General features: G+C 69.6%; 57 protein-coding genes (2 of these 57 running past the window's edge). 33 read left to right on the top strand and 24 right to left on the bottom strand.

Translation table 11 applies throughout. The features are described from left to right. Positions 1-194, top strand: partial view of a helix-turn-helix transcriptional regulator gene (locus HNR40_RS34285; RefSeq protein WP_184968797.1) — the 3' portion only. Its footprint begins 76 nt before the window's first position; only the last 194 of its 270 coding nucleotides appear in the window; its start codon lies off the left edge, out of view; it ends in the stop codon at positions 192-194. Positions 195-616: 422 nt separating this feature from the next. After that, the gene (locus HNR40_RS34280; protein WP_246509735.1) at positions 617-1,267 is read left to right on the top strand and encodes a lysophospholipid acyltransferase family protein; all 651 of its coding nucleotides are present in this window, start codon (positions 617-619) and stop codon (positions 1,265-1,267) included. Between the two features lie 417 nt (positions 1,268-1,684). Here HNR40_RS34280 and HNR40_RS34275 read toward each other — a convergent pair whose 3' ends face one another. Then, the gene (locus HNR40_RS34275) at positions 1,685-2,110 is read right to left on the bottom strand and encodes a hypothetical protein (RefSeq protein ID WP_184968795.1); all 426 of its coding nucleotides are present in this window, start codon (positions 2,108-2,110) and stop codon (positions 1,685-1,687) included. A gap of 167 nt (positions 2,111-2,277) precedes the next feature. Here HNR40_RS34275 and HNR40_RS34270 point away from each other — a divergent pair, with 167 nt between their 5' ends. From HNR40_RS34270 to HNR40_RS53775, 4 genes are read left to right on the top strand one after another with little or no spacing between them, the layout of a single operon-like run. Continuing rightward, the gene (locus HNR40_RS34270; protein WP_184968793.1) at positions 2,278-6,399 is read left to right on the top strand and encodes an nSTAND1 domain-containing NTPase; all 4,122 of its coding nucleotides are present in this window, start codon (positions 2,278-2,280) and stop codon (positions 6,397-6,399) included. 56 nt (positions 6,400-6,455) lie between these two features. After that, positions 6,456-7,073: a TetR/AcrR family transcriptional regulator gene (locus HNR40_RS34265; protein WP_184968791.1), complete on the top strand. Its 618-nt coding sequence runs from the start codon at positions 6,456-6,458 to the stop codon at positions 7,071-7,073. A gap of 16 nt (positions 7,074-7,089) precedes the next feature. Continuing rightward, the gene (locus HNR40_RS34260) at positions 7,090-8,163 is read left to right on the top strand and encodes an FAD-dependent monooxygenase (protein ID WP_446685793.1); all 1,074 of its coding nucleotides are present in this window, start codon (positions 7,090-7,092) and stop codon (positions 8,161-8,163) included. Further along, positions 8,145-8,639 carry an aromatic-ring hydroxylase C-terminal domain-containing protein gene (locus tag HNR40_RS53775; RefSeq protein ID WP_221341171.1) on the top strand — a complete coding sequence of 165 codons (495 nt, stop codon included), beginning with the start codon at positions 8,145-8,147 and terminating at the stop codon, positions 8,637-8,639. Before HNR40_RS34260 ends, HNR40_RS53775 begins: the two co-directional genes overlap by 19 nt. Before the next feature lie 9 nt (positions 8,640-8,648). On the opposite strand, the gene HNR40_RS34255 is transcribed toward HNR40_RS53775, so the two are convergent. Both HNR40_RS34255 and HNR40_RS34250 read right to left on the bottom strand, forming a co-directional pair. Next, entirely contained in the window at positions 8,649-9,239 is a 591-nt protein-coding gene (locus HNR40_RS34255; protein WP_184968789.1) for an NUDIX hydrolase, read from the bottom strand. 27 nt (positions 9,240-9,266) lie between these two features. Further along, the gene (locus tag HNR40_RS34250; RefSeq protein WP_184968788.1) at positions 9,267-9,887 is read right to left on the bottom strand and encodes a TetR/AcrR family transcriptional regulator; all 621 of its coding nucleotides are present in this window, start codon (positions 9,885-9,887) and stop codon (positions 9,267-9,269) included. Between the two features lie 48 nt (positions 9,888-9,935). Between HNR40_RS34250 and HNR40_RS34245 the strand changes: the two genes are divergently transcribed. Genes HNR40_RS34245 through HNR40_RS34215 form a run of 7 tightly spaced genes read left to right on the top strand, consistent with a single transcriptional unit; the run spans position 9,936 to position 15,604 of the window. Beyond that, complete coding sequence (locus HNR40_RS34245; RefSeq protein ID WP_184968786.1) at positions 9,936-11,957, top strand: HelD family protein; 2,022 nt, start codon at positions 9,936-9,938, stop codon at positions 11,955-11,957. A 54-nt stretch (positions 11,958-12,011) separates the two neighbouring features. Next, positions 12,012-12,371, top strand: coding sequence for a hypothetical protein (locus HNR40_RS53770; RefSeq protein ID WP_221341170.1), 360 nt, complete (start codon positions 12,012-12,014; stop codon positions 12,369-12,371). Between the two features lie 33 nt (positions 12,372-12,404). Beyond that, complete coding sequence (locus HNR40_RS34235) at positions 12,405-13,163, top strand: MerR family transcriptional regulator (RefSeq protein ID WP_184968784.1); 759 nt, start codon at positions 12,405-12,407, stop codon at positions 13,161-13,163. Continuing rightward, complete coding sequence (locus HNR40_RS34230; RefSeq protein WP_184968782.1) at positions 13,160-13,753, top strand: hypothetical protein; 594 nt, start codon at positions 13,160-13,162, stop codon at positions 13,751-13,753. The genes HNR40_RS34235 and HNR40_RS34230 overlap by 4 nt, the downstream gene beginning before the upstream one ends. An 11-nt stretch (positions 13,754-13,764) precedes the next feature. Continuing rightward, entirely contained in the window at positions 13,765-14,097 is a 333-nt protein-coding gene (locus HNR40_RS34225) for a YciI family protein (RefSeq protein WP_184968781.1), read from the top strand. Further along, positions 14,094-14,438: a YciI family protein gene (locus HNR40_RS34220; RefSeq protein ID WP_184968780.1), complete on the top strand. Its 345-nt coding sequence runs from the start codon at positions 14,094-14,096 to the stop codon at positions 14,436-14,438. The genes HNR40_RS34225 and HNR40_RS34220 overlap by 4 nt, the downstream gene beginning before the upstream one ends. Then, positions 14,435-15,604, top strand: coding sequence for an RNA polymerase sigma factor (locus tag HNR40_RS34215; RefSeq protein WP_184968779.1), 1,170 nt, complete (start codon positions 14,435-14,437; stop codon positions 15,602-15,604). The genes HNR40_RS34220 and HNR40_RS34215 overlap by 4 nt, the downstream gene beginning before the upstream one ends. Positions 15,605-15,622: 18 nt before the next feature. Here the strand turns inward: HNR40_RS34215 and HNR40_RS34210 are convergent, their stop codons facing one another. Both HNR40_RS34210 and HNR40_RS34205 read right to left on the bottom strand, forming a co-directional pair. Beyond that, a complete protein-coding gene (locus HNR40_RS34210) occupies positions 15,623-15,994 on the bottom strand; it encodes a DUF4440 domain-containing protein (RefSeq protein ID WP_184968778.1) in 372 nt (123 codons plus the stop codon). Then, a complete protein-coding gene (locus HNR40_RS34205; RefSeq protein WP_184968777.1) occupies positions 15,991-16,827 on the bottom strand; it encodes an SDR family oxidoreductase in 837 nt (278 codons plus the stop codon). Before HNR40_RS34205 ends, HNR40_RS34210 begins: the two co-directional genes overlap by 4 nt. A gap of 71 nt (positions 16,828-16,898) precedes the next feature. Here HNR40_RS34205 and HNR40_RS34200 point away from each other — a divergent pair, with 71 nt between their 5' ends. Further along, positions 16,899-17,837 (top strand): AraC family transcriptional regulator, encoded by a 939-nt coding sequence (locus tag HNR40_RS34200; protein ID WP_184968776.1) that lies wholly within the window; start codon positions 16,899-16,901, stop codon positions 17,835-17,837. Here HNR40_RS34200 and HNR40_RS34195 read toward each other — a convergent pair whose 3' ends face one another. Next, complete coding sequence (locus HNR40_RS34195; protein ID WP_184968775.1) at positions 17,838-18,872, bottom strand: Rv2578c family radical SAM protein; 1,035 nt, start codon at positions 18,870-18,872, stop codon at positions 17,838-17,840. A 132-nt stretch (positions 18,873-19,004) separates the two neighbouring features. Between HNR40_RS34195 and HNR40_RS34190 the strand changes: the two genes are divergently transcribed. The 4 genes from HNR40_RS34190 to HNR40_RS34180 all read left to right on the top strand — a co-directional run bounded on the left by HNR40_RS34190 (position 19,005) and on the right by HNR40_RS34180 (position 24,222). Then, complete coding sequence (locus HNR40_RS34190) at positions 19,005-19,271, top strand: DUF3040 domain-containing protein (RefSeq protein WP_184968774.1); 267 nt, start codon at positions 19,005-19,007, stop codon at positions 19,269-19,271. Positions 19,272-19,500: 229 nt separating this feature from the next. Continuing rightward, entirely contained in the window at positions 19,501-19,626 is a 126-nt protein-coding gene (locus HNR40_RS56640) for a hypothetical protein (RefSeq protein WP_281395609.1), read from the top strand. A 69-nt stretch (positions 19,627-19,695) separates the two neighbouring features. Beyond that, the gene (locus HNR40_RS34185) at positions 19,696-22,794 is read left to right on the top strand and encodes a S41 family peptidase (protein ID WP_184968773.1); all 3,099 of its coding nucleotides are present in this window, start codon (positions 19,696-19,698) and stop codon (positions 22,792-22,794) included. A gap of 150 nt (positions 22,795-22,944) precedes the next feature. Further along, positions 22,945-24,222 carry a glycosyltransferase family 4 protein gene (locus HNR40_RS34180; protein WP_184968771.1) on the top strand — a complete coding sequence of 426 codons (1,278 nt, stop codon included), beginning with the start codon at positions 22,945-22,947 and terminating at the stop codon, positions 24,220-24,222. A gap of 232 nt (positions 24,223-24,454) precedes the next feature. On the opposite strand, the gene HNR40_RS34175 is transcribed toward HNR40_RS34180, so the two are convergent. The 3 genes from HNR40_RS34175 to HNR40_RS34165 form a co-directional block, all read right to left on the bottom strand. After that, positions 24,455-25,366: a S1C family serine protease gene (locus HNR40_RS34175; protein WP_184968769.1), complete on the bottom strand. Its 912-nt coding sequence runs from the start codon at positions 25,364-25,366 to the stop codon at positions 24,455-24,457. A 301-nt stretch (positions 25,367-25,667) separates the two neighbouring features. Further along, the gene (locus HNR40_RS34170) at positions 25,668-26,048 is read right to left on the bottom strand and encodes a fluoride efflux transporter FluC (RefSeq protein WP_184968766.1); all 381 of its coding nucleotides are present in this window, start codon (positions 26,046-26,048) and stop codon (positions 25,668-25,670) included. Beyond that, a complete protein-coding gene (locus tag HNR40_RS34165; protein ID WP_246509734.1) occupies positions 26,045-26,434 on the bottom strand; it encodes a fluoride efflux transporter FluC in 390 nt (129 codons plus the stop codon). Before HNR40_RS34165 ends, HNR40_RS34170 begins: the two co-directional genes overlap by 4 nt. A 60-nt stretch (positions 26,435-26,494) precedes the next feature. Between HNR40_RS34165 and HNR40_RS34160 the strand changes: the two genes are divergently transcribed. Next, positions 26,495-27,202, top strand: coding sequence for an HNH endonuclease family protein (locus tag HNR40_RS34160; RefSeq protein ID WP_221341169.1), 708 nt, complete (start codon positions 26,495-26,497; stop codon positions 27,200-27,202). Here HNR40_RS34160 and HNR40_RS34155 read toward each other — a convergent pair. After that, positions 27,199-27,990, bottom strand: a complete 792-nt coding sequence (locus tag HNR40_RS34155) for a GDSL-type esterase/lipase family protein (RefSeq protein WP_184968762.1) — start codon at positions 27,988-27,990, stop codon at positions 27,199-27,201. The genes HNR40_RS34160 and HNR40_RS34155 overlap by 4 nt on opposite strands. A gap of 184 nt (positions 27,991-28,174) precedes the next feature. Between HNR40_RS34155 and HNR40_RS34150 the strand changes: the two genes are divergently transcribed. Beyond that, positions 28,175-29,407, top strand: a complete 1,233-nt coding sequence (locus HNR40_RS34150) for an isochorismate synthase (RefSeq protein WP_184968761.1) — start codon at positions 28,175-28,177, stop codon at positions 29,405-29,407. Positions 29,408-29,679: 272 nt separating this feature from the next. Here HNR40_RS34150 and HNR40_RS57455 read toward each other — a convergent pair whose 3' ends face one another. The 4 genes from HNR40_RS57455 to HNR40_RS34130 all read right to left on the bottom strand — a co-directional run bounded on the left by HNR40_RS57455 (position 29,680) and on the right by HNR40_RS34130 (position 33,979). Next, on the bottom strand, positions 29,680-30,423 hold the full coding sequence (locus HNR40_RS57455; RefSeq protein WP_184968759.1) for a GNAT family N-acetyltransferase: 744 nt from the start codon (positions 30,421-30,423) through the stop codon (positions 29,680-29,682). Continuing rightward, the gene (gene purB / locus HNR40_RS34140) at positions 30,420-31,847 is read right to left on the bottom strand and encodes an adenylosuccinate lyase (protein WP_184968757.1); all 1,428 of its coding nucleotides are present in this window, start codon (positions 31,845-31,847) and stop codon (positions 30,420-30,422) included. Before purB ends, HNR40_RS57455 begins: the two co-directional genes overlap by 4 nt. A 768-nt stretch (positions 31,848-32,615) precedes the next feature. Beyond that, positions 32,616-32,933: a hypothetical protein gene (locus tag HNR40_RS34135; protein ID WP_184968755.1), complete on the bottom strand. Its 318-nt coding sequence runs from the start codon at positions 32,931-32,933 to the stop codon at positions 32,616-32,618. 80 nt (positions 32,934-33,013) lie between these two features. Continuing rightward, entirely contained in the window at positions 33,014-33,979 is a 966-nt protein-coding gene (locus HNR40_RS34130) for a helix-turn-helix domain-containing protein (protein WP_184968753.1), read from the bottom strand. An 815-nt stretch (positions 33,980-34,794) separates the two neighbouring features. Here HNR40_RS34130 and HNR40_RS34125 point away from each other — a divergent pair. Both HNR40_RS34125 and HNR40_RS34120 read left to right on the top strand, forming a co-directional pair. Continuing rightward, entirely contained in the window at positions 34,795-36,210 is a 1,416-nt protein-coding gene (locus HNR40_RS34125) for a serine/threonine-protein kinase (protein ID WP_184968752.1), read from the top strand. A 352-nt stretch (positions 36,211-36,562) separates the two neighbouring features. Further along, positions 36,563-37,774 (top strand): pentapeptide repeat-containing protein, encoded by a 1,212-nt coding sequence (locus HNR40_RS34120; protein WP_184968750.1) that lies wholly within the window; start codon positions 36,563-36,565, stop codon positions 37,772-37,774. A gap of 478 nt (positions 37,775-38,252) precedes the next feature. Here HNR40_RS34120 and HNR40_RS56630 read toward each other — a convergent pair whose 3' ends face one another. After that, on the bottom strand, positions 38,253-38,375 hold the full coding sequence (locus HNR40_RS56630; RefSeq protein ID WP_281395608.1) for a hypothetical protein: 123 nt from the start codon (positions 38,373-38,375) through the stop codon (positions 38,253-38,255). Positions 38,376-39,342: 967 nt separating this feature from the next. On the opposite strand from HNR40_RS56630, the gene HNR40_RS34115 reads away from it, so the two are divergent. Continuing rightward, positions 39,343-39,903 carry a hypothetical protein gene (locus HNR40_RS34115; protein ID WP_184968748.1) on the top strand — a complete coding sequence of 187 codons (561 nt, stop codon included), beginning with the start codon at positions 39,343-39,345 and terminating at the stop codon, positions 39,901-39,903. 1,075 nt (positions 39,904-40,978) lie between these two features. On the opposite strand, the gene HNR40_RS34110 is transcribed toward HNR40_RS34115, so the two are convergent. The 3 genes from HNR40_RS34110 to HNR40_RS34100 form a co-directional block, all read right to left on the bottom strand. Then, positions 40,979-41,203: a hypothetical protein gene (locus HNR40_RS34110; RefSeq protein WP_184968746.1), complete on the bottom strand. Its 225-nt coding sequence runs from the start codon at positions 41,201-41,203 to the stop codon at positions 40,979-40,981. 647 nt (positions 41,204-41,850) lie between these two features. Then, entirely contained in the window at positions 41,851-43,011 is a 1,161-nt protein-coding gene (locus HNR40_RS34105) for a helix-turn-helix domain-containing protein (RefSeq protein WP_221341168.1), read from the bottom strand. 77 nt (positions 43,012-43,088) lie between these two features. Continuing rightward, positions 43,089-43,502, bottom strand: coding sequence for an NUDIX hydrolase (locus HNR40_RS34100; protein WP_184968742.1), 414 nt, complete (start codon positions 43,500-43,502; stop codon positions 43,089-43,091). A 163-nt stretch (positions 43,503-43,665) separates the two neighbouring features. Between HNR40_RS34100 and HNR40_RS34095 the strand changes: the two genes are divergently transcribed. From HNR40_RS34095 to HNR40_RS34050, 10 genes are all read left to right on the top strand, one after another. Next, the gene (locus HNR40_RS34095) at positions 43,666-44,424 is read left to right on the top strand and encodes a TauD/TfdA family dioxygenase (RefSeq protein ID WP_184968741.1); all 759 of its coding nucleotides are present in this window, start codon (positions 43,666-43,668) and stop codon (positions 44,422-44,424) included. 40 nt (positions 44,425-44,464) lie between these two features. Continuing rightward, the gene (locus tag HNR40_RS34090) at positions 44,465-45,250 is read left to right on the top strand and encodes an SAM-dependent methyltransferase (RefSeq protein WP_184968739.1); all 786 of its coding nucleotides are present in this window, start codon (positions 44,465-44,467) and stop codon (positions 45,248-45,250) included. A gap of 215 nt (positions 45,251-45,465) precedes the next feature. Then, positions 45,466-45,807 carry a hypothetical protein gene (locus HNR40_RS34085; protein ID WP_184968737.1) on the top strand — a complete coding sequence of 114 codons (342 nt, stop codon included), beginning with the start codon at positions 45,466-45,468 and terminating at the stop codon, positions 45,805-45,807. Then, the gene (locus tag HNR40_RS34080; protein WP_184968735.1) at positions 45,804-46,334 is read left to right on the top strand and encodes a hypothetical protein; all 531 of its coding nucleotides are present in this window, start codon (positions 45,804-45,806) and stop codon (positions 46,332-46,334) included. The genes HNR40_RS34085 and HNR40_RS34080 overlap by 4 nt, the downstream gene beginning before the upstream one ends. A gap of 361 nt (positions 46,335-46,695) precedes the next feature. Continuing rightward, positions 46,696-46,968: a putative ATP-grasp-modified RiPP gene (tgmA, locus tag HNR40_RS34075; protein WP_184968733.1), complete on the top strand. Its 273-nt coding sequence runs from the start codon at positions 46,696-46,698 to the stop codon at positions 46,966-46,968. A 1-nt stretch (position 46,969) separates the two neighbouring features. Then, on the top strand, positions 46,970-47,950 hold the full coding sequence (tgmB, locus tag HNR40_RS34070) for an ATP-grasp ribosomal peptide maturase (protein WP_312896623.1): 981 nt from the start codon (positions 46,970-46,972) through the stop codon (positions 47,948-47,950). Continuing rightward, positions 47,947-49,071, top strand: coding sequence for an ATP-grasp peptide maturase system methyltransferase (tgmC, locus tag HNR40_RS34065; RefSeq protein ID WP_184968731.1), 1,125 nt, complete (start codon positions 47,947-47,949; stop codon positions 49,069-49,071). Before tgmB ends, tgmC begins: the two co-directional genes overlap by 4 nt. 196 nt (positions 49,072-49,267) lie before the next feature. Then, the gene (cyaB, locus tag HNR40_RS34060) at positions 49,268-49,831 is read left to right on the top strand and encodes a class IV adenylate cyclase (protein WP_184968729.1); all 564 of its coding nucleotides are present in this window, start codon (positions 49,268-49,270) and stop codon (positions 49,829-49,831) included. A 365-nt stretch (positions 49,832-50,196) separates the two neighbouring features. Then, positions 50,197-50,532: a PadR family transcriptional regulator gene (locus HNR40_RS34055; protein WP_246509732.1), complete on the top strand. Its 336-nt coding sequence runs from the start codon at positions 50,197-50,199 to the stop codon at positions 50,530-50,532. Then, positions 50,529-51,455, top strand: coding sequence for a hypothetical protein (locus tag HNR40_RS34050; protein ID WP_184968727.1), 927 nt, complete (start codon positions 50,529-50,531; stop codon positions 51,453-51,455). The genes HNR40_RS34055 and HNR40_RS34050 overlap by 4 nt, the downstream gene beginning before the upstream one ends. 64 nt (positions 51,456-51,519) lie before the next feature. On the opposite strand, the gene HNR40_RS34045 is transcribed toward HNR40_RS34050, so the two are convergent. The 6 genes from HNR40_RS34045 to HNR40_RS34020 all read right to left on the bottom strand — a co-directional run. After that, entirely contained in the window at positions 51,520-51,786 is a 267-nt protein-coding gene (locus HNR40_RS34045; RefSeq protein WP_184968725.1) for a hypothetical protein, read from the bottom strand. Positions 51,787-51,989: 203 nt separating this feature from the next. Further along, the gene (locus HNR40_RS34040; protein WP_184968723.1) at positions 51,990-52,757 is read right to left on the bottom strand and encodes a CHAP domain-containing protein; all 768 of its coding nucleotides are present in this window, start codon (positions 52,755-52,757) and stop codon (positions 51,990-51,992) included. Continuing rightward, positions 52,754-52,924 carry a hypothetical protein gene (locus HNR40_RS34035; RefSeq protein WP_184968720.1) on the bottom strand — a complete coding sequence of 57 codons (171 nt, stop codon included), beginning with the start codon at positions 52,922-52,924 and terminating at the stop codon, positions 52,754-52,756. The genes HNR40_RS34040 and HNR40_RS34035 overlap by 4 nt, the downstream gene beginning before the upstream one ends. Positions 52,925-53,050: 126 nt before the next feature. Next, positions 53,051-53,443 (bottom strand): hypothetical protein, encoded by a 393-nt coding sequence (locus HNR40_RS34030; protein WP_184968719.1) that lies wholly within the window; start codon positions 53,441-53,443, stop codon positions 53,051-53,053. After that, a complete protein-coding gene (locus HNR40_RS34025) occupies positions 53,440-54,126 on the bottom strand; it encodes a hypothetical protein (RefSeq protein ID WP_184968717.1) in 687 nt (228 codons plus the stop codon). Before HNR40_RS34025 ends, HNR40_RS34030 begins: the two co-directional genes overlap by 4 nt. Before the next feature lie 33 nt (positions 54,127-54,159). Beyond that, positions 54,160-55,988: the 3' portion of a fibronectin type III domain-containing protein gene (locus tag HNR40_RS34020; RefSeq protein ID WP_184968715.1), read on the bottom strand. The gene runs 946 nt beyond the window's last position; only the last 1,829 of its 2,775 coding nucleotides appear in the window; its start codon lies off the right edge, out of view; its stop codon occupies positions 54,160-54,162.

Here is a 55,988-nt window from a genome sequence, read left to right as displayed (position 1 = left end):
CGGAACGCGACCTGGCGGAAGTCGCGCACGCGGCGGGCATCTCGCCGGAAACCCTGCGCAAGATCGAGACCGGCCGGCTGCCGTCCCCCGGATTCGGCACCATCGTCCGCCTCGGCGAGGCACTCAACCTGCCGGTGCAGGAACTGGCGGCCACCTGGCGCGGCAACCACCTACCGCTGGAAGCCGTCTCGTAGCCCCGGACCTCCAACGTCGCCGGTCACGATGGCGACATCCCTGGGGAAGATTCGGCTCCCTGGATTAGGCACCCGGGGGCGAATGGCTGCTCAGCACCGTGGCCGGCGAAGCGGTTCCGCGACTTCCGGCCGGGCAGATGCGCGGACCGCCGGGAGCCGAAGCGGCTGGAACCCATCCAGTACGGCGGCGGCGAGCCTCAGCAGGCTGACGCACGCCCCCGACCGGCACGAGAGCCTGAGAAGCATGATCCACAAGACGTCGTTTCGGAATATTCGCGGAATGATCAACGTTGCAGCATGCGGCCGGCCGCGCTCCGGCGCAGATCAGGAGACGATTTCGCACGCGAATCGATATTGCACATCGAGTGGGGCGCCTGCTTTATGGTGGGGTGCGCCGGAGCGAGATCGATTCAGGAGACCTGTTGCTGTACCAAGTGGTCAAGTTCGCCGCCACCCCCCTCGCGAACGTCATGTGCCGCCCGCACATCTCGGGTGGGTCGAACGTCCCCAGGACCGGCGGTGCCATCCTGGCCGCCAACCACCTGTCGATGATCGACTCCTTCCTGCTGCCCGCGCTGCTGCCCCGCCACGTGACCTTCGCCGCCAAGAGCGAGTACTTCTCCGGCAACCCGGTCTCCCAGTGGTTCATGCGCCTCGGCGGCAGCCTGCCCACCGACCGTGACAGCGCCCACGCCGCGCAGGCCATGCTCGACGCCGCCGCCGAACTCCTGGAGAGCGGCGAACTGTTCGGCATCCACCCCGAGGGCACCCGCTCCCCCGACGGCCGCCTATACCGGGGCAAGATCGGCGTGGCGTGGCTGGCGCTCAAGACGGGCAAGCCGGTGCTGCCGGTGGCGCTGTCCGGCACCGACAAGGTCATGCCGGTCGGGGCCAAGGTCCCGCGCCCAGCCAAGATCGGGATCACGATCGGCGAGCCGATGCGCTTCGAGGGCGACTACAAGAGCGCCCGCGACCGCCGCCGCGTGACCGACGACATCATGTCCGCCATCCAGAAACTCTCCGGCCAGGAGTATGTGGCCCAATACGCCGCCAGCCTCAAAGCCGCCTCGTAGACGGCCGTCTCGTTCTCATATCCCCCGTTCACCCCGCCCATCCGCTACGGCGCCCATCCGTTACGGCGCTGTCCCGTTGTGGTAGCTCTTCGTCACGCCGCCCATCCGTTACGGCGCTGTCCCGTTGTGGTAGCTCTTCGTCACGCCGCCCATCCGCTACGGCGCTGTCCCGTTGTGGTAGCTCTTCGTCACGCCGCCCATCCGCTACGGCAAGCCACCCCACCCCCACCCGCCGCCGTGCGCCGACGCCGATCGTGGGGGTCGCTTCTCACGTCGGACAAACGCACCGCCGTAACGGCCCAAGTGGACCTGCGGCGCCGTCAAACCCACGTAACCCCGCAGCCCCGTGACAACCGGCACAGGTCCGCATAGCGAACGGCCGGAGCGGGATTTCCCGCCCCGGCCGGCCCCCGCGTGCTAGGTGTAGTTCTGGACCCGGACGTAAGCCGTGCAGTTGACCGCCGAGACCCGCACGTCGTAGTACCGCGACGGGTTCAGCCCGGTGATCTTGGTGGAGCGGGAGATCGGGAACGCCCATCTACCCCCGAAGTAGCGCTCGGAGCCCGTGGTCCGGTCCGTGTACCAGAAGTGCAGGTAGCACGACGCGACGTTCACCGCGGCGTAGCGGACGTAGAGCCACCCCTCCGGGTTGTGCGGTTCGATGGCGCCGGACTGCGAGCCGGCCTGGTTGACCACGCAGTCGAGGATCACGTAACTGGGGGCGCACCAGCGCCACCCCCAAGGGTCGGCGCTGGCCGGCGCCGGGTTCGCGGTGAACAGGGCCGCGGCCGTCGCGAGCGTCGTCGCGAGCACGACCAGGGTCCGCTTGATGCGTTTGCGCATGTCTCTCCCCGTGCTGTCGAGCAGGTGTGAGCTACCGATCGAGGCCAGCGAAAGGGATCTCCAGGGTGAGCGGCAACGGGCCACGAATTCTCCGCACAAGGCCGCACAAAAGGCCCGCCGCTCCGCCACTATGGGTGCGATGTCGCGCCAGGTTCGCGGAGGATGGCATGCCCGATGGCTTAGATCGTCCCGACCCCAACCGGGACACCACCCCCAAGGACCCCAACCCGGACCGGGACACCACCCGCGAGGAACCCAGTCCCCGCCGGAACGCCTCCCGCGAGAGCCCCAACCCCGACCGGGACACCTCCCCGAAGGAACCCAACCCGGACCGGGTCGCCGCCCGCGACCAACCCAACCCCCACCGGAACGCATCCCGCGAGGATCCTGCCCCGGACCAAGACACCTCCCGAGGGGCCCCGGACCCAGTCACATCCCGTGAGGATCCTGTCCCCGACCGGGTCACCGCCCGCGACGAACCCAGCCCCCACCGGCGCACCCCGCGCGAGGTACCCGACCCGGACCCGCGCAGCACGCGCGAGGACCCCGGCCCGGACATCGCCCGCGAGGAACCCGACCCCGACCGGGTAGCCACCCGTGAGGATCTGGCTCGGGAGCTGACGCTTCTGCGTAACACCGCGCGAAAGACGATCAGGGAGCTGGGCAAGGCCGTCGATGTGCCCTACGGCACGCTGGGCGGGTGGTTTCGCGGGGCGAACGTGCCGCTGGCCTCGCAGGCCGATCAGTACGAGAAGGTCCTGCTCACCTGCGGCGTCACCGACCCGGGCCAGCGTGAGCGATGGGTGCGGGCACTGCTGCGGGTACGGCGGGCGCCGGGTCGCCGCTCGGCCGACCAGGCGCCGCCGTACCGGGGACTGGAGTGTTTCCGGCCCGAGGACGCCGGCTGGTTCTTCGGGCGGCAGGAGCTGACCAGGCGGCTGGTCGACCAGGTGTCGCCGGGGCTGACGATGGTGGTGGGGCCGTCCGGGTCGGGTAAGTCGTCGTTGTTGCGTGCCGGGCTGATCCCGGCCCTGCCGTCGTGGGTGCTGCTCAATCCCGGCGAGAGCCCGTACCCGCGGGCGACCGACGGGGTGGTGATCGTCGACCAGTTCGAGGAGATCTTCACCGCGGCCCTCACGGACGGCGAACGGCTGCGCTTCATCGGCGAGCTCACCGAGCTGGCCGAGGCGGCCCCGGTCGTGGTGGGCATGCGGGCGGACTTCTATCCGCACGCCCTGCGGTACCCGGCGCTGGCGGGCGCGCTGCAGACGCGTCAGCTCGTGGTGGGGCCCATGAGTGAGAGCCAGCTGCGGCAGGCCATCGAGGGTCCGGCCCGCCGGGCCCGCCTCGACATCGACACCGGGCTGGTCGAGCTGCTGCTGCGCGAGATCGCCCCGCACGAGGCGGGCACGCTCCCGCTGCTGTCGCACACCCTGCTCGCCACCTGGGAGAACTCCCGCGGCCGCCGCATGACCGTCGAGCATTACCGGGCCAGCGGCGGCCTGCAGGGAGCGGTGGCGGCCACGGCCGAGTCCGTCTACGCCGAGCTGACGCCCGCCGAGCAGGAGCTGGCCCGGCAGGCGTTCCTGCGGCTGACCCACATCGGTAACGACACCGCCGACACCCGCCGCCGGGTCACCCGGGGCGAGCTGGCCGGGGAGGCGTGGCCGGTTTTGGACCAGTTCGTACGGCGCCGCCTGCTGACCGTGGACGCCGACACCGTGCAGATCAGCCACGAGACCCTGCTGTCGGCGTGGCCGAGGCTGCGCTCGTGGATCGACGCCGACCGGGCCGGACTGCGCGTGCTGCGCCAGCTCACCCAGGCCGCCCAGTCGTGGGAGGCGGCCGAACGCGACCCCGGCGCGCTCTACCGCGGCGGACGGCTGGAGGCGGCCCGGGAGTGGACCGCCGACCCGGTGCACCACGCCGAGCTGAACCCACTGGAGCGCCAGTTCCTCGACGTCAGCCTCCAGCAGCACCGGCGCAGGAACCGCCACCTCTACCAGCTGCTCGCCGCCCTGACCGTGCTCGCCGTGCTGGCGGGCGGGCTGGCCGCGTACTCGCAGTGGAAGAGAGTGGAGGCCGACCAGGCGCGGGACATGGCGATCTCGCGGACCATGACGATGACGGCGGCCCGCCTTCGCGGCACCGACCCCGTGCTCGCCGCCCAGCTCGCGGTGGCCGCCTACCAGCTCGCGCCGACGGTCGAGGCGCGTTCAGGCCTGGTGGAGGCGGCGGGCGCGCCCGCGGTCACCCGCATGGTCCGCCCGAGCCGGGCGCTGCAGGCGGTGGCCGCCTCACCGTCCGGGCGGCTGCTGGCCGCCGCGGGCGCGGCCGTGACCGACAGCGGCGTCCTGCTGTGGGACCTGTCCGACCCCCGCCATCCGGTACGGCTCGGCCCGCCGCTCACCGGGCATACCAGCTCGATCTACGCGGTCTCCTTCAGCCCGGACGGCCGCATCCTGGCCACGGGCGGCAAGGACCGCACCGTCCGCCTGTGGGACGTGTCCGACCCGGCACACGCGAAGTCACTGGGCACCCCGATCAGCGGCCCCGCCGACACCGTCTACGCCCTCGACTTCAGCCCCACCGGCCAGACACTGGCGATCGGCAGCCGCGACGGCACGATCCGTCTCTGGGACCTCCGCACCTCCACCCTCACTCCCCCACTCACCGCCTCCACCCCGGCAGAAGGCCAGAGCCCCGCCAAGACCGTGAAAGACGCGGAGGGCACAGAGGGCGCAAGACACGCGGAGAGCGCGGAGAGCGCGGTGCGGGCGTTGGCGTTTCGGGCGGATGGGCGGGTGCTGGCGGTGGGGAGCGGGACCGACACCGCTGGGTCGCTGCAGCTCTGGGACGTCGGCGATCTGAACGCCGTCCGCCCCGCCGGTCCACCGCTGCCGTTGCCCAGCCGGGTCAACGCCCTCGCCTACCACGGCACGCTGGTCGCGGTCGGCAGCAACGACGGCTCGGTGCGGCTGTGGGACACGACCCGCCCGGACCGGCCGGCACCGTTCGGGCGGCCGCTGGTCGCCGAGGTGAGCGTGTGGGTGAACGTGGTCTCGTTCAGTTCCGACGGCCGCCTGCTCGGGGTCGGCAGCGCCGACAACAGCGCGCGTGTGTGGGAGGTGGCCACGGGGCGCGTGGTCGGTCTGCTGCCGCACCCGGAGCCGGTGACGGCCGTGCAGTTCAGGGACGGCGACCGCCTCGTCGTCACCGGCGGCGCCGACGGCGTGGCCCGCGTCTGGGACCTTCCCGGACCGGTGATCAAGGCGAGCGAGCACCCGATCGACAACGTCGCCTTCCGCGGCGGTTCCACCCTGCTGGCCGCCGCCGCGGGTGACATCACGCTGTGGGACGTCGCCGGTCGCCGTCCGTCGCCGGTGAGCCCGCCGCTGACCGCGCCCCCGCCGTACGACCGGATGGGCAGCACGGTGGCGATCAGCCCGGACGGTCGCACGCTGGCGGGTGGCACGCGGCTCGGCAACGCCGTACTGCTGTGGGACATCACCGACCCGCGACGGCCGGTGCGCGGCGCGACGCTGCTCGGCCCGGCGGCGCTCGTGCAGGGTGTGGCCTTCAGTCCCGACGGCGGGCTGCTGGCGGCGGGCAGTGACGACGGCACGGTGCGGCTGTGGGACGCGCGCACGTGGCGGGCGCTGGCCACGCTGAACCCGGGTTCGGGGCAGGTCTTCGCGGTCGCGTTCAGCCCGGACGGGCGGCGGCTGGCGGCGGCGACGCAGGGCGGCGTGGTGGCGCTGTGGGACGTGCGTGATCCGGCCGCGCCTGGGCGGGCGACGTCGCTGCTGACCTCGATGGGCGACGACGTGCGTTCGGTCGCCTTCAGCCACGGCGGCGGGCTGCTGGCGGCGGGCAACGCGTCGGGGACGATCCGGCTGTGGCGGCTGGACGGCGCGGCCGGGCCCGTGCTCGCGGGTGAGCCGCTGACCGGGCCGGACGGGCGGGTGTTCGCGGTGGCCTTCGACCCGCGCGACGGCATGCTGGCGGTGGGGACCGGGGCAGGCCAGCTGTGGCTGTGGGACATCGCCGACCCGGCGGTGCCGGTGCTGCGGGTCGCGGTCAACAGTCCGGGCGAGAGCTACACGGAGCTGGCCTTCAGCGCGGACGGCGGCATGCTGGCCAGTGCCGGAGGCGACGTGCGGCTGTGGGAGGTGGATCCGGCGCGGATCACGGCGAGGCTGTGCCGGGAGTCGGGGGACACGATCACCGAGCCGGAGTGGCGCAAGCACGTGACAGGCGTCGCGTTCCGGCCGCCCTGTCCTGCGTGAAAAATTTGCTGATTGCGCATCTTTTCTGATTCGGCAAGTTTGTGTAGGGTGGAGTCGTGGGCGAAGGACTGCGGGAGCGGAAGAAGCGAGAGACGCGCATCGCGCTGAGCTGGGCGGCGATCCGTCTGTGCGTGGAGCGGGGGCTGGAGGAGGTGCGCGTGGAGGACATCGCCGCCGAGGCCGGCGTCTCCCCGCGCACGTTCAACAACTACTTCACCGGCAAGGCCGAGGCGATCGCCTACCGGCACCGCGAGCGCATCGAGCAGATCGCGGCGGAGCTGCGGTCCCGCCCGGCCGCCGAGCCGATCTGGGAGGCGATCACCGGGGCGGCGCTGGTCAGGTTCGGGCTGGGACTGGACAGGACCGCGCAGGACGTGGACATGCGGCAGTGGGTGTCCGGGCTGCGCCTCATGTTCGCCGAGCCGTCGCTGCGGGGCGAGGTCCGCAAGGCGGGGGCGCAGGCCGAGGTGGAGCTGGCCGCGGCGGTCGCCGACCGTACCGGGACGGATCTGGCCGGGGAGATGTATCCGCGGCTGGTCGCCGCCGCGGTGGTGGCCGCCGTGGACGTGGCCATGGCTCACTCACTGCGCCCCGGTACGCACGTCCCGGTCACCACGTTGCTGACCGACGCCCTCAAGCAGATCTCCGCCGGGCTGCCCGCCCCGCGTCCCTAGAGGACAACACCGTCGAGTGACCGGCCGTGCCACCGGTCGATCCGTCATGCCTTCGAGGAGGAAAGCCATGTCTGCCGATGTCGTCATCGCCGGGGCCGGTCCGAACGGGCTGATGCTGGCCTGCGAGCTCAGCCTGGCCGGGGTCCGGCCGCTGGTGCTGGAGCGGCTGCCGGAACGCGGCCGCGACAACCGCGCCAACGGCCTGGTCGGCCAGGTGGTCCGGGTGCTGGAACGCCGCGGGCTCTACGCGCGGCTGACCGGCTCCGGGGAACTGCCTCGGCCCGCGCCCGGCTTCGTGTTCGGGGCGATGCCCCTGGACCTGAGCGTGCTGGAGGACAACCCGATCTACCTGCTGCCGGTGCCGCAGCTGCGGATCGAGCAGGTGCTGGAGGAACGCGCCGTCGAGCTCGGCGTCGAGATCCGGCGCGGCCACGAGATCACCGGCCTGACCCAGGACGGCGACGCGGTCACGGCCGACGTCACCGGACCCTCAGGCGGCTACCGGTTGCGCGCCCGCTACCTGGTCGGGGCCGACGGCGGCCGCAGCCTGACGCGCAAGCTGAGCGGGATCGGCTTCCCCGGGGTGACCAGGGACGGCACGATCACCCGCGTGATGCACGCCACGGTGCCCTCGGCGATGCTCGACCCGGCCACCGGCGGGCTGAACGTCCCCGGCCACGGCCACATCCCGCCGCTCACGCACCACCGCACCGAGCGCGGGGTGGTGGCGTACGCGGCGTTCCCCGGCCGGCCGCCGATGCTGACGACCATGGAGTGGCCGGACGACCCGCCCGGTGAGGAGCGGCCGCCGACGCTGGAGGAGATGCGCGCCAGCCTGCGCCGGGTGCTCGGCGCCGACCTGCCGATCGGCGAGCCCGCCGGGGACGGGCCGTTCGTCCGGCGTGCGCAGGTGGGCGTCAACACCCGGATCGCCGACCGGTACCGGGCGGGCCGGATCCTGCTTCTGGGCGACGCCGCGCACGTGCACAGCGCGATCGGCGGCGCCGGGCTCAACCTGGGCCTGCAGGACGCGGTCAACCTCGGCTGGAAGCTCGCCGCCGAGATCCTCGGGTGGGCGCCGCCCGGGTGATCGCCCCGGGCAGCGAGGTGAGCGCGCTGCGGGTGCTGTTCGGGGAGCTGCTCGGCGACAGCCGTACCGTGCGGCACCTCGCGGGCACGCTGGCCGGTGCCGACCTGCGCTACCCCATGGGCGGGTCCGGCGCCCACCCCTGGACCGGCCGCTGGGCGCCGGACCTTGAGCTGGACACCGCGGACGGCCCGGTCCGGCTGGCCGAGCTGACCACCGGCGGGCGGCCGTTGCTGCTGGACCTGACCGAGGACGGCACGCCGGCCGACGAGGCGGCGGACTGGCACGACCGGGTGGACACCCTCCAGGCCCGTCTGCGGGGCGCGGCGGGCGTGACGGGCCTGCTGCTGCGTCCCGACTGCCACGTCGCCTGGGCCTCGGCCGCGCCAAGGCCGGACGCCCAGGAGCGGGAGGAGCTTCACGCGGCCCTGTCACGCTGGTTCGGAGCGCCGCTCGCGGTAGCGGGCCGCGCGGGCTGAGGGGGGGGGTCATCTTCTGGTCCAGGCGGGCTGGGCGACGTCGAAGACACGTTGTTCGCGGCCGCGCAGGCAGACCTCGGCGAACTGCCACAGGATCGCCCCCGTCGGCGCGTGCACGAGGATCGCGGGTCCCAGCGGCATCTGCAGCAAGGGCCCGCGCCAGCGCGGCACGCCGGGCGCCAGCAGCCGCTCCAGCGGCACCTCGTGCACGGAGGCGACCTCGCGCGGATCGGGAACGGCCCGCTGATCGCCCCCGAACGCCACCACCGGAGTGATCACGAACCCGGAGTCGGTGACGAAGTCGTCCAGCAGCCCCGCCACCCGCACCCCGGTGATCCCGGTCTCCTCGGCCAGCTCGCGCAGCGCGCCCCGCACGGGCTCCTCGCCGTCGTCCAGCCGCCCGCCCGGCAGCGCCCACTGCCCCGCGTTCCGCCCGCGCGGCGCACGCTTGATCACGATCAGGTACGGCTCGCGCCCCTCCAGCACGCACACCGTGACCGCCGCCCCGCGCAGCCCCTCGGCAGGCGGCGCCGCCCGGCGCTCGAACCCGTCCAGGTTGGCCCGCACCCTCGCCTCTAAAGCCTCGAACGCCTCGAACACCGGCCCAGGATCTCACCCCGCCCAGGCTCAGGGGGCGGCGGGCCGTACCGGGAAGGCGAGGGAGAGCTGGTGGAAGGCGCGTTCGGCGGCGGCCACCGCCTCGGGGTGAACCACCTGAGCGGTCCGGCCGAGGGAGAGCTCCAGCCACGTGCGGCGGGCCAGCACCCGCTGCGCGGCCAGCATCTGGGCGGCGAGCAGCGCCGCGGACAGCTCGTCGTAGCGCGCGGTCAGGGCGTCGGCGAGGGCGCTCTCGTCGGCGGCGACGTAGACGGCCACGCGGGCGGCCAGGCTGGGCGTGTCGAAGACCATGCGGTGGAAGGCGAGCACGGCGGGGTGGTCGTTGAGTCCGGTGACGGGGTCGCGGCGGTCCAGTCCCGCCAGGAAGTGGGCCCGCAGGGCGGGCAGCGGGTCGCCGCCGGCGGCGCGCACGACACGGGCGGCCTCGCCCTGGTGGTCGGCGATGCGGTGGACGACGAGGTCCTCCTTGGTGGCGAAGTACTTGAAGAGCGTGGGTTTGGAGACGTCGGCGGCGGCGGCCACCTCGGCCACGGACACCTCGTCGAAGCCGCGCTCCAGGAACAGCGTGATGGCCGCGGCCGAGATCGCCTCGTGTACCTGCTGCCGCTTGCGCTGGCGTAGTCCCGTCATGCCACCATGTTAACCTGGTAAATACCTTAACCGAGTTAAGGGAGTTGGATGAGCGCGCTGGACCAGGAGCGTGACTACGTCGAGACGTGCCGCGCGGGGCTGCGGCGCATGCTGGCGGGGGCGCGCGAGAACGTCATCATCGGCGAGAGCGTGGCCGGCGACCGCTACAGCGCCGAACGGCTGGGCCGCTACCTGAAGAGCCTGGCCAAGGAGCTGAGCGAGGAGCCCGACGGGCCGCCGTTCTTCGGGCGGCTGGCCTTCGGCCGGGGCGAGCACCGCGATCGCTCCTACTACATCGGCCGCCGCCACATCCCCGGCGAGCACGGCGGCGTGCCGCTGGTCATCGACTGGCGGGCGCCGGTCTCGCGCGCCTTCTACCGGGCCGGCGCCCGCGACCCGCAGGGCGTGGCGACCCGGCGCCGCTACGGCTGGTCGGGGCCGCGGCTGACCGGGTTCGAGGACGAGGACCTGGAGCGGGGCGAGCAGGGCGGCAGCGCGATCCTGACCGCCGAGATCGAACGGCCGCGCGTGGGCCCGATGCGCGACATCGTGGCCACCATCCAGCCCGAGCAGGACGACCTGGTCCGGGTGGAGGTGGGCGAGTCGGTGTGCGTGCAGGGCGCGCCCGGCACCGGGAAGACGGCGGTGGGGCTGCACCGGGCGGCGTACCTGCTGTATGCGCACCGGGCGCGGCTGGAGCGCTCGGGCGTGCTGGTGCTGGGGCCCAACCGGGCCTTCATCGGCTACATCTCCGCCGTGCTGCCCGCGCTGGGCGAGGTTGAGGTGGAGCAGACGACGCTGGAGGAGCTGCTGGGCGGCGCGGAGGTCCGGGCCGCCGACCCGGCGCCCGCGGCGGCGGTCAAGCACGACGCGCGGATGGCCGAGGTGCTGCGCCGGGCGCTGTACGGGCGGATCGCCCGGCCGGTGGAGCCGGTCGTGGTCAGTGACGGGGCGGCGCGGTGGCGGGTGTACGAGGACGAGCTGCGGCGCATCGTGGACGACACGCGGCGTGAGAGCCTGCCGTACCTGACCGGGCGCGAACGTGTGCGCTCGCGGATCCTTCAGCGCGTCATCCGCCAGGCCGAGCTGCGCGGGCACCTGATCAACACGGCCTGGACGAAGCGGATGGGCCGGCAGGTCACGCCGTTCCTGGACGCGGTCTGGCCGGCGCCCAAGCCCGAGCAGGTGCTGGCCGACCTGCTCACCGATCCGGCGCGGGCGGCCGGCGGCGTCCTGGAGGAGCACGAGATCGAGGCGATCACCTGGGCGCGGCCGCCGCGCTCGTACAAGAGCGCCCGCTGGTCGGCCGCCGACGCGGTGCTGCTGGACGAGCTGGCCGGGCTGCTGGAGCGGCCGGCGGGCTTCGGGCACGTGATCGTCGACGAGGCGCAGGACCTGTCGCCGATGCAGTGCCGCGCCATCGCCCGGCGCAGCGAGCACGGCTCGCTGACCGTCCTCGGCGACCTGGCCCAGGCCACCACGCCGTGGGCGGCGCGCGCGTGGGCCGCGCAGCTCGCCGCGCTCGGCAAGCCTGACGCGCGCACGGTCGAGCTCACCACCGGCTTCCGCGTCCCGGCCGCGGTGGTGGAGCTGGCCAACCGGCTGCTGGCGGCGCTGGAGGCCGACGTGCCCGCGACCCGCTCGTTCCGCCGCGACGGCGCGCTGAGCGTACGGGAGGCCGCCGACCTGCCGGGAGCGGTCGTGGCCGCGGTGCGGCGGGCGCTGGAGCTGGAGGGCTCGATCGGGGTGATCGCCGCCGACCCGGCCGTGGACGGGCTGCGCGCGGCGCTGTGGGACGCCGGCCTGGACGCCACCCTCGTCGAGCCGGGGAGCGGCGGCGACCCGGCGTGCCGGGTCAGCCTGGTGCCGGCCTCGGCGGCCAAGGGGCTGGAGTACGACCACGTGATCGTCGCAGAGCCCGCCGAGATCGCCGAGGCCGAGGCGCGCGGGCTCAACCGGCTCTACGTGGCGCTGACGCGGGCCGTCTCCCGGCTGGACGTGCTGCACGCCCGCCCGCTGCCCGGCCCGCTGATCACCGCAGACTCGACAGGACGTGCGCGTTCGGTGTGAGATGAATCCAAGACACGCATGTCTTTCGGGGGTCCATACCTAGGGAGCAGTCCTATGACCACACCCCAGAATCCGCCCCAGGGCGACGATCCGAACGCCCGGCCGCAGTGGTCGCCGCCGCCCGAGCAGCCGGGACCGGCTCCTCCCTACGACCAGCCGTACGGCCAGGCCCCCTACGGCGCCCCGCCCAAGAGCGGCTCGGGTGTCCAGATCCTGTCGATCATCGGGTTCGTGTTCGCCGCGATCGCGCTGCTGTTCATCCCGATCCTGTTCGGCCTCATCGGCATCGTGCTCGGCATCGTCGGCCACACCCGGGGCGAGTCGCTCGGCAAGTGGGCCGCGGTCGCCTCCGGCGTCACCATGATCCTCGGCATGCTCATCGGTTTCCTGGTGGTCCGGAGCATGACCGGTTGACCTTGTCGTAGCGTCAAGGTCTTTCATAGAGGTATGCGGATAGGAGAACTCGCCGCCCTGGCCGGCGTCTCGACCAGGGCGGTGCGCCACTACCATCACCTCGGCCTGCTGCCGGAGCCCGAACGGCTGGCCAACGGCTATCGCCTCTACACCCTGCGCGACGCCGTCACCCTCTCACGCATCCGGCGGCTGTCGGAGCTGGGCCTGTCGCTGGAGGAGATCCGCGACGTGCTGGCCGACCAGCAGGGCCGCGAGCTGCGCGAAGTGCTGACCGAGCTCGACGCCGACCTGGAGAGACAGGAGGCCGAGATCAGGGAGCGGCGCGCCCGCCTGGCCGCACTGCTGGCGCACGAGGACCCGCAGCCCGACGACGCCCTCTCCCCCGACATGGCGCGCATACTCGGGCGGCTGCCCCAGGGCGGCGGCGGCATGGCCGCGCGCGACCGCGAGCTCCTGGCACTGCTGGACACCTCGATGCCCGCCGACCGGCGGTCCGGCTTCGTGGACCCCGTCCTGGCCCTGCCGGAGTCCGACCCGGAGTTCCACGCCCGGGTCATGCGGGTCTACGCCGAACTCGACGCGTTCGCCGACGTCGTCCCCGACGAGGACGACCCGAAGGTGGAGGAGCTGGCCTGGCGGCTGATCGAGCTGACGCCGCGCGAGCTGATCCCCGAAGGCGACCTGCAGATGCCCGGCGAGGACGACCCGTTCGTGCGGGCCTTCTTCGCCGACCTGAGCCCCGGCCAGGCGGTCGTCATCCGCCGCGTCATGAAGCTGCTGAGCAAGCCGTGAGGGTCGCGCGCCGCATGCTGGCGCACGAACTGCGCGCCCTGGCCAGCCTCGGCTACTGGGTGCTGGGCCGCCGCCACGGCGTCGGACCGGGCCAGGTGGCCATCACCTACCATGCGGGCGGGTCGATCACGCTGTGGTTGTTCCTGTTCGCGATCGTGGTCGAGGGCGTGGCGCTGGAGCTGTGGCTGAACTGGCCGATCCTGACCGTCGTGCACGTCTACTTCGTGCTCGCCAACCTCGGCATGATCGCCGCCGCGCGCTCACGGCCGCACGTGGTGGGCGACGATGAGGTACGGCTGCGCCAAGGAGCCGCCTTCGACCTGCGCATCCCCCGCGAACTGATCATCTCGGCGCGGGCCGCGAGCCGCATCCACGACTCCGGGTTCGTCACCCTGGACGACGGGCGCCTGGAGCTGGTCGTCGACTCGCGCACCAACCTCCTGCTGGAGCTGTCGGAGCCGGTGACGGTGACGCGGCCGCTGGGCCGTACCGGGGAGGCGAGTTCGATCAGGTTGTTCGCCGACGATCCGCGAGAATTTCTCCGGACGCTGTCGATTCCCGCGCCGCCCGCGCGTCATGGCAGTGACTGAAGGGAGAAACCATGAAGTACGTGCTGCTCGTCGTGGGCGATGAGAGGCCGTGGTCGCAGGCGGGTCCCGAGGAGCGTGCCGCCGTCTACGCCCGGTGGGGCGCCTACACCGCGATGCTCACCGAGCGCGGGGCGAACCTCGGCGGCAACGAGCTGGCCCACTCCTCCACCGCCACCACCGTCAGGAAGAACGGCGACCAGGTCCTCATCACCGACGGACCCTACGCCGAGACCGTGGAGCAGATCTCCGGCTACCAGATCGTGGAGGCCAGGGACCTGGACGAGGCGATCGAGCTGGCCTCGGCCATGCCGTCCGACGTGGAGATCAGGAGGTGCACGTCGTGAAGTACGCCCTGCTGCTGTACGGCAACGCCACCGACTGGGCCAGCGCCACCCCGGAGCAGATCCAGGAGGGCATCGCCCGTCACGGCGCCTACATCGAGATGCTCAAGGGCCGCGGCGCCTACCTGGAAGGCGAGGAGCTGGGCGCGCCGGGCGAGGCCGTCTGCCTGCGCCGGGGCGAGGGGGAGGTGCTGCGCACCGACGGGCCGTTCGTGGAGACGGTCGAGCACCTGGGCGGCTACTACCTCATCGAGGCCAAGGACCTGGACGAGGCGATCGAGCTGGCGACCGCCTGCCCGGAGGCGATCGTGGAGGTGCGGCCGGTGGTGGAGTACTCGGGATGAGCGCCGTCGAGCAGGCGTACCGCGAGCACTGGGCGCGCCTGCTCGCCATCCTCACCGCCGAGCTGCGCGATCTCGACCTGGCGGAGGAGTCGCTGCAGGACGCCTTCACGGCCGCGGTGTCGGCCTGGCCGCCGGTGCCGGACAACCCTCCGGCGTGGCTGCTGACCTCGGCGCGGCGGCGGGCGGTCTCGCGGCTGCGCCACATGGCGGTCGCGGCCCGCAAGCTGCCGCTGCTGGTGGTCGACGAGCCGCAGGCGGGCGACGACCTGCTCAGCCTGATCTTCACCTGCTGCCATCCGGCGCTGTCGATGGAGGCGCGGGTGGCGCTGACGCTGCGCTGCGTGGGCGGGCTGGGCACGCGGCAGATCGCCCGGCTGTTCCTGGTCGGCGAGGCGACGATGGCGGCCAGGATCACCCGCGCCAAGAAGAAGATCAGCCAGGCCGGCATCCCGTACCGGGTGCCGTCAGGCCCGGAGCTGGGGGCGCGCCGCGACGGGGTGCTGGCCGTGCTCTATCTGATCTTCACCGAGGGGTACGCGGCCGCGGAGGGCGAGGACCTCATCCGGACGGAACCGGCGGCGCAGGCGATCGCGCTGGCCCGGATGCTGGCCGCGCTGATGCCGCACGACAGCGAGGTCAGCGCTCTGCTGGCGCTGATGATGCTGCACCACGCGCGGCGCGATGCCCGGCTGGACGAGCGGGGGCGCATCGTGACGCTCACCGAGCAGGACCGCGGCCGCTGGCACCGCGAGGAGATCGCCGAGGCCCTGGGACTGCTGCGGCCGGGCCCGCCCGGCCTTTACCAGGTGCAGGCGGCGATCGCCGCCGAGCACGCCTCGGCCATCGAGCCCCAGGACACCGACTGGACCGCGATCGCCCAGCTCTACGAACTGCTGGAGGCGCTGACCGGCTCGGCCGTGGTCCGGCTGAACCGGGCCGTCGCGGTGGCCGAGGCCCAGGGGCCCGGCGACGGGCTGGAGCTGCTGGCGGGCCTGGAGGAGCGACTGCCACGCCACCACCTGCTCCCGGCGACGCGCGCGGAGCTGCTGCGGCGGCTGGGCCGGCTGGAAGAGGCGGTGGAGGAGTACGGCAAGGCGCTGGCGCTGGTGGGGACGGCGCCGGAGCGCGAGTTCCTGCAGTCCCGCCGCGCCACCCTGCGCCCTTGACCTGGCGCCGGGCCACGATCACGCGGGCGGGTTGAGCCAGGTCTCTTGCAGGTGCAGCCAGCGCAGCTCCTCTCCGGCGCGCCGGAAGACGACCGTCGACCGGCGGGCGCCGCCCTCCTGCCACTCCTGGTAGGCGGCCACCAGCAGCGGCCCGGACTCGGCCACCACGCGCACGTCCCTGATCTCGATCCGCAGGCCGGGCGCCGCGCCGCGCAGATCGCGCACCTGCCGCATCACCTGCTCCCGCTCCAGGGTGCGGCCGTCGGGGCCGGTCAGGGTGAAGGCGTCCGCGTGGGCCCGCTCGAACTCCGCGAACTCCTGCCCCGGCTCCCCCGACAGCCAGCGTTCGATCACCCGGTGGTGGCGGACGACCTCCTCGCGCGCCGTCATCGGGGCTGCCCGGCGAGCCAGTCGGCCGGGGCGGCGGGCCGTACGCCCAGGAGGGCGAGCGCGGCGGGGTCGGCGGCCAGCAGCGAGCGGTCGGCGGCGGCCCAGCGGTAGGTGTCGGCGATGGCCGCGGCGGTGACCGGGCCGGCCATGGCGCTCAGGGCCGCCTCGAAGGCGGTGGGGTCCTGGGCGTGGAAGCGGGCGCCGATCGCGGCGGCGAGGTCGGTGCCGGTGACGGCCTCGGCCGCGCCGACGTTCAGGATCCGGCCCTCCAGCCCGTCGAGGGTCAGCGCGGCGTGGGTGGCGGCGGCCAGGTCGGCGTGCGACAGCCATGCCACGGGCAGGTCGGCGGGCAGCGGGTAGGCCAGCACGTTCTCGGCGGCCAGCGGGCCCGCCACCCACGGGGCGGCCAGGTTGTCGAGGTAGATCGGCGGGCGCAGCTCCACCACCGGCAGCCCGGCCGCGCGCAGTTCGTCGCCGGCGCGGCGGCGGGTCTCGAAGGCGGGCACGCCGGTCTCGGCGGCGGGCAGGCGGTTGCCGGTGTTGAACACCAGCCGCCGCACCCCCGCCGCCAGCGCCGCGTCCCGCACGTTGCGGACGTAGAGGGCCACGGTGTCCGGGTCGTAGACCATGGGCAGCATCACCGAGGCGTGGGTGACGCCGTCGAAGGCCGCCTTCACCGCCGCGCCGTCCGCCAGGTCTCCGGTGAACGGCCGCGCCCCCTCCGGAGCCGGGCCGCTCCGGGTGAAGGCGCGCACGGAAAGGCCCTCGGCCAGCAGGCGGCGGGCGACCGCGCCGCCCTGGGCGCCGGCGGCGTTCATCACAAGGAAGGTCATGGGAGACAGCCTGCCCGGCGCACGGGATACGCTCGATAAAGCACACTCTTGTCATCTTTAAGGATCGTCCGATGGATGGGGACCTGCTCAGCGACCTGCTCGCCCCGCTGCGGCTGCACGGCGTCTTCCACAGCCGCTGGCAGGCCCGCGCGCCCTGGGGCGTGGCCGGGCGGCGGGAGAGCTGCGCCCTGCTGCACTACGTCGACGAGGGCTCCTGCACCGTTGAACTGCCCGGCCTTCCGCCCGTCACGCTCGGCACCGGCGACCTGGCCGTCTTCCCGCACGGCAGCGCCCACCGGCTGGCCGACCGGCCGGGGCGGGCCACCGTACCGTTGAGCGGGGTCCTTCCCGAACGCCAGCCCGGCGGCGTGCGCACCGTCGAGATCGACGGGCCGGGCGCGCGGACCGTCATGCTGTGCGGCGGCCTGCACTACGACCGCGCCGCCGCCACCCCGCTCTACCAGGCGCTGCCGCCGCTGGTCGTGCTGGAGAGCGCGCGGTTGCGGGCCCATCCGCTGCTGGGCGCGACGCTGGAGCGGCTGGCCGGCGAATGGGACACCGCCGCGCCCGGCGCCCAGCTCGTCGCCCTGCGCGCGTTCGAACTCGTCTTCGTCCTCGCGCTGCGCGCCGCGCTCGACGCCCCGGGCTCGGCGCTGCCGGCGGGCGCGGCGGTCCTGGATGCGCTGCGCCATCCGGGCGTGGCCGCCGCGCTGCACACCGTCCAGACCCGCTTCGCCGAGCCGTGGACCGTGGAGACGCTCGCCGCGCAGGCGGGCATGTCGCGTTCCGCCTTCGCCGCGACCTTCCGCCGCCTGGTCGGGCAGGCGCCCATGCGCCACCTGACCGCGCGCCGCATGCAGGAGGCCGCGCGCCTGCTGTCGGAGACCGCGCTGCCGCACAACCGCATCAGCGAACGCGTCGGCTACGGCACGCCGGTCGGCTTCCACCTGGCCTTCCGTCAGTGGTACGGGCTGACGCCCGGCGAATACCGCGCCGACGCCCGGCCGTGACTACAGGAGGGTCAGCTGTTCGGCGGCCGGTTCGGGCCGGGCGGGGGTGCGCCCGGCAATGCGGCGGGGGCCGCTCGGGCCGGATCCGCCGATGCCGTGGCGGCGGGCCAGATCCTTCACCCGCGCGGTGACGCGCTCCTGGTAGGCGCGGGGAGCGTAGGCGCCTCTGCCGTAGAGCTCCAGATAGCGCGGCACGAGGCGCGGATGCTCGCGGGCCAGCCACCCCAGATACCACTCCCTGGCCCCCGGCCGCAGGTGCAGCACCAGCGGCGTCACGTGCCGTGCGCCCGACGCGGCGATCCGCTCGACGGTGCGTTCCAGCTCGGCCGGGGAGTCGGTCAGATACGGCAGCACGGGGGCCATCAGGACGCCGCAGCGGATCCCGGCGGCGTTGAGGCGGGCGCAGGCGGCCAGGCGGCGCTCGGGGTGCGGGGTGCCGGGCTCCACGGTGCGCCAGGCCTGTTCGTCGACGAAGCCCACCGACACGTTGACGGACACGTCGGTCACCTGCGCCGCCTCGGTCAGCAGGGCGAGGTCGCGCAGGATGAGCGTGCCCTTGGTGAGGATGGAGAACGGGTTGGCCGCGTCGCGCAACGCCTCCAGGATCCCCGGCATCAGCTGGTAGCGGCCCTCGGCCCGCTGGTAGCAGTCGACGTTGGTGCCCATCGCCACGTGCCCGCCCTGCCAGCGGGGCGCGGCCAGCTCGCGGCGGGTCAGTTCGGCGGCGTTGACCTTCACCACGACCTTGGAGTCGAAGTCGAGCCCGGCGTCCAGATCGAGGTAGGTGTGGGTGTTGCGGGCGAAGCAGTAGCGGCAGGCGTGGGAGCAGCCCCGGTAGGGGTTGATCGTGTGCTGGAACGCCATGCGGCTGGTGGCGGGCACGCGGCTGATGATCGAGCGGGCGCGCACCTCGTAGAAGGTCATCCCCCGGAATTCGGGTGTGTCGAATCTCCGCGTCACCGCCTCCTCGGCGAACAGCGGCACCGCAGGATCACGGTCGTCGGCCCCGGTGAGCCGCAGGTTGTCCCAGCGCATGACATGATTAGAACAGAGGTTCGACAATGATCGCAAAGGAAAAGAGCGCACAATTACTGGGCAAGACCACGGCTAATGATCTTCATGGTTGGGCAGAAAGTCGGCACAGAGCTTGCGTTCCGGAGGTGCACCATGGCCTGGTCGCAGGACGAGGAGAGGGTGCTGGCCCAGATCGAGCGCCACCTCGTCGACGAGGATCCACGGCTCGTCGCGCGTCTCGAGTCGTTCAACGAGCGTGCCCGGCGCAGCGAGGCCAGGGACAACGCGGAGTCGATCCCCCGCCTCCGCCCGCGCCGCTCGACGGTCATCATCATGATCAGCTGGCTGGTCATCGCCACGCTCGTGGCGACCCTGCTCATCCTCGTGCTCCGCAACGAGGCCGCCGCACTGGCGTTCTGATCCGGTCGTACGGCCCGGCGCGATCCTGCACGCCCACCCATGGCCCGGCCCGATCCCGCACACCCACCCACGGCCCGGCCCGATCGCGGACACCCACCCACTCCAGGCGTACGGCCCGGCGCGATCCCGCACGCCCACTTAACGGCGAAATGTCGGCTTTATGGAGCAAGTGGGTATTAACGGCGTTGATGTCGTATCAGGCATCGCGAGTACATCGGGGGAAAGAGCAATGGCAGAGCAGCAGAAGAAACCCGCGGCCAAGTCCGGCAAGGCCAAGAAGGCCACCATCAAGGCCACCAGGCAGGCCAAAGCCGCCAAGCGTCAGGAAACGCGCAAGCCAGCGGAAGAAGCATAAGAGCCGCCGCCACTGAAAGGATCAGGCAGCCGGGACACCACGTCCCGGCTGTCTGACCACGGAGAGACGATGCCCGCCTACCTGCGCTTCCCCGCCATTTTCCAGGACGTCGTCGTCTTCGCCGCCGAGGACGACCTCTGGATGGTCTCCGCCCAGGGCGGGCGCGCGTTCCGTCTCACCGCCGGGCTGGCCGAGGCCGGATACCCGCGCATCTCCCCGCGCGGCGACCAGCTCGCCTTCGTCGGCCGCGAGGAGGGACCGGAAGAGGTCTACGTCATGCCCGCCGAGGGCGGCGCCGCGACCCGTCTGACCTACCACGGCGCCCGCTGCACCGTCACCGGCTGGGACCACGACGACCGCATCCTTTACGCCAGCGACGCCGGCCAGCCCTTCGAGGGCCGCAAATGGCTCCACCGGGTCGCCCCGGGCGGGGTGCCGCAACGCCTGCCGTACGGGCCGGCCAACTCCATCGCGCACGGCCCGCACCACATGATCGTCCTTGGCCGCAACACAGCCGACCCCGCCCGCTGGAAGCGCTACCGGGGCGGCACCGCCGGCGACCTGTGGATCGACCCCGACGGCCACGGCGACTTCCGCCGCCTCATCAAGCTGCCCGGCAACCTCGCCTCACCCTGCTGGAGCGGCGAGCGCGTCTACTTCCTGTCCGACCACGAAGGCACCGGCAACGTCTACTCCTGCACCCCCGCCGGCGAGGACCTCCAGCGCCACACCCACCACAGCGACTACTACGCCCGCAACCTCACCAGCGACGGCCACCACCTCGTCTACCACGCCGGCGCCGACCTCTACCTCCTCCCGCCCGGCGCCGACCGCGCGCAGAAGATCGACGTGCGCCTGGCCTCCTCCCGCACCCAGCGCAACCGCCGCTTCGTCGAGGCCGCCGACTACCTCGACAGCGCCACCCTCAGCCCCGACGGCACCACCCTGGCGCTCACCACCCGCGGCAAGGCCTACACCATGGCCGCCTGGGAGGGCCCGGTCCGCCAGCACGGCGCGCCCCACGGCGTCCGCTACCGCCACCTGACCTGGCTCAACGACGGCGAGCGGCTGGTCGCGGCGGCCAGCGGCGCCGACGGCGACGAGACCGTCACCCTGCTCGGCCCCGGCTCCACCACGGACCTGGCCGAGCTCGGCCGCATCAACGAGCTCGTGCCCGACCCCGCCCACGACCGCGTGGCCGTCACCAACCACCGGGGCGAACTCCACCTGCTCGACCTCGGCACCGGCCAGGCGACGCTGGTCGAGGCCAACCCGCACGCCAGCCCGCACGACCCCGCCTGGTCGGCCGACGGCACCTGGCTCGCCTACGCCAGCCCGCTCAACGCCCAGACCACCGCCATCAAACTCCACCACCCGGAGTCCGGCCGCATCGTCCAGGCCAGCGAGCCCATCCTGGAGGACGGCGCCCCCTGCTTCGACCCGGAGGGCCGCTACCTCTACTTCATCGGCCAGCGCACCTTCTCTCCGGTCTGGGACCAGCTCCAGTCCGATCTCGGCTTCCCGCTCGGCACCCGCCCGTACGCCATCGCGCTGCGGCACGACGCGCCCGACCCCTTCGTCCCCCAGCCCCGCCCGCTGGAGACCAAGGACGAGGAGGACGACGAGGAGGAAGAGCCCACGCCGCTCCGCGTCGACGCCGAGGGCCTGATCCACCGGGTCACCGCCTTCCCCCTGCCCGAGGGCAGGTACGAGCGCATCGCCGCGCTGCGCGGCAAGGCGCTCATCCTGTCCAGCCCGCTGGAGGGCGAACCCGTCCTGCACCTGTACGACTTCGCCAAGGCCAAGAACGAGACCTTCGCCGAAGACGTCACCGACCTCGAACTCGCCCGCGACCACAAGACGCTGCTCTACCGCGCCGACGCCCGGCTGCGCGTGGTCAAGGCCGGAGAGGTCCCCGAGCACGACGACGACCCGCCCAGCCGGGAGAGCGGCTGGATCGACCTGGCCCGCGTCAAGGTCTCGGTCTGGCCGGAGCACGAGTGGCGGCAGATGTTCCGCGAGGCCTGGCGCCTGCAGCGGGAGAACTTCTGGACCGCCGACATGTCCGGCGTCGACTGGCAGGCCGTCTACGAGCGCTACCTGCCCCTCGTCGAACGTGTCAGCACCCGGGGCGAGTTCTCCGACCTGCTGTGGGAACTGCACGGCGAACTGGCCACCAGCCACGCCTACGAGAGCGGCGGCGAGTACCGCCCGGGTCCCGACTACAGCCAGGGCAAGCTCGGCGTCGACTGGGACTACCGCGACGGCGTCTACCACATCGGCGCCATCGTCACCGGCGACCCCTGGGACCCCGAGGCCACCTCGCCGCTCAACCGCATGGGCCTGGACGTACGGCCGGGCGACGCCGTACTCGCGATCAACGGGCACCCCATCGGCGCCGAGACCACTCCGAACGAGCGCCTGGTCAGCCAGGCCGACCAGGAGGTCGAGCTCACGCTGCGGCGCGGCGGCGACACCTTCACCGCCACCGTCAAGGCCATCGCCGACGAGGGGCCGGCCCGCTACCGCGACTGGGTCAACCTCAACCGGGCCCGCTGCCACCAGCGCTCGGCCGGCCGCATCGGCTACCTGCACATCCCCGACATGAGCACCACCGGGTTCGCCGAGTTCCACCGCGGCTTCCTGGCCGAGTACGACCGGCACGCCCTCGTCGTGGACGTGCGCTTCAACGGCGGCGGCAGCGTCTCGGCCCTGCTGCTGGAGAAGCTGGCCCGCCGCCGCCTCGGCTACGACTACCCGCGCTGGGGCCACCCCGAGCCCTACCCGCCCGAATCCCCGCGCGGCCCGCTGGTCGCCATCACCAACGAGTGGGCCGCCTCCGACGGCGACATCTTCAGCCACACCTTCAAGCTCCTCGGCCTCGGCCCGCTCATCGGCAAGCGCACCTGGGGCGGCGTCGTCGGCATCTGGCCGCGCCACCGGCTGGCCGACGGCACCGTCACCACCCAGCCGGAGTTCTCCTTCGCCTTCGACGACGTCGGCTGGAAGGTCGAGAACTACGGCACCGACCCCGACATCGAGGTCGACATCACCCCGCAGGACTACGCGGCCGGAATCGACACCCAACTGGAGAAGGCGATCGACACCGCCCTCGACCTGCTCGAACGCAAACCACCGCACACACCGGCAACTCACGTGCAACCTTGACGGGGTGAACAGCGTCTAAAAGGTCATAGAAGGGGCAGTGCCACGGGGATATCGGTGCTGCCCCGGATATGCAGATCCTGGAGCCGGTGGCGGGAACCTTCCGTCACCGGCCTCGTGTGTCATGACACCGGACGAGGGGACAAGGACAAGGTGCGCGCACTGGCACGCAAAGGGAAGGCCGCGGCCGCCCGGCTGTACAGGGGATACAACCGGCGCAGGCAGCGCAACGCGCCGCCTCCCTCCATCGGCACGATCCGCATCCTGCTCCTGCACGCCAACGGCATGGGCGGCACGATCAGAACGGTGTTCAACCTGGCCAGCTACCTGGCCGCCACCGGGCGCGACGTGGAGATCGTCTCCATCCTCAAGGAGGCCGAGAAGCCGTTCTTCCCGGTCGACGAACGGGTGAAGTTCCGCTTCCTCGACGACCGGCTCAAGCCGCGCCGCGGCGTACGCGCGATGCTGTCGATGATGCCCAGCCGCCTGATCCCCGAGGGGGAGTCGGCCGCCCACCGCTTCAACGCCTGGACGGACCTGCAGCTGGCCCGCTACATCCGCTCGCTCGACACCGGCGTCCTCATGGGCACCCGCCCCGGCCTCAACCTGGCCATGGCGCAGCTCGCCAACCCCAACGTGATCACCGTCGCGCAGGAGCACGTCGGGCTCAACGCCAAGCCCGACGCCCTGCAGGAGCTCATCAAGTGGCGCTACCGCCGCTTCGACGCCCTGGTCACCCTCACCAAGGCCGACCTGCGCGACTACCGCAACACGCTGCCGAAGCGGCCCAAGCGGCTGGTGCGCATCCCGAACGCGGTGCCGCCCATGACCGGCGGCCAGGCCAAGCTCGACGCCAAGCTCGTCGTCGCCGTCGGCCGCATCACCCGGCTCAAGGGCTTCCACCGCCTCATCACCGCGTGGGAGCAGATCGCCGAGGTCCACCCCGACTGGAAGCTGCGCATCTTCGGCGACGGACCCCAGCTCGACAACCTGCGTACCCAGATCGCCGAGGCGGGCCTGGAGGACAAGGTCGAACTGCCAGGACCCACCCAGGACGTCGGCGCCGAGCTGGAGAAGGCCTCGATCTTCGTGCTCAGTTCCCGGCACGAGGGCTTCCCGATGACGATCCTGGAGGCCATGGCCAAGGGCCTGGCCATCGTCAGCTTCAACAGCCCGCACGGGCCCAAGGAAATGATCACCGACGAGGTCGACGGGCTGCTGGTCAAGCCGCGCACCAACGACAACCTCGCAGCCTCGATCCTGCGCGTCATCGAGGACGAGCAGCTGCGCCGTTCGCTGGCCACCGGCGCCCTGGAGACCGCCCGCACCTACGACGTGGACGCGGTCGGCCGCATCTGGGACGACCTGCTGGAGGAACTCCTGGCCCGCCGCAACGGCACCTACGTGCCCAAGCCCAAGCCGGTCGCGTAACCCCCTCCGACCGGCAGCCGTCGCGTGGCGCTCTCTGACCAGCAGCCCGTCAGGTAGCCCTCTGACCAGCAGCCTGTCACGTAGCCCTTTCTGACCGGCAGCCCGTCACGTAGCCCTCTGACCAGCAGCCTGTCACGTAGCCCTCTCTGACCGGCAGCCCGTCAGGTAGCCCTCTGACCGGCAGCCCGTCGCGTGGCCCTCTTTGACCGGCCGTCCCCCCGGGGGCAGCCGGTCAGACGGTCAGCTCCAGTGGCTCGGCGATCACGTCCACGAGCGCGCCGTTGCGGTAGACGGTGATCGGCAGCGGGCGTCCGATCGCGTCGGCGAACATCAGCCGCTGCAGGCTCTGCGCGTCGCCCACCGGGGTACGGCCGACGCTCAGCACCAGGTCCCCGCCCCGCAGCCCGGCCCGCTCGGCGGGAGAACCGGCCACCACCTCCACCACCCGCAGCGCCGCCGCCTGCCCCGTGCGCCTGCGCAGCGGCTCCGGCAGCGGGGCCGGCGAGGTCACCAGGCCGAGGAAGGCCCGCCGTACCCGGCCGTCGCGGATGAGCGCGCCGATGATCGAGCGTGTCGTGCTGTTCATCGGTACGGCCAGCCCCACCCCCATCCCGGCCACCGCGGTGTTCACGCCCACCACCCGGGCCCGCGAGTCGGCCAGGGCGCCGCCGGAGTTGCCCGGGTTCAGGGCGGCGTCGGTCTGGATGACGTCCTCGATCATCCGTACCGCCGACCCGGCCCGCGCCGGCAGCGAACGGCCCAGCCCCGAGACCACCCCGGCCGTCAGCGACCCGGCCAGCCCGAGCGGGTTGCCGACCGCCACGACGAGCTGCCCGACCACGAGCTTGTCGCTGTCGCCGAGGGCCGCGGGCTCGGGCGTGGGCCCCTGCGCCCTGATCACCGCGAGATCCGACAGGGGGTCGCGGCCCACCACGGCGAACTCCTCCACTGTGCCGTCGGCGAAGGCCACCGTGCCGGTCCGCGAGGAGCCGACCACGTGAGCGTTGGTGAGCAGGAATCCGTCGGAGGTGAACACCACCGCCGAGCCGCTGTTACGTCCCGCCCGGACGCCGGCCACCTTGGGCAGCAGCTCGGCGGCGACGGAGGAGACCACTTGAGAGTAGGCGTCGAGGGGATCCACCATCGCGCGCTCCTTCGTTGCTTACAGGATTACACGCTAACTCTTCACAACCAGCCATGCGACTTCACAACCGAGCATGCGTCTTCCCAACCAGCCGAGCGATTTCACAACCAGGCATCCGTCTTCACAACCAAGCGAGCGTCTTCACAGCCAGGCATCCGTCTTCACAACCAAGCGAGCGTCCTCACAACCAAGCGAGCGTCTTCATGACCGGGCATGGGCCTTCACAACCAAGCGCGCGACTTCGCGACCGGACGTGCGACTTCATGACCGGGTGTGGGTCTTCTCGACCGGGTGTGCGTTTTCATGACCAGGCGAGCGCGAGGGCCGCACCGGTTGCGGCGGCGCCCAGCCCGGCCGCCACGCTGAGCACCGCGTTGCCCGCCGCCGCCGGCCAGGCGCCGCCCTCCGCCAGCCGCAGCGTCTCATATCCCAGCGTCGAATAGGTGCTCAGCGCCCCGCACAACCCGGTGCCCGCCAGCGCCATCAGCCCCTCACCCGTAGGCCAGGCCACCAGGAACCCCAGCACCGCCGAACCGATCACGTTCACCACGAGCGTCCCCCACGGGAACACCACGGGCCCCGCCCAGCCACGCGCCGCCACCCAGCCCTGGACCGCCCGGTCCAGCAGGAACCGCAGCGGCGCGCCCACCGCCGCCCCGAGCGCCACCAGCAGCACGTTCACCCGGCCCACCTCCGGGTGAGCAGGCGTGCGAGCCGTACCCCTGACCAGGTCGCCACGACGGCGCCCGCCATCGTCCCCACGAGGTAGACGAGCGCGAGCCAGAACGGCCCCTCCCCCGCCAGAAACCGCGCGTCCACCACATAACCCGAGAACGTCGTGAAACCCCCCAGAACCCCGACCCCCAGGAACGGCCGAGCCAGCCGGTGCAGCCTCGGCACCACCACCATGAGCATCCCGATCAGCAGGCAGCCCACCACGTTGATCACCAGGGTCGCCCACACCGACGGCCACCACGTCTGCAGCCCGAACCTGGCCAGCGACCCCGCCACCCCGCCCGCCGAAACCACGCCGACGACCCGCCACTGCCCCACAACACCCTCCTTCATCGTGTCAAAGCAGGCGATCATGGGAATCCACCGAGAAGAGGCCAAGCCTACGGAGGCTCCTTGAGCACACGGGACGCGGTCGCCCTTCTCGCCGGCGGCGTAATGATCGTTTCCTTGCTCGGCACCACGAACCGCACCCAGGCGGGCGCCGCCACCAGCCCCCTGGCCAACACCACCGGCACCAGTCCGAGCCTGGCGCCCCTCACCAGCCAAGCCGACAAACAGGACGCCCGCGCCCTCATCACCCGCCTGCGAGTGAAGGGTCGTGGCTCCAGCACCGGCTACCAGCGCACCAACTACGGCGGCAACTGGGCCGACTCCGCCCCCGGCGTCCCGTACGCGGGCAACGGCTGCCGCACCCGCGACGACCTGCTGGCCCGCGACGGCCGCGACGTCGTCCGCGCCGGCTGCACCGTCCTGTCCTTAACCCTGACCGACCCCTACACCGGCCGCGACATCGCCTGGCGCGTCTCCGACGCCGACGAGATCCAGGTCGACCACGTCGTCCCCCTTTCCTACGGCTGGCGCATGGCCGCCAAGTCCTGGTCGAAGTCCAAGCGCCTCGACTTCGCCAACGACCCGCTCAACCTCCTGCCCGTCGACGGCCGGGCCAACGAGGAGAAGGACGGTTCGGGACCCGCCGACTGGCTGCCGCCCCAGCGCCGCATCCGCTGCGCCTACGTCACCCGCTTCGCCCAGGTCGCCGTCAAGTACGACGTCCCCGTCACCCGCGCCGACAAGCAGACCATGCTCGCCCAATGCCGTTAGCGGGCGTCCGTCCAGTCGAAACCGTGCTTGAACGTCTGCTCGGCCAAGGCCCGCTGCCCAGCCGCGTTCGGATGGAAGAAGTCCCACTTGCTGATGTGATCCAGCGTGTACGGGAAGGAGAACACCGCCCCGCCGTCGCTGCGGCAGTTGGGCCCGTAACCGGCGCAGGCCCGCTCCAGCACCTGGTTGAAGTCCACCACCCGCTCGCGCACCCGCGCCCGCCGCTGCACGTCCTTGCGCTTGGTCGAGTCCGGCGACGCCAGCATCGGCCGGCAGATCCGCCCCAGCGTCCAGAACGTGCGGGCGATCGGGTTGTCCTTGCCCGCCTGCCACAGCCGCCGCAGGTCCGGAATCGTGGCCACGAACACCCGCGCCCCCGGCAGCCCTGCACGCAACGCCGCCAGCGACTCCGCCACCCGCCGCTCGAAGACCGGCACCGGCGTCATCGTCTTCTCGGTGCCCGCGCACACGTCCTGGGCGCCAATGAGAATCGTCACATATTCCGCCTTCGCCGCCACCGCCTTGCCCACCTGGGCGCGTAGGTCGGCGCTCGTCGAGCCCGGCACCGCGAAGTTGAGATTGCCGTCCTTCATCCCCAGCCGGGTGAAATGGCTGCCGACCGTACGGTCCCCGCCCGCCGCCCACGATCGCGACGTGCACGAGACGTACCAGCCGCACGCGTTGAACCCCGACGTGATCGAATCCCCCAGCGCCGCCATGACCTGCGGAACCGGAGCGACGATCGACCCAGACACCAGCACCGCGACCGCGGCCAAAGGCGTGATCATGCGCACAAAGGTAGATCGACCCTTGCCTCCCGGCCAGGCGAACGGCCCGCACCACACCCACTTCGCATCGCCGCTTGACACGCCCGATCCGCAACACGCGAAAATTTTCGTGTTCATGGTCCGTAACCGGTCATTCACGGGGCCGGGAGTCGAACGTGTTCAGTTCCCGCATAGAGTGTCTTGAGTGAGTGTCGCGCTCGGAATCACCCGCCCTCTGCCGGTTCGCACCACCTCGGTAGGCGACCCCGGCGACCTGCTGCAATCCCTGCCGAAGACCGCGCCCTATGCGTGGATCCGGCATGGAGAAGGACTGGTCGGCTGGGGAGAAGCCGCCCGCGTGGCCGTCCCGCCAGGCCCCGGGCGCTTCGCGTGGGCCCGCGAATGGCTCACCGACGTCTTCGGCCACGCCGCCGTCCGCGACGACGTGGGCACCCCCGGCACCGGGCCGGTGGCGTTCGGCACCTTCACCTTCGACGAGGACTCCCCCGGCTCCGTCCTCGTCGTCCCGCAGGCGGTGCTGGCCCGGCGCGACGGCCACGCGTGGCTCACCACGATCGGCGACACCACCCTCGAACGTTTCAGCCCGATCCGCACCCCCGGCCGCATCAGCTACGGCGACGGCAGCCTCACCGCGCCCGAGTGGGAGACCATCGTCGCCCGCGCCGCCCAGCGCATCCGCGACGGCGAGCTCGAGAAGGTCGTCCTGGCCCGCGACCTGCTGGCCACCGCCGAGCGCAACATCGACATCCGGCTGCTGCTGGCGCGCCTGGCCACCCGCTACCCCGACTGTTACACCTTCTCCGTCGCCGGCCTGGTCGGCGCCACGCCGGAACTCCTCATCCGGCGCACCGGCCAGGAGATCGAATCGCTGGTCCTGGCCGGCACCACCCCGCGCGGCACCAGCCCGTCCGACGACCTCTCCCGCGGCGCCGCGCTGCTGGCCAGCGCCAAGGACCGGCACGAGCACGAGTGCGCGATCGCCAGCGTCCGCCACACGCTGGCCCCGCTCTGCTCGGCCCTGCAGACCCCCGACGAGCCGGAACTCCTCGTCCTGCCCAACGTTCAGCACCTGGCCAGCCACGTGACCGGCCGCCTGGCCGACGGCGCGTCCGTCCTGGACGTGGTGGCCGCCATGCACCCCACGGCCGCCGTCGGCGGCACCCCCACCGACACCGCCATCGACGTGATCCGCGAACTCGAGGGCATGGACCGCGCCGGCTACGCGGGCCCGGTGGGCTGGATCGACGCCCACGGCGACGGCGAGTGGGGCATCGCCCTGCGCTCAGCCCAGATCAGCGGCCGCCGCGCCCGCCTCTTCGCCGGCGGCGGCATCATGTCCACCAGCGACCCGGCCCTCGAGCTCGCCGAGGCCCAGGCCAAGTTTCGCGTCATGCAGTATGCCCTCGAAGGGCCCTGAAGCCCTTTTCTATCCCTTACGGCTCCCGCCACCCCCACCCCACCCGCCGACGTCAGCGCGCGCAGGTCGGGGGGATCGCTTCTCACGTCGGACGGGCCGGGCGCCGCAACGGCGCCCGTCAGCCACCCGAACGGGCAACCCCCAGCCAACTCTCGGCCTCACCCGCCGAAAACCCGGTCGGCCCCGCCCTCATGGGCCTGGATGCCGGATGGCGGGTTCGGAGGTTGTGGGTCGGATGCCGGATGTCGAGGGTGCGGCGTGTGCTGGTGGGGTCAGGGGGTGAGGCCTGCTGCTGCGATTCTGCGGCGGGTGTAGCCGATTCGGGTGTACACGCCCAGCGCCGCCCCGTTGTCGTCGTCGACCATGAGTGCCGCCCGGCCATAGGCGTTGACCAGTTCGCGTGACACCCACCGGCACACCCGCTCGCCCAGGCCCCTGCCGCGGAACGGGCCCGCGGTCGCCACTCCGGCCAATAAGCCCACGTCCGGGGCGCTCCACGCGTCCGCCGCCACCGCGGCCAGCCTGCCCTCCACTCGCAGGCCCGCCCAGCGGGTCACCCCGACGGCGCCGGGCACCGCGTAGGACTCCGGGGCGAAGTCCGTCAGCAGCTCCGTCACCTCCGGGGACGCCTCGCCGGGCAGCCACGCCACCTCTAGTGCGTCAGCCGGGACCGGGATCGATGGTTCGGGGTGCAGGCTCATCCAGGAGAATTCGCCTGCCACCTCCATCCCGTCGATCTTGGCCGACACCTCGGCCAGCGTCCGTGTCTCGGCCAGGGGGCGGTAGGCCGGGCCCAGTTCCGCCAGGGCGTGGCGGACCAGCGGGACGGCGTTCGCCGTACTGCCCGAGACTGCGAGGCGGTCGCGGCGGGCGAGGTCCGGTGCGGCGGTCACCACCGCGTCGCCCAGTGCCCAGGCCCGTGCGCCGGGCCTGAGGCCCTGTGCAGCCCACATCAGCAGGTCGTCGTCGCCGCACGCGGCCCTGACCTGCGCCACAGAGGTGAGCTCGTGGATCACAGGATCGAACCCGGCCGGTACGCCGCCGCCTCCGGGTGGGCCGAGACCACGCGGCCCACCCGCTGCGAGACCGATTCCACCTGGTCGGCGGCGGCGCCGGTGAAGGAGACGCGGTCGGCCAGGAGCGCGTCCAGGGCGGCGCGGTCCAGCGGGAAACGCTCGTCGGCGGCCAGGCGGTCCAGGAGCTCGTTGGCGGCGCCGCGCGAGCGCATCGCCAGCGCCGCGGCCACCGCGTGCTCCTTGATCAGCTCGTGCGCCTGCTCCCTGCCCACGCCGGCCCGCACCGCCGCCATCAGCATCTTCGTCGTCGCCAGGAACGGCAGGTAGCGGTCCAGCTCGGCGGCGATCACCGCGGGGAAGGCGCCGAACTCGTCCAGGACCGTCAGCATCGTCTCCACCAGCCCGTCGAAGGCGAAGAACGCGTCCGGCAACGCCACGCGGCGCACGACCGAGCACGACACGTCGCCCTCGTTCCACTGGTCGCCGGCCAGCTCGCCCACCATCGAGGCGTAGCCGCGCAGGATCACGGTGAGCCCGTTGACCCGCTCGCACGAGCGCGTGTTCATCTTGTGCGGCATCGCCGACGAGCCGACCTGGCCCTCCTTGAAGCCCTCGGTCACCAGCTCGTGCCCGGCCATCAGCCGGATCGTCTTGGCCAGCGACGACGGCGCCCCGGCCAGCTGCACCAGCGCGGTGACCACGTCGTAGTCCAGCGAACGCGGATACACCTGCCCCACCGAGGTGAAGCGCCGCTCGAAGCCCAGGTGCGCGGCGACCCGGTTCTCCAGCTCGGCCAGCTTCTCCCGGTCGCCGCCCAGCAGGTCCAGCATGTCCTGGGCGGTGCCGACCGGGCCCTTGATGCCGCGCAGCGGGTAGCGGGCGATCAGCTCCTCCAGCCGGGTGTACGCCACCAGCAGCTCGTCGGCCGCGCTCGCGAACCGCTTGCCCAGCGTCGTCGCCTGCGCCGCCACGTTGTGGGAGCGGCCGGCCATCACCGTGGCCTCGTGCTCCTCGGCCAAAGTCGCCAGCCGCGCCAGCAGCGCCACCGTGCGGTCGCGCACCAGCAGCAGGCTGTCGCGGATCTGGAGCTGCTCGACGTTCTCGGTCAGGTCGCGCGAGGTCATCCCCTTGTGGACCTGCTCGTGCCCGGCCAGCGCGTTGAACTCCTCGATGCGCGCCTTCACGTCGTGCCTGCTGACCCGCTCGCGCTCGGCGATCGAGGCCAGATCGACGTCCTCGAGCACCTTGTCGTAGTCGGCGACCGCGCCTTCGGGCACCGCCACGCCCAGCTCCGCCTGCGCCCGCAGCACCGCCAGCCACAACCGCCGCTCGGCGACGACCTTGTGCTCGGGAGACCACAGACGCGCCAGCTCAGGGGAGGCGTAGCGGGCGGCCAGGACATTGGGGATACGCGGCTTAGTCACGTTCCATGAGTCTATGGTGCGCCCACCGGCCACGGCACGCCGCCCCGGCCCGCCGTACCAGCGAGAAAAGCCCTCCCGCCGTACCACCGAGAAGCCCTTCCGCCGTGCTGGCGAGAAGAGCCCTTCCCGCCGCACCTGCGCGAAGGCCGGAAACGCCGCTGCGGCGGGCGGGGCATCACACCCCGTCCGCCGCAGCGCGCTCGACACCCTGGGATCAGGGGGTCGGGGCCAGGACCTTCGGCTCTTCCTCGACCTCGGCCGCGGGCTTGCGGCGCAGGCGGTCCTTCGTGCGCTCGACCATCGTGTAGAGGGTCGGAACGCCGAATGCCGGAATTGATGCAAAGAAGATTCAATACCCGTGACCTGCCCTGGAGCCCTGCGAGCCATCCAGGCCCAGCCTCCCTCCCACAATGGAGCCATTCGGGACGTACTGGAAATACTCGAAATGTGAGAAAATGAGGTCATGACGACTCGTGCCGAAGCCTTCGCGTCAGCGGGCCTGATCCTCGCCCGCGCTCGCGCTCGACGCGACTCCCTCTCCCCCGAGGACGCCGCACACGAGGCGTACTCCCCGGGAGGCCTCTCCCTTGATGAGCTTGTTCGGCTTATCTGGGCGCAGCGTGGTGCTGCGCCCGGAAACGCAGCGGCGTGAGCGCCCTTACAAAGTAGATTTTTGGAGCGCTTTACCCGGGCGCCGGACAGCTGTCGGCGCGCTTTTCGCGCCGTGCAGGCCTGCCCGCTTCCCGCCACCCCGCGACATGGTGCTACTCAGAAGTCGGCGACAAAGTAGGACCCGACGCGGTAGATGCCATCCTTGCCCCGATACACGGTGCCGATGTACTGCTCCGGATCGCAGTTGTCATCTCTGTACGCGTCGACATGCGAACGCTCAAGGTCGTTCCGTATGTAGTGGATGTCGCTGCCCGGGTAGTCGTGGCAGCCACGGGGCGGGTTGACGATGGGCGCCCCGCTGATCCACAACGTCCCCCTCCCGGCGTGGGCGGGAACCGCTGTCACGGCCACTACCACGAACGCCACAGTCAGAGCGCCGCCGACACGGACCATGCGTTTTACCTGCGCGAACATTCGCACCTCCATCAGAGCTGCCACTCATAGTGAATAGTCAACTACAGAATGTACACAGCGTCCGTACTTAGCGAGGCGGTTCAGGCCGCACCTTTGCCGCGCAGCGCGGCCCTCGCCGCAGCGACACCCCGCGCGCACGACTCGACAGCCGCCCGAACATCGTCAGCCGTCTGACGGCGGGCGCTGGCCGGCAGCGCCTCCTGGGAACGCACACGAGCCTTGGCGGCGCACGCTTCCGCGTGGGACGGCAACTCCCCAGCGAACTCCCTCTCCGGGCCGAGCCAGAGGGCCAGGCGGTGGCGGAGACGGGCACGCAGGGTCCGAGTTCGAACTGCCGGGGGCAGCGGCAGGATCGGCGAGCTGGGGTCGACGTGGCCCCATCGCTCCCCGTCCGGGCGAACGTTCAGCGCGTACTCCACGTCAGCGGGCGTCGCTCCGGCCTTGAACAGAGGCCGGAGCAGGGAGCGTAGATCGCGCGCCGACAGCGCCCGGAGTGTCAGGTTGTCGGAGCGGAGTCGTTCACATGCAGCAAGCATTTCCGCTTGCCGGTTGGGGCGAATGGTGCGTCGCCAGATCTTGCCGGTCTCTTCGCGCGCGTGCGCGCGTGCGTATGGGAGAGCTCCTCCCTCAAGAGCAACCACAAGGGCGGGGGTGAAAGTTTCGTCCCCAGGGCTATCACCTGCGGAAATGCTGGTCACTGGGGTGAGGTGGGGGCGAGTCGCGACGGTTTCGACCGGCCAGGGGATCTCGTCCTGGTCGGCGTCCGAGGCGTCGCTTTCGAGGTCGCCCTCCAGGATGCTGGTGGGGATCGTCAGGCGGTACTGGGCGGCCTCGTTGCCCCGGCCGTCGTCGCGTGCGCCGTACATGGTGCCGTGCCGGTAGCGGACGGTCGTGCCGTGCACCTCGGTGAGCAGCAGGCCGTTGTCGCGCATCCAGGCCAGGTAGCTGGCGATGGTGCGCGTGCTGACGCCGAGCTCTTCGGCGAGTACGGCCCAGGTGGCGCCCTTCTTGGGCGCGGTGAGCATGTCTCGGGTGGAGCGCTTCATGAGCTGCCAGGCGAGCTGGAGGATGCGGCGTCGCCAGTCGTTACGGCGGTTGGTCGCGCCGGACAGGTAGTCGACGGCGTCGAACCAGAGGCCGATAGCGGGCGCGACGATGCGCTGTTCGGCGTGGTGCTCATCTTCGGCGAGGTGGGCCGTGAGACCGGGGACGGCGAGCTGTGTGCCTGTTTCGGGGCATGCAGGACTAGCCGCTTGGCGAAGTGCTATGGTAAGTCTCCAAGCAATTGTGGATCTGGTGATGCGCCGCTCTGGCCGTTTGGTTGGTCGCCTGGGCCGGAGCGAGGCAGTTGATCCGCTTGCTGTTCAGATGTGAAGGGACGCCCCGCAGTGCGGGGCGTTTCTGCTTTTCAAGGGCTCCTTGAGGGGGGTCGCTGTCGAGGGTTGGGACAGGGTCTGGTGTTTCGACCCTAACCCGCACAAGATGATATTTACCAGTTTTGCGCGAAATTCCCGAACGATCTGAACGGTCCGAGGTTGGCGTCACCGACCAGGCCGGAGCGCGCCCTCCGGGGTCAGCAGCGCCCAAGTGTCGCCGTCCCGGATGACGGGCATGCGGGTCGCGCCCCTGCCCAGGTGGCTGCCGACTGTTGCGACGATGTCGGCTACATCCAGAAATGGGCTGCTATCGCACGCCTGGGCAGCGGCCTGCGGTCAGGGAGCCAGAGGGTCAACGCTGACCGAGACGTACGTCAAGCTCACAGCTTCCACTGCGCAAGCTAGCCATCGGCCCCTAACCATGAGCCCCAAGGAGTACGATCACAGCGATCCACCGCTACACCACACGCGGAAAGGGTCTGCCGATGCGGGCGGGATTCCTGCTGGCCGGGCGCTACCGGCTCATGAACGTGATCGGGCGGGGCGGCATGGGCGTCGTCTGGAAGGCCCACGACGAGGAACTCGGCAGGAACGTGGCCCTAAAGGAACTCACGCTGTCACTCTCGGACGCAAGCCGCGCCCGAGAGTGGTGTCGGCGGGTACGGCGTGAGGCCCGCTCCGCAGCCCAGCTCAACCACATCGGCGTAGTCACCGTGCACGATGTGCTGGACGGCCCTGACAACCGACCGTGGATCGTGATGGAGCTGATCGACGGCCACTCCCTGGCCGACCTCCTCGAGGCAGGCCCGCTCTCACCACAACGGGTGGCCCGTATCAGCATGGCTGTCCTTCACGCGTTGGCGGCGGCGCACGCGGCCGGCATCGTACATAGGGACGTGAAACCCGCCAACGTGCTCATCACCGGCGACCGGGTCGTGCTGACGGACTTTGGTATCGCCATGATCGAGGGCGAGACAGCCGTGACCGAATCCGGGGTTCTAGTTGGCACCCCTGCCTATATGGCTCCGGAGCAGATACGCGGATTACGGGCTACTGCGCAGTCCGACCTGTGGTCGCTAGGCGCCACGCTGTATGCCGCAGTCGAGGGACGCCCGCCTTTCCAGGCCCCGCACTCCGCCGCCGTATGTGCCAAGTTGCTGACCGAAGAACCTGAGCCTATGCGCCGGGCGGGACCACTCGCCAAGGTTATAAGCGGGCTGCTCAACAAGGATCCGGTGCGGCGCCTGCGCGCCCTTGAAGCGCTCGCCCTGCTGGCCGAGGCGAGCGGCAATATCCCGCCGCCGTCCGGGCTGCGAAGACGCCGTGCAGGGCCTTGGTTAGCTATCGCTTCGGTCGCCGCGGTACTCATCGTCGTCCTCGCGCTGCACTTGCTCACTTCCCCGGCCACGAACGAGATTCGTATCCGTCCCGCGGCTTTCGATAAGGACATGTCACAGTGGTCCAAGTACGGGCCCGTCTACGAGAATGATCACAACCTTGTTCGGTACGGTCTCACTAATGGGACCGCCTACGGCCAGGTCACCGGGTCGTTCATGTACCGCTTCACGTACCCGAAGGCCAGCACCGGCGAGGCTGAGGTGGGAGCCCGTCTGTCGGCCGACGCCGTCGGGTTCTCCGGCCCCGTGGACGCCTACTCGGCAGTGGAGGTCAAGGTGAACGGCGTCAGCCTCGGTACCCAACTGGTCATCCCCGACGACGGGCGCGGCGCCCCATACACCTGGCGTTTCGACGCCCGCATCCTGAAGCCTGGCGGCAACACTGTCGAATTCGCGGTGAAACGAGGCACGGAGCCTGCCAACGGACTCGGCATCTACGGTGACGCGTTCACTGCGGAGACGCCCGATGAGTTCATCGTCATCAGGTCAGCAGCACCCAGGTGAGCAGGCAAATGCAGAAGCCCACCCCCACCAAAACCGATTCGGCCTTGCTGTGAACATGCCGAAGGAGAGCCGGCAGTGCGATACTGAACGCTGTCTCTTCGCGTCCTTCGGGTCGTGGCTCACATTCGGGTGAGGGAGATACGGCGGCCTCCGGAGCGTTTGGCTAACGCATCAACCCGGAGGCCGCATCGCTCACTCACACCTCCACCGCCCGCCATCATTCTCGCCCGATCACGACTTGAGCACCCAGCCTCGCTGGAACTTCAGTCCGCGGTGCAATGAGGGCATGAGGCTCCTCCGCCGCTCCCCCCGACCACCATCACGCCCGCCCGAGCTGCGTCCGCCCCGCTCGATGCTGTGGTGGGTCCTGCCCGGCGCGCTGCTCATCGGTGCCGCCGCCTGGGGCACCGCGCAATGGCTGCTGCAAGGGCTGCCCCATCTGCCGATCCCTCAGCAGGTCTCCACTCGGATCGAGGCTGTACGCACCGCGCTCGCGGCAGCGGCCGGTGTCGGCGCTGGCGTGACGCTCCTGCTGGCGGTACGGCGGCAGCGTCACCAGGAGGTGGCTACCTGGCACACCACTCACGACGCTAGCGAGCGCCGGGTCACCGAGCTGTACACGAAGGCGGTCGAGCAGCTCGGCCATGACAAGGCGCCAGTCCGGCTCGGCGGCCTGTATGCGCTGGAGCGCCTGGGGCAGGACACGCCGGCGCTGCGGCAGACCATCGTTAACGTGATCTGCGCCTACTTGAGGATGCCATACGAACACCCCCCGGACAGACAGATCCAGCAGAATGAACCTGGGGTCCCCCGGACTGTCATCGGCGGAGTGGCCAAGCTCTCGAACTCCCCCAGACACGATCCTCTTGAGGAGTTCCAGGTTCGTCTGACCGCCCAGCGCATTCTGACCGACCACCTGCGCCACCAGACTTCGGCAGCGCCCTCCCGGTGGTGGCCTCGCCCCCTCGATCGCAGCAGCCGCCACTGGGCTGACATCCACCTCGACCTCATCGGCGCCACGCTCAGCGACCTCGATCTCAGAGCCTGTCGTATCAGAAGCGCCAGGTTTGACTTGGCAACCTTTCACGGCACTGCGGTCTGCAACGATGCCATCTTCGACCGCGATGCTTGGTTCGGTGGCACAACTTTCAATGGCGGCGCCACATTCGACGGTGTGATTTTCAACGGTCGTGTCGGGTTCAACGGAGGGACCTTCGACGGCGTTGCTTCGTTTAGCGGTGCGACTTTCAACGGCGGCACAGAGTTTGTGGGCGTGACTTTCGACGGCAATGCTGAGTTCTCAGGCGCGATGTTCATCGGTGGCGCCAGTTTCCACGATGCGACCTTCAGCGCTGACGTCACGTTCGATGGGGCGGGGGCGGGGTTGAAGACTGCCCGACTGGCTGGTGCTCGCCTTGCACCAATGGCAGCCGGGATGGTGCGGGTGTTGCCTTTCCATTGGCACATAGAGGCGGACGCGGATGGGTGGCAGACGCTGCGGCTGGCCACTCCTGCGGAACTGACGCAGGATGGCGGCGAGGAGAACCTGCCTGCAAACGGGTAACACGGAGGGCCCGGTCCTGCCGGGGCCGACTGGCACCGCATGGGAGTGCATGCAAGACGGCCTCCGGAAGGCTGCGCTACCCCTAGCGCCCGGAGGCCGTCGAATTACCCGAAACCAAGCCAACACGAGGCCCGAAGACCACCATGAACAGCCGGTTACCCCCATCATTGCACCTGCGGCGAGGAGGAGGGCACTGGCGCCTTCAGGGATGAGCCGGACACCAGCGGTGGTGACGAGCGCTGCGATGGCGAGGAGCGAAACCCTAGGAGCTAACACCCGGCTGTGCGAACCCTCCACGTGGAGATCTTCGAGGATGTCCCTCCAGGTTGAAGGTGAGTACCCGCTGGGTGATGGAATTCTTCTACCGGGTGGAAGAGATCTCGTCTTTTTCAGGCTGTTGCCGCCGACCTAGTCTGTCGATGGGCCTCCTGCCCGCTTGGTTTCGCCGATCTCCGCTGGCAGGAGGCCCAGCCACCCGTTAGAAGGGGTGGCGCGGGTCGAAGGTCACCCACAGAATCCACAGCACCAGCTTGGCGATTGCCAAGCTGGTGCGGGCCCACTGGTGGCGCTTGTTCCCGCCGTCGCGGTCGTCATCCGACACGTGTTCGTCTCCTGTCTCACCGGACCGTCCGGTGCGCAGTCCTGACGGACCGAGACGCGCTGTGTCGGCCGTTGCCGCCCGCTCACGATTGTCCACGCTGCCAGGGCGTGCAATCCGTGATCGCCGGACGGGAGTAGATCTCTCCCTCCAGGCACCGAAATCGGATCCCCGCCGGGGGACAACCCTCAACCGGCAACGCGACGCAGGGAGAAGAGCGCTGCAAAGCTGAGAGTGTCCGCGCGCAACACCGGGGGGTCCGCCGCGTTATCGGCATGTGACGGAAATAGATCAAGATAGCGGCTGGTCACGTGGCGAAAGGGAGGTTGTGGACTGCGCTGGAAGACGGGCGTCCTGGTGGCGCCAGACCGGCAAGCTTTGGACGTTCCGGGTTTCATGTACTGAGGCTGTCAGGCGTCACGTAGCTGGACCGGCCTGGGCCGTGTACGTGCTTCCGGAAGTTCCCGATGTACATGCTCGGCCCGTTCCTCCTGCCGACCGTGGCGTTCGGCTGGTGGCTGGCGACCACTGGGAACTGAGCGCGCAAAATAGGCAGAATCGAGCCCTTTCGGCCCCAACTGGGCCTAAAGGGCTTATCTATATAAGGTCTAGATCCCCAAAACGGGCATCAATAACGCTTCGTTCTGTCATGCCCACATCCAGCGTCGATCGGGGACTTGAAAGAAACTTCCGATTTTCCAATTGGTCTGCAACTAAACTGCGATCGCTTCTGCGGCTCCGTGACCTGCGCGTATAGATGGTCCAATATTGAACCTTATCGACGACTACAGCGCTTGATCGCGCGGAGTCAATAGGTTGACCCTGTCGTTTGGCCGCGCATAGCCTCTTCTAGTGACTGGCCCAAAGGGTTTAGGGGGCGAGTCAAAACCATCGCAGTCCCACGGACGGACACGCCTGGACAGCTTATTCCGCCCGTGGGGCACCGTAGTGCAAGGAGGATTCTACTCCCATGTTCCTCAAACGTCTCCTACCGCTGATCATGGCCTTAGCAGTAGCCATGATCGCAGCCGGCGTTCCGGCAAGCGCCGATCCAGCGCCTACAGTTGGCGCCGACAGCACACCAGGTCAGACCACAACGGCGGACACCTACCCGCTCGTCCACGCTGAGCCGGGTGATGGGTGCAAGGTCACCGACCCCTGCGAGGCCGAGCCCCCGACCGTTCTGAAGAAGCCGATCACACCCCAGGATGCCGCCGCCTGCACTCCCCACTCGTCGAACGGCTACGTATGCGGCAAGATCTACGGCACCGGGAAGTACATCAACAACTGGGACGCACAACGACAGCCATTCACGGGCCTCATGACCTGTGACTATCAGGCCAACCTGAGCGTGTACGCAGGAAGCACCAGAATCTACAGTCAATGGAGCCCTCGAAGGCCCGAGTGCAGCTTCCGGGGATGGTTCACCGTCGATACGCGACAAAGCTTCCCAACGGGCACAACCGCCTGCATCTCATGGTACGAAAGCGACGAGCGAGTCGGACGAATGTGCTTCAACCTAACCTTCTAGGCCGCCCGCCCTCCAAATCTCGACATGTACCCAAAGTCGTAATGGAGAAGCAATAGCGCGAGCTCGCAAGAGAAGAAGCGAACTAGGTGCCAAGGTGCTGACACTGACACAATCGTCCGTCCCGTTACAATGAGGAGACTCCGTATGAGACTCGGCAAACGGGTGTCATTAGGGCTCATCGTGGCGCTGCTCGCCATCACTGCAGCCACCCCGTCGAACGCGTACGCATCCCCCACGCCACTGTATCCCGGCGAGATCCGAGTAAACGGCCAAGCGCGTTACGTAGAGTCCGTCTGGGCTAAATTTAGCCAGTTCGGGTTCGTGTGCGACTATCAGGCAAGGATCACGATACATGACGCCGCCGGCGTCATAATCGACCAAAGATGGTCGCCGAGATATATGCAAAGCCCTCCCTGCCCATACACTCCAGACATAACAGTCCCCTTCAATCAAAACTATCGAGCAATGAGAAAGGTTTGCGGAACGTTCTACACAAATGGGATATCACGCAACCAGGAATGCGTGAATATGAGCTAGTCCAGCCATAGGGGCTGGAGAGAAGAAGCGGGCTGCTGGGGTGCGACCAAAGTCGTACCTCAGCAGCCTTACGGTGTGCCCAGATTAGCCTTGCTGTGGTTCAGTTTGTAGAATTATTGACGATGGACATCGAGGCGTAAGCCTGATATCTTGCCTATATGTTCAACTACAATGAACTGTTGATATGGCTCCCGATACTTGCAGTTATCGGCGGAGTCGTCTATCTCGTAGTTCGGATTGCCCGACGCTCCCGCAAGTAGATGGAGATTCGGCACCCCTAGCGCGATGTTGGTTGATCGATGCTATGTCCGCTCAAGGCATCGCTGACCGATTCGGCGAGCGCGTTAAGGTGATGGGCCCTATCTGCGGCGTATCGGCAGTTGGCTCCCCAGCGCGAAAACGCCCCCACGGTCCTTCGGGACCTATATGCGGGCTCAGTCATGCTCAGCTCTGTTTGCGTGGAGCAATCAAGTTGCAGAGGCAGGGGGAGACGCGGCTGCTGCCTCGCGGTAGATCGGCCCTCGGGCCTCGTGTTCTCTCACCAATTCCTGTGGCCCTCCTCGGTGATGAACCGGCGGGTGATGTCACGCCAACCGCCCCCGATGGTGTCGAGCTGCCAGACCTTCGCGCCGATGAGGCGGCGGCTGGTCGAAGCGTGGCCCAGCAGGGACAACTTCAGAGGCCCGGTGTTCGAGTACAGCCGGCCCTTCGGATGAACGCCGGTCACGAAGTAGATCTTGGTGGGCATCTCGGTCTGGCTCACTTGAACTCCTCTGCTACCTGGTTGCCGGTGAGGACCTTGAAGGTCCCGAACTTCACTGGCTGAGGCGCGGTCTGAGCGGCTGCTCATGTGGAGGCAAGTTTCGTCGGGAAGCCCTGTAACGCTGTCGGAGGGGTTCACAGACTGTGGGCGAGCCGGGCGAATGAGACAGCCGCCCCAGCGTGGGGGAATGGGCGAGGTCCTTCGGAGGAGATCTCGGAGCGCCGCACGCTGCCCAGAGGTCTCGCCCGTTAGATGCTGAAGATGCGCCTGCGGTTCGCCCTCGATCAGCGGTACGGGTGCCGGTAGGCGTCTCGGGCCCGCTCGGCCACCTCGGGCGGCATGACTACCTCGTCGGCGGCATTGACCGCCATCAGGATGTGCAGGCGTTGCTCAGGCGTCATCGCCGCCCACTCCTCGTCGGAGAGCCCGCTATGCTCAAACGCGTCGTCGCTCTCATGCACTGATCCAGAGTGCCTGACCCTGCAGCCCGGTGGAGGCGGGACGCCGATAGGTCCGGATAGGTCGCCTCTTTGCTCGGTTTCTGGCCTGACGTTTGTCGGCTGGTGGACGACCAGCACTCGCGACTTTGCGCCAAGGATTGTGCCGAGCGGCGGGGCCGAGACGGAACGCTTCCGGGCACTCGGCGCTTACCCCGCCGAGGTGAGCTGAAGGCGTTGCAGCGCGGTGATACCCAGCGCCTCGATCTCCGGAAATCTCCGCCTTGCTGTTCGCAGGGCCCGCTGAATCTGGTGAGGCAGCCGCAGAGCCTCCGCCGTCAGGATCGACTGCCTGAGAGCGGCCGTCGTCGCTGAATCGTCCGCGACCAGGCTGAACGCTTCAGCCACGGTCACCTGTTCAATGGCTCGCCATTGAGGAGCCACCCCACCGACATCCGGCGCGTCCGCTTCCGCCAGGCGAACGGCTTGCCGAACTCGTCCGGTGGCGAGCAGCCCGCGTAGGTGGACCTCTCGGACGACGAACGGATTGACCAGTGGCGTCTCCTGGGCGGAGTCCATGAAGCGATGAAGGTCCCTGACGGCTGCGTCGAAGCCTGCTGTGTCGCCGAGTTCTGCGAGTGTCCGGGCGAGCGGGATGAGCACAGTCCCGCGTTCGGTTGCGGGCGCGACGTCTGCTGCCTGCTGCAGCCGTACCGCGGCTGCGGTCTTCCTCTTCACCTTGCGTAGCTCGTTACCGTGGGCGCGAAGCGCTCGGGTGAGGAGGACGGCATCATCCAGCACGCCAGCGATGTTCAATGCGCGCCCAGTCCACCGCGCTGCTGCTGCCAGGCTTTCCTCGGGCAGGATGTCGCCGAGGGCCACGCCCAGCACGACGCGTGCCTGCGTGAGAAGATGCGCAACGTAGCGATCTGAGTGTCCCGCCATCAGACGGTTCTCCAACCTCCAGACCAAGGGCCACAGTTCGTTGATCGCCTCGGCGCTGTGCCCGGCCTCGCGGGCGAGCGCGGACAGGCGGACGGTGGATTCCCCAAATTTGATCATCGCGGCGAAGTCAGCGTCTGCTTGGTCGGTGACGCCGAGCGCGTGCGCCGGCAGGCCCAGATGTTCAGCAAGGCGGCGAAGCGCGTCCACATCCGTGAGCGCGCGCTGGCCGTTCTCCAGCCTGACGATGTACGTCCGGTCGTATTGCAGTTCTTCCGCGAGGTCAGCCTGGGAGGTCCGGGTCGCCTTGCGGTAGGCGCGGAGTATCTCGCCGAGGTGGCCCCGGGACAGCGCCGCCTGCGCTTCAGGGGACGTCCAGAGCCACAGCGGGGCGGCCGAGGGCTGGTGCGGCAACTGAGCTCCCGCCACGACGTGGCATGCTGGGCACAGCGGCGAGGCGTTCCATGACTCATCGACAGCTGCCCCGCACGCTGTGCAGTGCATGGCTACCTCACAGGTTCCTGAAGCCGCTCGAACCAGCCGAAGATCGACCGCTTGTATCCTTCGGGCATCGGCAGGTCGGCGATCTCGTCCTTGGCGAACATGCCGACTTCCTTGTGCTCGTGGCTGAGGACTGGGGCGGCGTCGGTGTCGATCGTGGCGCCGTACGTCACGATCAGCACGTCCACGCCCTCGCGGATGTGGTACTGCCAGGAGTCGAGGATCGGGCCGACTGTGGCCTTCCAGCCGGCCTCCTCGCTGATCTCCTGCGCGAGTCTGGCTGGCGGGTCCTCGCCCAGTTCCAGTTTTCCGCCGGGCAATTCCCATTCGTCGCGTTCATTGCGAAGGAGTAGAACGTGCCCATCTCGGACAATTACTCCTTTTACCGACACGGGGAAAGCGTGTGGGCGGTAAGTCATTGACGGGGACCTTTCCGACGCGGAGGCGGCTGTGTTTGGAACCTAACACGCTGCGTGACCTCGCGTCGGGCCTCCTGGGGCGGTGTGACAATCTGTCACTTGTCTCCGGTCGAGAACCTCATTCAGGCTGATGCCGAGTTCCTCACCGGAAGGAAATCCCACAATGGCGAGCCGATCTAAGGGCCTGTCCGCGCATGCGGATCCAGCGACCGTCAATGCTCTTCTGCAGCGTGACGGCCTGGTCATGTTCGAAGGCGTCCATGGGCGGGCCGCCGTGGTTCGCCTCGCGCGCCGACTGGTGGTGCCCTGGCAGCATCGCGATGCCGAACCCGATGGTGTGACGGTCATCAGCGACCGCGGCCCCATGGCGGAGCAGCCGGGCTTCGCTGGTTTCGGCGCGGGAGAGCTCAGCCCTCACACGGAATCGTCGGCGCTGGCGGTGCCCCCCAGGATGCTCCTCCTGATGTGCGGTTCACCCGCCGCGTGTGGAGGGGAGTCGCTCGTTGTCGATGGTGCCGCCGTTTACCGTGACCTCTCTTCGGATCCCGACGTGATCGCCAGGTTGCGCCAACCGCATAGCGTCCAGTTCGCACTCGGCCGGTGGGGGTCGATCTTCGCCAACACCGCAGACGGCAACATGGCCCTGCGTCTGCGTCTAGATGATCTCGCACATTTCACCGAACCGGTCCACGCGGTGCTGCCTACGCTGATCGGAGCCATCCGCCGGCATCAGCGGCTCTTGCCGCTCAAGACCGGCGAAGGCTTCCTTCTCGACAACCGGCGCATGCTCCATGGCCGGAGATCATTTACCGGCCAGTCGGAGCGAGTGATGTACCGGGTCTTGGGCAACCCCACAGCAGATATCACGCTGCCCACAGGCTTCACGGTCTCCGGTCTCGCCCTCGCCGCCCCGGCCTGCTGAGGTGCCTATGCCATCCGATCGCGCGGCCCCTAACTCGCCCATGGATGTCACGGCGGGTCCCGCCCGCACGTACAACGAACTTCTAGGTGGCAAGGACGGCCTCGGCAGCCGTAAGGTACTCGCCACGCTTGGCGAACTGCTGCCGCAGCTACCTGTTGCGGCCAAGGCCAACGCGGCGTTCGTGCACCGCGGGGTCGAGGCCGTGGCCGACGCCGGCGTCCGCCAATACCTCGACCTGGGGTGCGGTCTCCCAGCCCCGAACGACCGCACTATCCTGCGCAGCGCACGCGAGTACCAGCTGGAAGCGCGGGTGGTCTACGTGGACAACGACCCGTCGGTGGCGGCGAACGCGCGAGCACTTCTTGACGTGGCAGATGGATACACCTGCTGTGTTGAGGCGGACGCTCGCGACGTGCCGAAGGTTATCTCTGCGGCTGGTGAGTTGCTGGACTTCCGGGAGCCGACCGCGATCATCATGGGCGCTTTGGCGCATTTCTGGCCCGCCGACCAGGATCCGTACGGCATCGTGCGCGACTACCTGGCCGCGTTCAAGTCCGGGTACCTGATCTTCTCACACGCGTGCGATGAGCTGCTGTCTGCCGAGGTCAGGGCGCAGGCTGTCGCGCTATACGAACGCATGGTGGCGCCAATCTACCCGCGCAACTCGGCCGAGATCCTCAAGTTCTTCGACGGGCTCGACCTCTTGGAGCCTGGCCTTGTCGAGGCGTCAGAGTGGCGGACCGACTACGCGGTGCCCCCCGATGTCGGGGACGCCCAGTTCCTTGCCGCGGTGGCTGGGTTCCGCGGCGGTTGGCCCGGCAACTAAGCCCCGGTCAGGGGTGCACGCGCAGCTGCCACCTGACCGGTCGCGGTCGGACAGGACGATCCCGCCCGACCGCTCGGCGGGCCGAGCATCGCCCCGATAGGCAAGCTCGGCCCGCCAGCCTCAAGCCCCATGACATGCGACCACAGGAGATCCCAACCATGAGCACGCCACAGCTCGCACCGCCTCCTATGCCCACACCGGGGTTGTGGGCTGCGATGAAGCGGCCGTGGCATCAGGACTGGATCGCCTTCTACCTCGGGCCAGCCGAAGCCGCCGACCCGGTGACCGCCCACGACCTGGAGACGCTGGCCGCGTTCGCCGGCGTGGCGGAGGTTGCGCTTCGGCAGACAGGCGTCTGGCCGCCGCCGGTGGTTCCCCACCAGCGGACTCCCGACGGCGGCGCTGGTGGCCGCCGCCTCATGCCGGGAGAGCTGGCCAGCCGAGGCGGCCAGGGCCTCCGCGACGAGCACCGCCACGCTCTGCCAGTTCGTGACGGTGCTCGTCGTCGAGGTCCTGGCCGCCGACCCTCGCAGGGGGCCGGGGGGTGGCTGGGATGAGGAGGGTACCCCCGCCTTCCTCACCCCAGCCACAGCCGGGAACACAGCTCGATCTCCGCCGCCCCGAGCAGGACCCTGTCCTCGGCGACAGCGCGGACCCCGGCTCCTCCGGCAGGCCGGGCACGGAATTGCCGGACCGGGTCCTGCAGATCGACTTCGTCGTCGACCCAGCCAAAGGCCCGCGGCTGTCCGGTGTGACAGCGCTCGCCAAGCTCGGGGAGGAGTTCGCCCGAGAACTGGACGAGGAAGGTCTGGAGATCGCCGGGCCCAAGCGCTTCGAGATCTGCTACTTCCATGGATCGGGTCCGCACCGGGTGGCCTGCCCGCCTCAGGACGCCACCCACGGGACCGCCCTCGTCCGCGTGAGGACCAGGCCGCAGCAGAGCATCACGGCCCAACCCGCCCTGAAGTCAGCCGCCTCACCGTTGCGTTCGCCCGCACCTGAGCCGCACCTTGACCTCGCCCTGCGTGCACTGGCTTCCAGGATCATCGGCGTTCCCCTCATCGTTGATGAGGGAGAGCCATGACCCAGGTCGCGCGGAAACGATGGTGAAGATCGCATGAGCGACGGCCGGTTCGTGGGGGCGGCCGTTGAGGAGGCGCAGGCCGGGGGCGGGCACGCCTGCCAAATCGTCCCCTGCTCCCCGGCCTGCGCCGCCTCCCCGATCTCGTGGCCTGGGTGATGACCCGCTCTGCCCAGGCCGCGATCGCACTCCCGGAACGCCGATGCACCACGCGTCTGCAAGCGCGCACGGCGGCCCGGTCGAGTGGGGAGGGCGACGGCGCCGCCTCGCCGCCCTCCCCACCCCAACCGGCCCGGACCCTCCTGGTCGACGCCGACGTCGGCATCTACCGTCAGAGAAGTCAGCCCACCATGAGGAGACTGATATGACTGTGACCCACGCTCCGGCATCCCGCCCTTGGGGGCTGAGCCGGGCAACGCACCGCCTGGAAGTGGCCAGACTCCCGTACGTCCTGGTGCGCGTGGACCCGGACAGTCAGCTCGCTCGCTTCTACCACGAGCAGGGGACAATCGTGGAGATGGCCGGCAAAGGCACCAACCGGCCCTACCTGAGCGGGACCATGTCCCGTCCCGGAGACGCGTCCAAGGACTCACCGGACGTGGTGGACGACTCCCAAAACGACTCCGAATCTGACTAGCGTGACGCGAACCGAGCCTGACTTCGTCATGGTGATCACCTCGGCGGAGGACGTCACCGCGAACCTGGTCATCGCCGCTCTGCACGAGCGCCAGGTGCCCATCGCGCGCGTGGACCCCGCCGACGTGGGCACAGACCTCACCTTCAGCGCGCGGCTGGAAGACGGGGAGAGCCGCTGGACAGGCCGGGTGCGCACCGCCAGCCGCAACCTCACCCTGGAGGGGGCGCGGGCGATGTACTACCGCCGCCCCTCAGCCTGGCGATTCGACGGCCTCGATCCGCAAGCTCGCGCCTTCGCCATCGCCGAAGCGCGCCACGGCCTGCACGGCCTGCTGTTCAACCTGCCGGACTGCCGCTATGCCAACCACCCCCTCTGCAACCAGCGGGCCGACTACAAACCGGCGCAACTGCAGACGGCTGCCAGCCTGGGACTGCCGATACCGGCCAGCCTGATCACCAATGACCTGGACGCGGCCGCGAAGTTCGCCGCAGAGCATCCCGCGATGATCTACAAGTCGTTCCGCGGTGTCCCGGCCGTGCCGGATGGCACGGTAGCGGCCATCTGGACACAGCGGGTCGATCCCGCGGATCTGGACGAGTCTCTGCACGTCACGGCCCACCTGTTCCAGGCCGAGATCCCCAAGAGCGGCGATGCCAGAGTGACCGTGGTAGGCGAGCGGGTGTTCGCTCACCGGATCACCTCGCCGGCGGGCATGCTCGACTGGCGCAGCGAGGACCCATCTGCCCTCCTGCACACCCCGATCCAGGTACCCTCGGCCGTCCAAGCCGCGCTGCACGCCTACCTGGCCCGCTTCGACCTGGTCTTCGGCTGCTTCGACTTCGCCCTCCTGCAGGACGCGGGCGAGGCCCACCAGTGGGTCTTCGTCGAATGCAACCCGAACGGGCAATGGGGCTGGCTGCCCGACTCCGATGCGATCGCCGAGGCGTTCGCCGACACCCTGCTGAAAGGATGGCACCGATGACCTTGGCCGCCGACCTGCGCCGCAAGCTGGCCGCCGACATCGCCTCCGCGCCCTGGCGCTCCGCGCTGGAGGAGGTGCCCCGCGAGCTCTTCATCGGCGATGCCGTCTACCGTCACGAGACCGGCCTCGGCTGGGCGCCGGTACGGCGGGCGCAGATGAGCGAGCAGGAGTGGCTGTGCCTGGTCTACACCAACGAGACCTGGGTCACCCAGCTCGACGGGGTGATGGCCGAGGACGCCACCGGTCCCGTGCCGATCCTGAGGCCCACCTCGTCATCGACCTTTCCCGGCTTGGTCGTCTCGATGCTCGAAGCAGCAGGGATCGGCGAGGGCGACCAGGTGCTGGAGATCGGCACTGGCACCGGATACTCCACCGCGCTGATGTGCCACCGGCTGGGGGCCGCATCGGTCACCTCCGTCGAGGTCGATCCCGAGGTGGCCGCCCGCGCCAAGGCCGCCATCACCGCGGCCGGATACGCGCCCACGCTCGTGACCGGCGACGGACTGCTCGGCCATGACCACGAATCCCCCTACGATCGCCTGATCGCCACGTGCGCGGTGCGCACCATCCCGCTGTCATGGCTCAGGCAGATGTGCGTCGAAGGCACGATCACCACGCCCATGATGGGATGGCTCGGCGGCGCGGCCTTCGCACACCTGCAGGTGGCCGACGACGGCTCCGCCAGCGGCCACTTCCTCACCGAGGACGTGTACTTCATGACCGCCCGGCCGCACCGGCCGCCGCCCCGGCCACCCATCGAGATGGGCCGCGGCGACCAGCGCGACAGCAGAATCGACCCCGCGATCCTCAAGCAGGACACCGCCCTGTTCGTCGCCCAGCTCGGCATCCCCCAAGCCCAGCACGGCTGGGCCGGCAACATCCTCCTGGTGCACGACGTGAGCACCGGCTCGCAAGCTGACGTCCGGCCAGACTCCGCCGGCGGGTGGACCGTGCACCAGCACGGGCCGATCAGGCTGTGGGACGAAGCCGAAGAAGCCATCCTGACCTGGCAAGGGGCTGGCAGCCCACACCAGAGCGGGTTCGGTCTGACCGTGGCAGTCGACGAGCAGCGCGTCTGGCTCGGGGATCCCACAGGCCCAAGCTGGAACCTACCTGCGTGATCAAGGCGCCCAGGGCGAGCTGCAGGCGGCGAGGCAGGACGCAGACACCGTCGCCGACCACACGGCCGGGACATCGACGCTCTTCGCAGTTTCTTGAGCGCCGAGCACATCGACGATCAGGCACCTCACCGAGCCTCTTCGCGTCATGCTGGCGCAGCACCCCTCCCCGGCCGTACACACCCGATAGGAGCAGATCATGGAGTACACCGAGGTCGAGCAGAAGTTCCGCCTCCTCAGCCCGGTGGAGGACCTGAAGGCCACCCTCACAGAGCGGGGCGCCAAGGCCGGGCAGTCCTCCCGGCAGGTCGACACCTACTTCAACGCGCCGCACAAGGACTTCCTCGAAGGCGAGGTCATCTCCGAGTGGCTACGCATCCGGGAGGAGGAGGGGAACGCCTCCCTCAACTTCAAGCGGTGGTACCCGCTGGAAGCGAAGATCAAGACGCACTGCGACGAGTACGAGAGCCGCATCTCCGATGCTGACGCCGTCCGGCACACCCTCCAATCCCTCGACTTCACCAAGCTGACAGTCGTGGACAAGACCCGGGAGGAGTGGCACCTGGACGGCATCGCGGTCGCCTTCGACACCGTGGCCGGCCTCGGCAACTTCGTCGAGTTCGAGTTCAAGGGCCATGCCGACAGCGTCGAGCAAGCCACAGCTGCGATCACCACGTTCATCGCGAGCCTCGACATCGAGCTCGGGGAGCGGATCAACGCGGGATACCCGCATATGACGCTGGGCCTCCACCCGGCCATTTGAGCTCCTCCTCACACTGGGGCGGTCATCAGCTCGCTGGGGCCGCCCCAAGCCTTGTCCAGATTCACACACAATTCGGGATGCGACGCGCATACGGTCACGCGTAAAGACCCGAACGACGCGGACGTACTCAACATCGCGGGCCTCGACGCGAGCCTCCCGATGGTGGTGAACGCGTTCCTCCGGAAGTAGCAGAGTATGGCGAAAGGCCCGGTTCTCCTCGCGATGAGGAGGACTGGGCCTTTCGCCATACCTCGGCCTGAACGAGCTCAGGACGGACGCGAGTCGCGGCGCTGTATCGCGCACGTACTCGCCCGGGAGCCGCAGAATTCTGCGCGCCGAGCCCTCACCCTAGTTAGAATTAGGGCATGGGTAGTCCCCCGAAGATGACCATCCCCACCCAGCTTGTCCTCCGGGCGCTCCTCCAAGATCCGGCACGCGAGATGTACGGGCTGGAGATCGCCCAGGCAGCAGGACTTCAACCGGGCACGATCCACGCCATCCTCGCCCGATTCGAAGGACTCGGCTGGCTGGAGTCCCATTGGGAAGACCTCGATCCCCGCGAAGCGGGACGACCTCTGCGCCGCTACTACCGGCTCAGCCCGGACGGCGCTGACCGCGCTCGCGAAGCACTCGCCCATGCCAGGACCAAAGCCCCATGGCTGCCCGGCTGGATCATGCCACAGCGCGGAGGCGCTGCGTGAGAATCCGCCTACGGACTCAGTCCACCGAGGAACTCTTTCGTGTCCGTGAGAATGCCATCGATGAGGCGCGTACCCGCGCCAACAATCTAGCTCTCTACCTCGCCCGCGCCAGGGCCCGCGACTTCAGAGACAACCACGACTACGTCCGCGCCCGTGTCCTCGCCCGCGCTCGCGACCTCGCTCGCAACCTCGCCCGCGACCTCGCCCGCGACCCCGTCCTCGCCCGCAACCGCGACCCCTACTTCGACCGCCCCCCCGTCCTGCCCCGCGACCCTGCCCGCGCCCGCACCCTCGCCCACGACCTCGCCCGCGCCCGCGACCTCGCTCGCAACCAAGAGCGCTTCCACAGCATCGGCCGCTCCCACGGCATCGTCCGGTCCCGCGACCTGGGCAGGGCTACCAAGGAAGCCCAACGCATAATGTCCTGCCTCGATACCGCCGCACAATTGGACGCCAAACTCCAAGTCCAGCGGACGAGCAGAATCGCGGGGCTTCTCATCGAGTTGAATGTGCTGCTACTTCCTTGCCAGCACCGTACCCGCTACCGCCGGGAGTTCCAGGCGGAGCTCCGAAACCTCTCCGATGCCGAAGCTGACCGCCGATCTCGGGTCATGTATGCGGTTCGCCAACTCTCCCATGTGTGGGCGTTGCGGGCGTCGCTGCTGGCCCCCGGCGAGCCTCGTATATTTCGCTCTTATCGCCTGGCCTGCTGGATCCTAAGATCCGAATGGCGGACTTGGGGGCTGCTCGGTCCCCTCATGGCCCTGGCCGCCGTCAACGTCTTCCTTCAGCAGGGCTGGGGTAGCATCTTCTGGGCCCTGCCGGGAGTCGTCACTTTTTACGCCAGCGTCGAGTGGCTCCGGAAGCGCTGGGGGGTAAGCGTGAAACGGCGAAGCCAGACGGGTAGCTCCAGTTCCGAATGAGCATTCAAAAGAAGCCCCCGTCAACCCGAAATCGGGTTGACGGGGGCTTCAAGCCGGGTGCCGATCAGCGCGAGTAGTCGTACGGCTGACGCTGCGCGTAGGTGGGGGTCTTGGTAGATCCAAGCAGGATGCCAAGAGCGGGCCAGCGCTGCTCCAGAGCCCGAAAGACGCCGTAGTACAGGCCGGTGCCGAGCACGACCGCGCCAGCGCTGATCTGCTCGGCAGTAACGCCCTCGATGGCGATGCCGCGAAGGGCGAGCCACCCGAGGATGCCTCCGACGAGCGACGGCACGACGGTGCGCCACAGGCTGAGAAGCCACTGATGAAACATGATCACTCCTAGAAATGCGAAGCCCCGCGACCTGCGGGGCGGTAGAGCGGGCGGGCAGAGCGGTGCCTAGTTCGCCTCATCGATCAGGCCTGGCACGCGCTGCTCGGTCGGCTCGTCGCCGAGGGCGTCTTCGGGGCTGGTCCAGTCGTCCGTCCAGGGCTTGGGCTGGGGGGGCTTGGGCGGCGTTGCCGTTCTGGTCTATGTCAGGCGACCTTGAGCAGCGCTGCCCACGTGCGGGTGCCGGTCCGGCCGGCCTCGCCACTGAGACCGGCGGCCTTCTGGAACTCGCGTAGCTGCTTGTCGTGGTGTCGGGTGAAGACGGTGCCATCCACCGTCGTCGGTACGGGGTAGCCGCGGGCCTCCAGCAGGCAGGTCAGGGTCTTGACGTGCCAGCCGGTGAGCGGCTTGTCGCCGTCGTAGTAGAGGGCGGGCAGCTTCTTCACGATCTCCTCCATCCAGTCGCGTTCGGGCTTCGGCTTGGGCTGGGAGGGTTTGGTGGGCTCCTCGTACGGCGGGCACCAGAAGCCAGCGATAACGCTTGCGGATCGGACACGACGGCGGCAGGCGTCGCCAGTGTTTCCTTCGATGGTCTGGATTCTGCCGTCGCCCAGGTTTCGCTCGACGATTCCGACGTGGTCGATGGCGCCGATGGTGTTGGTGCCGGACCAGTCGAAGAACACGATCGCGCCTGGCCGGGCGTGCTTGCGGAGGTTGTCGGCCGTGCCCGCAAACCACCGGCGCAGTTCCTTGCCGTCTTGCGCGTGCCAGACCGTGTAGGCCCGGTCACCGCGGGGCAGCACCGCCGGGGCGTTGCTGGAGCGTCGCGCCCACTCGGTCACGCTCATGTTGCACCAGGGCGCGGTGAGGAAGGCAGCGCCGTGCCGGGTAGCGTACGCGCGGGTGATGCCGTTCGGCCGGCCCTGCGTACCGAGGGTCGCGCGGGCGGCGGCCAACATGGCGTTGACGCTCATTCGGGTGCTCCGTCCTCGTCGTGGGGGTCGCCTTCGTAGGTGCCGGTCAGCGGGTTGAGGACGTAGCCCAGGCCGCGCAGCACCTGCTCTTCGTCAGGCTCTGTCGGGCCCCATGGCCTCAGGTCCACGCCCGCGGCCACGAGCTGTTCCTCGGTCGGTTCAGACATTGCTCACCTCCTGTACGGGGTCGAGGAGAAGCCACTCGGCGACGGTGAGCCCGAACGCCGAGGTCGGTACATGAATAGGGAGGACAGCGGGCACAACGAGAACGCCGCCGTCTGTCGGAAAGATCGTCATTCGGGAGGAGGCGTACCTTCCGCCGTCTCGCCCGCTCCGGCTCCCCCGCGTAGGCGCTCGACCGGTAGCAGTGCCTCGCGGTGCTGCTGAAGGTGGGAAGCCAGTCCGTCCTCGACTCGGCGCACTCCCTGCTCGACCCTGTTGATCGCATCACGCAGTGAGGAGCCGTGATTGGGCTTGAGCTCCGCCTCGATCAGCGCCACCCGTTCGGCGAAACCCGGCCTGAACGGCACGCCGGGCCGCGCTTCCTCACCGTTCCAATCATCCAAGAAGTGCGACAGACGACGCAGTCGGCGAGCCAGGCCGGTCACTGCTCGCGCGAGGAGTCCGAGGGCACCGCCGACGATCGTGACGGTGACGAAGAGGTCCAGCCAGAGGATGCCCGTCACCCGCTCACCTCCACGCCCGACCATGGCTTACGGCCCGCGAAGGTCATGGCTGGCTTCGACGTGATCGTGACAGGTGTGAACCCTTGACCGCGGTCACGGTTGCGGGCCACCGCGAGCTGCCGTGCCTGGACGCGGATGGGGTCCAGGCGGGCTGCACGAACCGCTGCGAGCGGATCGTCCGGCAAGGTCACGCTGATGCCCAGGTAGTCGACCACACCCTGCCGGACCTGCTTCGTCTCTGCGTCCAATCTGGCGCGGTGGGTTTTCACCGCGTTGATGCGTTCCAGGTGCGCCTGCCTGCGCACCTCGTCGCTGACACCTGGAGTCCAGACGGTGGGCAGTCCGTGGATGTCGGCCAAGATCTTCGCGGCCCGCGGATCGGTGAACGCCAGTGGATCATCCAGTGCTGGGATCCACGGCTCGTGCAAGATCACGTCCAGGAGCGTTTCCACGTCGTCGTGGTCAATGCCGTACTCCGCAGCCCGCCACTCCAGCGCGGTGTGCGGGAAGATATGGATGTGGGCGTGCCCTTGCTCATCGACGCGGCTCACACCCCACAGCGGGTCGGCGCCATCACGGGGTGGTGCAACTGCCGCGTTCTGTTCGCCCTCCATGAAGTCGGTGGGGGTGTAGCCGAGCTCGGAATCCCACACCTTCCACATCTCAACCGTCAATGCGTTCACGCTCCTTGCACGCAGGAATCGCCGACCCGCGGCTCACGCTGAGCCCGGGTGGCGGAAGGACCAGAAGTAGAAGGCTTTGCCCGAATAGACTCCGCCGCCAGAGGACCAGCCGATCGAGAACCCGGAAGGGCTGGAGGCGTCCAAGCACCAATAAAAGTTCGGAGTGGTCGCGCCATCGCGCACCACCGCGACGGGCCCCATGTTGCCGGCCATATACGGTCCGTACGTGATCGTGACGCCGACGTAGCCGGAGGAAACGACGCCTGATCCGGCGCAGATCGTTTCGTAGGCGCTGGAGGTGGTGAACTCCCAGACCCTGCCCTTCATGGTCCATTTGCCAGCGCCGTCGAACAGGATCGACGCCTCGGTGGAGGAGCTACCGGCGCTGTAGCCGTATCGGGCGTAGCTGGAGGCGATGTCCAAGCCGCCGCCGGACTGTCCGCCACCGCTACTGATCATGCCGAGCCTGATCAGGCTCGAGTTCACTCGCAGCTCGGCCCGCTGCGAGAACGACGTGTTCGTGGTGATAGCCACTGCGGCTTCGCCGCCCGAGTCTTCCGCGTAGACGCGGGAGTAGTTCGACGATCCGGACGGGTAGAACCGCAGGTCGAGCGTGCTGCTGTCGAGAACGAACCTGCGCCCGGTGGCCGAGCTCCGGATGACGGGGCCGGTAATGACCTTGCCGTTGAGCGCGTCGGCGTCGATCTTCGCAGCGGTGATGGACCCTGCCGCGATCTTGTCCGCAGTGACCGCGTTGGCTTTGATATGCGCCGCGTCGATCGCACCCGCCACGATCTTGTCGGCGCTGATGGCGTTCGCGGCGATCTTCCCCGCGTCGATGGCGAGCGCCTGGATGAGGCCGCCAGTAATTGATCCAGCGACTATCTTCGCGTTGGCCGGGATGGAGCCGGTGATGATGTGCTCGGCTCCGTTGATGATCTCGCCGATCATGTCCGAATTCACAAGCGGTTTCGCTTGCGACATGACGTGAGCTGATGCGCCGCTGAGATTGCCGGACCTGTCGATCGCGACCAGCCAGAATTCCCGGTCAACGCTGTACGGCTGGCCGGGCACCACGGCGGTGCCCGCGCGTTCGAGCCACTCGACCTGCTGGCCCTCATCGCTGAGGTCCAGCGGATCCCGCATCATGATCAAAACGCGGGCGAAGTCCGTGGGCATGCCAGTGCCCGCGCTGGTGAACCCGTCCCACGTGATCCGGAAGATCCCGATTCGGCTGTCGACGACCGGCGCGGACGGGCCCGGCGGCGGCGTCTCGTCGTCCGGGATGGTGATCACCGCCGTGCCCGCGACCACGCCTCGCGTGCCCTGGTTGGTGGCACGGACCCCGAACTGCCAGCGAGTCTTGGGCTCCAGCGGCGAGTAGCTGACGCTTGTGCCGGTGGTCGTGGCCAGGACGCGCATCGCGCCCGTGCCCGGCGGGGTCTGCCCGACCAGCTCGTAGCCGTCGACCGTGAGCGGCGTGCCGTTGACGTCGCTGGTCACGCCGACCCACGAGACGGTGATCTGCCCGTGGGCGTATCCCTCGTCATCCAGGTAGGCGGCCGGGTTCACGAGGAGACCGGTCGGGGCTGCTGGGACGCGGTTCTCGTTGTCCCCTCCGGGATCCCCGCCGTTGCCCCCGCCGGAGACGCCGCCGTTGAGAATGCCGGCGGCCTGGCGGGCGAGCTTGATCTCCCTCTCCAAGAACCTGTCGTTCAGCGTGAGGTTGCCGCCCACGACGCCGTCGTCACCGCGCGACAGCGTGATCTGCCGGATCCGCAGCGGCTCGGGCTTGCCCTCCTCCCCCGGCGCCCGGATGGTGTCGCCCGGCCGATAGTCGACCAGCGGCAGGAATCGTGCCT

Origin of the sequence: Nonomuraea endophytica, assembly GCF_014203235.1 — a bacterium.
GTDB classification, from domain to species: domain Bacteria; phylum Actinomycetota; class Actinomycetes; order Streptosporangiales; family Streptosporangiaceae; genus Nonomuraea; species Nonomuraea endophytica.
Note: the sequence above shows the minus strand (reverse complement) of the source record. Positions and strands in the feature narration are given on the sequence as shown.

Coding starts and splice junctions, on each gene's coding strand:
- HNR40_RS34040 (WP_184968723.1), bottom strand. CDS start 52,757: ATGAGCGTCAACGCCATGTTGGCCGCCGCCCGCGCGACCCTCGGTACG.
- HNR40_RS34210 (WP_184968778.1), bottom strand. CDS start 15,994: ATGACGGCGCGCGAGGAGGTCGTCCGCCACCACCGGGTGATCGAACGC.
- HNR40_RS53770 (WP_221341170.1), top strand. CDS start 12,012: ATGACCACACCCCAGAATCCGCCCCAGGGCGACGATCCGAACGCCCGG.
- HNR40_RS34125 (WP_184968752.1), top strand. CDS start 34,795: ATGCGGGCGGGATTCCTGCTGGCCGGGCGCTACCGGCTCATGAACGTG.
- HNR40_RS34270 (WP_184968793.1), top strand. CDS start 2,278: ATGCCCGATGGCTTAGATCGTCCCGACCCCAACCGGGACACCACCCCC.
- HNR40_RS34205 (WP_184968777.1), bottom strand. CDS start 16,827: ATGACCTTCCTTGTGATGAACGCCGCCGGCGCCCAGGGCGGCGCGGTC.
- HNR40_RS56640 (WP_281395609.1), top strand. CDS start 19,501: ATGGCAGAGCAGCAGAAGAAACCCGCGGCCAAGTCCGGCAAGGCCAAG.
- HNR40_RS34035 (WP_184968720.1), bottom strand. CDS start 52,924: ATGTCTGAACCGACCGAGGAACAGCTCGTGGCCGCGGGCGTGGACCTG.
- HNR40_RS34155 (WP_184968762.1), bottom strand. CDS start 27,990: ATGATCACGCCTTTGGCCGCGGTCGCGGTGCTGGTGTCTGGGTCGATC.
- HNR40_RS34200 (WP_184968776.1), top strand. CDS start 16,899: ATGGATGGGGACCTGCTCAGCGACCTGCTCGCCCCGCTGCGGCTGCAC.
- HNR40_RS34135 (WP_184968755.1), bottom strand. CDS start 32,933: ATGTTCGCGCAGGTAAAACGCATGGTCCGTGTCGGCGGCGCTCTGACT.
- HNR40_RS34095 (WP_184968741.1), top strand. CDS start 43,666: ATGGCGAGCCGATCTAAGGGCCTGTCCGCGCATGCGGATCCAGCGACC.
- HNR40_RS34175 (WP_184968769.1), bottom strand. CDS start 25,366: ATGGTGGATCCCCTCGACGCCTACTCTCAAGTGGTCTCCTCCGTCGCC.
- HNR40_RS34250 (WP_184968788.1), bottom strand. CDS start 9,887: ATGACGGGACTACGCCAGCGCAAGCGGCAGCAGGTACACGAGGCGATC.
- HNR40_RS34115 (WP_184968748.1), top strand. CDS start 39,343: ATGTTCCTCAAACGTCTCCTACCGCTGATCATGGCCTTAGCAGTAGCC.
- HNR40_RS34215 (WP_184968779.1), top strand. CDS start 14,435: ATGAGCGCCGTCGAGCAGGCGTACCGCGAGCACTGGGCGCGCCTGCTC.
- HNR40_RS34080 (WP_184968735.1), top strand. CDS start 45,804: ATGAGGAGGGTACCCCCGCCTTCCTCACCCCAGCCACAGCCGGGAACA.
- tgmA (WP_184968733.1), top strand. CDS start 46,696: ATGACTGTGACCCACGCTCCGGCATCCCGCCCTTGGGGGCTGAGCCGG.
- HNR40_RS34055 (WP_246509732.1), top strand. CDS start 50,197: ATGGGTAGTCCCCCGAAGATGACCATCCCCACCCAGCTTGTCCTCCGG.
- tgmC (WP_184968731.1), top strand. CDS start 47,947: ATGACCTTGGCCGCCGACCTGCGCCGCAAGCTGGCCGCCGACATCGCC.
- HNR40_RS34100 (WP_184968742.1), bottom strand. CDS start 43,502: ATGACTTACCGCCCACACGCTTTCCCCGTGTCGGTAAAAGGAGTAATT.
- HNR40_RS34225 (WP_184968781.1), top strand. CDS start 13,765: ATGAAGTACGTGCTGCTCGTCGTGGGCGATGAGAGGCCGTGGTCGCAG.
- HNR40_RS34090 (WP_184968739.1), top strand. CDS start 44,465: ATGGATGTCACGGCGGGTCCCGCCCGCACGTACAACGAACTTCTAGGT.
- HNR40_RS34245 (WP_184968786.1), top strand. CDS start 9,936: ATGAGCGCGCTGGACCAGGAGCGTGACTACGTCGAGACGTGCCGCGCG.
- HNR40_RS34190 (WP_184968774.1), top strand. CDS start 19,005: ATGGCCTGGTCGCAGGACGAGGAGAGGGTGCTGGCCCAGATCGAGCGC.
- HNR40_RS34045 (WP_184968725.1), bottom strand. CDS start 51,786: ATGTTTCATCAGTGGCTTCTCAGCCTGTGGCGCACCGTCGTGCCGTCG.
- cyaB (WP_184968729.1), top strand. CDS start 49,268: ATGGAGTACACCGAGGTCGAGCAGAAGTTCCGCCTCCTCAGCCCGGTG.
- HNR40_RS34195 (WP_184968775.1), bottom strand. CDS start 18,872: ATGCGCTGGGACAACCTGCGGCTCACCGGGGCCGACGACCGTGATCCT.
- HNR40_RS34085 (WP_184968737.1), top strand. CDS start 45,466: ATGAAGCGGCCGTGGCATCAGGACTGGATCGCCTTCTACCTCGGGCCA.
- HNR40_RS34165 (WP_246509734.1), bottom strand. CDS start 26,434: ATGAAGGAGGGTGTTGTGGGGCAGTGGCGGGTCGTCGGCGTGGTTTCG.
- HNR40_RS34235 (WP_184968784.1), top strand. CDS start 12,405: ATGCGGATAGGAGAACTCGCCGCCCTGGCCGGCGTCTCGACCAGGGCG.
- HNR40_RS34275 (WP_184968795.1), bottom strand. CDS start 2,110: ATGCGCAAACGCATCAAGCGGACCCTGGTCGTGCTCGCGACGACGCTC.
- HNR40_RS34120 (WP_184968750.1), top strand. CDS start 36,563: ATGCTGTGGTGGGTCCTGCCCGGCGCGCTGCTCATCGGTGCCGCCGCC.
- HNR40_RS34185 (WP_184968773.1), top strand. CDS start 19,696: ATGCCCGCCTACCTGCGCTTCCCCGCCATTTTCCAGGACGTCGTCGTC.
- HNR40_RS34130 (WP_184968753.1), bottom strand. CDS start 33,979: ATGAAGCGCTCCACCCGAGACATGCTCACCGCGCCCAAGAAGGGCGCC.